Origin of the sequence: Agrobacterium sp. MCAB5, assembly GCF_052114365.1 — a bacterium.
Classification (GTDB): Bacteria; Pseudomonadota; Alphaproteobacteria; order Rhizobiales; family Rhizobiaceae; genus Agrobacterium; species Agrobacterium tumefaciens.
In genome coordinates this window covers 115,344-161,212 of sequence record NZ_JBFREP010000015.1, presented here as the reverse complement: position 1 = coordinate 161,212, position 45,869 = coordinate 115,344, and the positions used below count along the sequence as shown (strand labels likewise).

The following is a 45,869-nucleotide window of genomic DNA, read 5'->3' as shown; positions in this document are numbered from 1 at the left end:
CCTTCCTCCACCTCGACGTCCCCGGCATCGGCCCCATCACCGCCAGAACCGACGGTGAATTCGAATGCAAACACGGCGATACCGTCTTCATCACACCAGATGATGCCAAAATCCACAGGTTCGATGACAAGGGCATCGCGATATGACGCGAAGACCGGAAGGCAAATCCGCGCTGCGTGCCGGGTAYCTGTCATCCGGTCCTGGCACAAACAACGTTTCCCCTTCGAGGATCGTGACATGACATGCAAACTCTCCCTCGCCACGCTTGATGAAGCCAAAAAAACCGCGGCGATTCCGTCCTATTCCCGGGCCGATCTTTCCGCCGGAATCGTGCATTTCGGCGTCGGCAATTTCCACCGCGCCCATCAGGCGGTCTATCTGGACGACCTGTTCAACACCGGCGCGGACCACGACTTCGCCATCATTGGTGCGGGTGTACTGCCATCGGACGCGGTAATGCGCGAAAAACTTGCCGCACAGGATTTCCTGACCACGGTGGTAGAGCAGGACAATAATCGCACCGGTGCGCGCGTCACCGGGCCAATGATCGACATTCTGAAGGTTGGCGATACCCAAGGCATTATCGACACGCTCGCAGATCCGAAAATCCGAATTGTTTCGATGACGATTACCGAAGGCGGTTATTTCATCGATGCTTCCGGCTCCTTCAATCCGCAGCATCCCGCGATTGCCGAGGATGGCAGGAACCCGTCTTCCCCGAAAACCGTGTTCGGCCTTATCGTTGCCGGGCTGAAGGCGCGGCGCGACAAGGGGCTTTCACCCTTCACCGTCATGTCCTGCGACAACATTCCCCATAATGGCAAGGTCACCAAAAACGCGGTGGTCGGTCTCGCCGCCTTGTTCGATCCGGCCTTCGCCAACTGGATCGGCGACAACGTCGCTTTCCCCAATTCGATGGTCGACCGCATCACCCCCGCCACGGGAGAGCGCGAACGCAATATCGCCCGTGACGATTTCGGCATCGAGGACAATTGGCCGGTCTTCTGCGAAGAGTTCAAGCAATGGGTGATGGAGGATAATTTCCCGGCGGGCCGCCCGGCGCTCGAAACGGCGGGCGTTCAGTTCGTCAAGGATGTTGCGCCTTACGAGCACATGAAGATCCGCATCCTCAATGGCGGCCATGCGGCGATCGCCTATCCGGCAGCGCTGCTCGACATCCATTTCGTGCATGAGGCGATGGAGCATCCGCTGATCCGGGCGTTTCTGGCAAAGCTCGAAAAGGAAGAGATCATCCCGGTCATTCCGCCCGTACCCGATACCGATCTTGGCGAATATTTCGGCCTGATCGAACGGCGTTTCCTCAACCCGAAAATCGGCGATACCATTCCGCGCCTCGCGCAGGATGGCTCCAACCGCCAGCCGAAATTCATCCTGCCCTCCACCGCCGACCGTCTGGCGCGCGGTGAAGATATTGTCGGTCTGTCGCTGGTTTCAGCACTGTGGTGCCGTTATTTCTACGGCACCTCCGACAGCGGCAGGCAAATCACCTTCAACGACGCCAGCGCCGAGAGGCTACAGGCGGCAGCCACAAAGGCCAAGGACGACCCGATGGCCTTCCTTTCACTTGACGATATCTTCGGGGAGGTTGCCGAATCGGAGCTTTTCCGTAAACGCTTCTCTCATGCATTGACGACACTGTGGCACGAAGGCACGGCGAAGACCTTGCAGCTTTATCTGGATGACAAGCTGGCTGAAAAGTGACGTGAGATGCGAGACGGAACCGGACCTCTTCTGATTTTCGACTGCGACGGCGTTCTGGTCGACAGCGAGCCGGTCTCCATCTCGGTTCTTCTCGACATGCTCTCCCATCTTGGCGTGGAGATGGGGGAGGAAGAGGCCTACAACCGCTTTCTCGGTCGCAGCGTTGCCAGCATGACGACGACTTTGTTTGAGGAATACGGTATCGAGACCGACATCGATTTTCTCGAGCATATGCGCGCGACGCTGTTTGAGCGTTTCCGCACCGAGTTGCGTCCCATCGMCGGCATTGCCGAAACGCTGGACAGGCTGGTGGCCTTCAAACGCTGCGTTGCCTCCTCAAGTCAACCGGAACGCATCCGTTACTCGCTGGGGCTGACCGGTCTCATCGATAAATTTGAGCCGCATGTTTTCAGCGCCACCATGGTGAAGAACGGCAAGCCGGCACCCGACCTTTTCCTGCATGCGGCGAGGCTGATGGGCACTGATGCGCGTCAGTGCATCGTGATCGAGGACAGCCCGGCGGGCATTGCGGCGGCGAAGGCAGCCGGCATGGCGGTTTTTGCCTTCACCGGCGGCTCGCATGCGCGGTTTCCGGCATTTCGCGAAAAGATCGCGGAGCTCGGGGCCAATGCCACGTTTGACGCCATGGAAGATTTGGTTCAACTTGTCGGCGATTATATGGGGAAGGGCGGTTTTGACAGCCAGGTGGAACGTGACGCAGGCTGAAGGAAACCATGCCTGCCACCGCCCGGAGGTCGTTACGCGAGGGATGGAACTGAAGTCTTGATGCGTCAAAATCTCGTCGCTGTCGATGTCGGAACGGCGAGCGCCCGCGCCGGGATTTTCGACCCGACCGGCAGGCTTCTCGCCCGCTCAACCCATCCCATCCTGATGCAAAGGCCGCAGGAAAACCATGCCGAACACGATTCCACCGATATATGGAACGCCGTCTGCCTTGCGGTGAGAGCAGCGCTTGCCGACGCGGGTGTGTCACCCGACAGCATAGCCGCCATTGGTTTTGATGCTACCTGCTCGCTCGTTATCCGTGATGAGCGTGGGGAACCGGTTTCTGTCTCCGTCACGGGCAAAGACCGGTTCGACACCATAGTCTGGCTGGACCATCGGGCAATCGGCGAGGCCGACCGGCTGACGGCATCCGGCCACCGCGTGCTGGATTTCGCCGGTAAAAGCGTGTCACCGGAAATGCAGATGCCGAAGCTGATGTGGCTGAAGGCGAATTTGCCGGCAAGCTGGGCGCGCATGTCTTTCGCCTTCGATCTGGCGGATTTTCTGACATGGAAGGCAACCGGTTCCACCAAGCGTTCAAATTGCACGCAGACGGCGAAGTGGAATTTTCTGGCGCAGGAAAATCCCGGCTGGCAGGCGGATTATCTCAATCTTGCCGGGCTTGGCGATCTGAAACAGCGGGCAGGCCTGCCTGAAACGACCGTGATGCCGGGCACAGCCATCGGCCCGCTTTCGCCCGAGGCTGCCGCCGAACTCGGCCTYGACACCGGCTGTCAGGTGGCGGCGGGCATGATCGATGCTTACGCCGGCACGCTGGGTGCGCTTGGCGGATGCCTTTCTGATGATGTGGGTAAACATGTGGCGCTGATCGCCGGCACCTCCAGCTGCCTTGTCGCCATGTCCGAGCGGCAGATGCCAGGCCACAGCCTGTGGGGTCCCTATTGGCAGGCGGTGCTGCCCGGCCACTGGCTGGTGGAGGGCGGGCAATCTGCCACCGGCGCGCTGCTTGATCATATCGTGCGCATGCACGCGGCGGGCGGAGAGCCGGATACGGCGCTGCACGCCCGCATCGTTGCGCGGGTTACCGAATTGCGCGCGCTCGAGGGCGCGGCCTTTGCCGAACGGCTGCATGTACTGCCGGATTTCCACGGCAACCGCTCACCGCTCGCCGATCCGCATGCGGTGGGCGTCATCAGCGGGCTGACGCTCGATACATCCTTCGACAGTCTCTGCCGGCTCTACTGGCGCACTGCCGTGGCGATTGCGCTTGGCGCGCGCCATGTGCTCGATGCGATGGAGCGTTTCGGTTATGCCGTCGAAAGCCTGCACGTTACCGGCGGCCATGTGAAGAACCCGCTGTTGATGGAGCTTTACGCTGATGTGACCGGCAAGCGCATCGTCGTGCCTGCCACAGCCGACGCCGTTCTTCTCGGCACGGCAATGACGGCGGCAGCCGCCGGCGGTGTGCATGCGGGCCTTGCAGCGGCGGGTGCCGCCATGTATCCGGGCAATACGGAAATCCCAGGCAATCCGGCGCTCACACCGCTTTACGAGCGGGATTATCGCCGTTTTCTCGCCATGCACCGCCATCGCCAGGAGCTGGAAAGCCTCTGATCTTTGCCTACAACGGCAGGTAAGGTCGTGGCGGACGGGCGCGATCCGTTTCCTCCCGCCGAGGGTCAGATGCCAAGCGAGCGTTTCAGGCCGGTYAGGTTTTTCATGCGTGCCGTGCGCTGCTCGTCGGCTCCGGCAATCAGGCTGCAGAGGGTGAATTCCATCAGCGCAACGAGCTGCAGCAGGCCTTGTCCGCCGGTCTGGGTGTGCGGCATGGCAAGACAGATATCGGCGCTTTCCGGTCCCCATTCATAGAACCGGGTGGTGATCAACAGGGTTCTGTAGCCGCTCTTTCGCGCCGTCGCAGAAAGGCTCTGCAAGGGCGTGATGCTGCCGCCGCAATCCATGAGGATGAGAAGCGCTTCTGCGGGATCGAAGTCCCAAAGGGCGATATAGGCGGCGCTGTCGCTGCCGAGGAAGTGCACGCGTCTGCGATACTCCAGCAACCGCCCGTGAAAGTGCCTTCCGGTGCCAAGGCCCTCCGGTGACGTTGCCAGAAACACATCTGCCGCCGAAGCGATCTCGCTCATGGCGACGCGCCATATCGGCTGGTCCGTCATTTCGAAAGCAGCCTGAATGGCCTGGATCTGTTGGGAAAGGAGTTGCGAAAACGGATTGGACTTCTGATCGCCGCTTTCAACAATAGCGGGCTGGTCCACGCCCGCGGTCTCTTCGGCGTGGCGCAGATCGATGCGAATATCGCTGAATTGCCTGTATCCGAGCGAGCGCAGAAAACGGCCAACCGTCATCGGACTGAGACTGAGCTTGGCAGCCAGTGTCTGCGCCGTCTCAAACGGCAATTCGTCCAGATGCTCGATCAGATATTTGGCGATCTTGCGCTCTGAAGGCGTACCGGCCTTCATGGCACGGGTCAGATTCAACAGTAGCTGTTCCACCAACGCCTCATTCTTTTATATTTATGAACGATGATGCATCCGCGCGCCCGGGCGAGCGTGCGAACCGCGACTTGTCGGTGGGGGCGAGCTTTTCCGGCCTTGTCCTCCACCGGACCGGAATGCGAATTCTAATAGATAGATTATTATATTTTAGAGACGTCTTTTATTCAAGGGAAATTCCATCAGCGGTTTAATTCCYAACAGCGACGTCTTCATTCCTGTCTTGCGGAGCGGATGGGCGGCGCCTATCTCTCCTGAACGCCRGTTTAAAACGCGAGAGGCGTCACAGGAGTTCCGAATGATTTTTAATGCGGCGAGGCTTGCCTTCAGCAATCTTTTTGCCACCGAGACCCGGTCGGTGTTCTGGAAGGTTTTGGGGCTGACGCTTCTGGTGCTGGCAGCGCTGTGGTTCGCCATCCGCTCTGTCTTCATCTATTTCGCCTTGCCGTGGGTGGATACGCTGATCCCCAGCGTGCCTGACTGGGCGGGATGGCTGACTTTCGTTTTCGCCATYTTCGCCGGRATCGGGCTGGCYTTGGCGTTGGCCTTGCTGATCTCGCCGGTCACTGCCGTTATTGCCGGATTGTTTCTCGACGATGTCGCCGAAGTCGTGGAGAAAAAGACCTATCCCGATGATCCGCCGGGCAAGGCGATGCCCATCGGTGAGGCCGTGGTGTCATCGATCAAGTTCTTTGGCGTCGTCATTGCCGGCAACCTGATTGCGCTTTTGTTGCTGCTGGTGCCGGGCGTCAACCTCATCGCCTTTTTTCTGGTGAACGGTTATCTGCTGGGCCGGGAGTTCTTCGAATTTGCGGCCATGCGTTTCCGCTCGCCCGCTGACGCGCGGCTGTTCCGGCTGAAACACCGCACAACCGTGTTCATGGCCGGGCTGGTGATTGCAGCGTTCCTTGCAATCCCCTTCCTCAACCTTCTGACGCCGCTTTTTGCGGCTTCGATGATGGTGCATCTGCACAAGGCCGTCAGCCGGCGCGATCCGTCATTCGCCGCTGGCCGCACCGAACAATTGCGCGGGTAGTTCCACCAGCGGAGCTGGAATATCGAAGGTCTTTTCCGGTGACTTGCAAATATCGGCAATCACGCAGCGCTCGCATTCCGGTTTGCGCGCCTTGCAGCAATAACGCCCGTGCAGGATCAGCCAGTGATGGGCATGGAACAGATATTCTTCGGGAATGATGCGGACGAGCCGGTCTTCCACTTCATCCGGGGTTTTCCCCGGCGCAAGACAGAGCCGGTTGGCAATACGAAAAACATGGGTGTCCACGGCGAGTGTGGGCACACCGAAGGCCATCGACATCACCACATTGGCCGTCTTGCGGCCSACGCCGGGCAGGGTCACCAGCTCCTCGCGCGTCCTCGGCACCTCRCCGCCGAAATTGTCGATCAGCATCTGTGACAAAGCGATAACGTTCTTGGCCTTGTTGCGGTAAAGCCCGATGGTCTTGATATGGCCGATCAGCTCCTCCTCGCCAAGTGCCAGCATTTTTTCCGGCGTATCGGCCACCTTGAACAGCGCCCGCGTCGCCCGGTTTACGCCCACATCGGTCGCCTGCGCCGAAAGCGCCACGGCCACCAGCAGGGTAAAGGGGTTGGTATGTTCCAGCTCGCCATTCGGCTCCGGCCGCTGAATGGAGAAACGGCGGAAGATCTCGTTCAACTCGTTCTTCGAATAGATCGTCTTCACACGCGCCGGTCTGCGGGCGGATGTCGCATTTGACTTTTTCAATGTTTGGGTGCTGGATCGTTTTTTGGCGACTGTCATGACCTATCTATAGCCAGCCCGCCCTGAGGAAATCAACGTGGATACGCTCAACGATCAGCCGATTTTTGCGGCGGAACTCGTTCCGCACCGTTCGCTCGGAAGAAGGGGTTTCCGGCTGCTTCTCGCCTTGTCCGGGCTTGCCTGCTTCCTCCATGGCGGCTTTTTCCTCACCACTGGCGCATGGCCCGTCGGCCTGTTCCTCGGGCTGGATTTTCTGCTGCTTTATGTCGCCTTTCGCGCCAATTACCGGGCAGCGAAGGCGCGGGAAGAGGTGAGCGTCTCGCGCACCAGCCTGTCTATCCGCAAATTCTCCCCGACTGGCCGCGTCGTCGAGCATCGTTTCAACCCCTTCTGGGCCCGCTTCAGGGTTCAGCGGCACGAGGAAATCGGCATCGTCTCCATGCATGTAACGGGTGAAGGCAAGGCAACGGATATCGGCTCGTTTCTCAATCCGGATGACCGGGAAAGCTTCGCCAAGGCTTTCGGCGGTGCGTTGGCGACGGTGCGGCGGATGTGAGCGGATAATTCCGCTTAAAACCCGTCAATCGGCTCGAGGCCGGTATCTCGGCAGAAACTGAGTACGGCGCAAGAAACGGGTGGAGACCGACGCGCTTTGATGGTTTTCTGTGAGGCGTTAGGAGACATGCGATGAACGCCAATATCATGCTGAATGAAGACATCACCCCCATCGGTTCGGATTACGATACTGTGCGCGGGGTTATCGAGCTTTTGACGCTGGATTATCGCGACCAGCCCTCCCTTGAAGCCATCGCCGCAAGGCTCGGCCAGTCGCCGACGCAATTGCAGAAGACCTTCACCCGCTGGGCCGGTCTTTCCCCCAAGGCGTTTTTGCAGGCCGTAACGCTCGATCATGCCAAAAGGCTGTTGCGCGAAGAGGATCTGCCGCTGCTGGAAACCTCGATCGAGGTCGGCATGTCTGGGCCCGGCCGCCTGCACGATCTGTTCGTCACCCACGAGGCCATGTCTCCAGGCGAATGGAAGGCCAAGGGCGGTGGGTTGACGATCCGGTACGGTTTCCATGTTTCACCCTTCGGTCTTGCATTGGTCATGGTGACCGATCGCGGTCTTGCCGGCTGCGCTTTCGCCGATCCCGGCGAGGAAAGAGCCTGTTTCGAGGACATGGCAGGTCGCTGGCCGAATGCGGATTATGTCGAGGATCGTGAAGCCACCGCGCCCTATGCCGCACGTATTTTCGAACCGACGCTGTGGTCGGCGGACCGGCCATTGCGGGTCGTGCTGCTCGGCACGGATTTTCAGGTGCGGGTATGGGAAAGCCTTCTGAAAATTCCCATGGGCCGCGCCGTTACCTATTCGCACATCGCCTGCGATATCGGCCAGCCAACTGCCTCYCGTGCGGTCGGTGCAGCCGTTGGCGCGAACCCGGTCTCCTTCGTCGTTCCTTGCCATCGCGCTGTGGGAAAAAGCGGGGCGCTCACGGGTTATCACTGGGGCCTTACCCGCAAACGGGCGATGTTAGGATGGGAAACGGGGAAGGTGTGAGGCAGCTCTCCCTCATCCCTGTGACAAGCGCATGAATGAGGAACTGCCTGGGTCGCCTGTCGAGGCCTAAACCAGTTCCATCAACGCTCTGGCCGCCGCCTCGTCTGTAATCAGCGTATTGCACCCGATGCGCTTGATGGTGGCGCGGATGGCGATGGCGCGGTGGGCCCCGCCGGAGGCGAGCACGATGTGTTTGGCCTTGCGCAGCGTGTCTAGATCGATCGCCATGGCGCGCTCGTTGATCGGGTGATCGACGGAGCGGCCTTCCGCGTCGATGAAGTTGAACATGGTGTCGCAGACGCAGCCGGCATCGATGAGTTCCTGAAGCGTTTCCTTCGAAATGAAACCTTCCGAAAGCGAAGTGGAATGCGGGCCGATATCGCCGCAGGATACGATGGCGAGGTCGAGCGTTTCGGCCAGATCATAAAGCGTGGCAAGTCCGCATTTCTCAATCAGCGCCCGTTTGGTCTCGACGGAGTCCACCAGCAGCGGTGCAAGGAACATGTAACATTCCGCCCCAAGCGCGCTTGCCAGCCGCCAGGTGTAATCAAGCGGGTTTGTCTGGTGCACGGCGACGATACCGCCGAGCAGCGAGACGACCTTGCAGTTTTCCCGGCGCGGCGGGCGAAAGCTGGATAGCGAGGCGGTCATGGTGCGGCCCCAGCCGACGCCGATGGTGGCGTCGTTCGGCACCGCTTCGGAAAGGAATTGCCCGAGCGCCAGGCCAACGGCCTTGGCTGTGCCTTCGGCATTCGCCTTGCCGGGAGATGGGCCGGGGGAGGGAATGATCACCGCCTCATCCAGCCCATAAGCTGCCTCCAGCCTGCCGGCCAGTTCGACGAAATCCTCGATGCCCTCGTTGATCCAGATCTGTACTTCGGAGCGTTTCATCGCCTCGTCCAGAAGGCGTATGACGGTGGAGCGGCTGATGCCGAGCTTCTCGGCGACATCTTTCTGCGTCAAACCCTGATTATAGTAGAGCCATGCGGCACGCAGCCTCAGCGAAGCCGCTTCCGAATAGGCCGTATGGGTTTCTCTTCTCAGTTTCGCCACGGTTTTTGTCACTCTCTTTATGGGGCGGAGTATCGCAGGCATGAAACTTATGTCAATTGCGATGCGCAAATGTCTTGACTTTCGACCTTGCCGCTTGCGATAGTCGGAGCCGGACAAAACCGTGATTTCGGCCTTGGGCGCACCATGGTGCGGGAACGAAAAGACGGCTGTGCAAGTTTACAAGAGATCATGAAGGATCATTCGCCATGACGTCCAAACTCGAACAACTTCGCGCTATTACCACGGTCGTTGCCGATACCGGCGACATCGAGGCGGTTGCGCGCCTGAAGCCGGTGGATTGCACCACCAACCCCACCATCGTTCTGAAGGCGCTCGGCACCCCCGCTTTCGCGGATGCGGTGAAGGAAGCCGTTGCCTGGGGCAAGAAACAGGGCGGCCAGTCTGACGCTGTCGTTGCSGCCGTTGCCGACCGTCTTGCCATTTCCGTCGGTGCGGCCCTTGCAGGTCTGGTTCCCGGCCGCGTATCGACGGAAGTCGATGCCGACCTGTCCTTCGACACACAGGCCTCCATTACCAAGGCACGCCACATCATCGCCTCCTACAAGGAGCGCGGTATCGAGCGTGAACGCATCCTCATCAAGCTGGCTTCCACATGGGAAGGCATCAAGGCTGCGGAAGTCCTGCAGTCCGAGGGCATCGACTGCAACCTGACTCTGCTGTTCTCGCAGGCACAGGCCATCGCCTGCGCGGAAGCSAAAGCTTTCCTCATCTCGCCCTTCGTCGGCCGCATCCTCGACTGGTACAAGAAGTCGACCGGCGAGACCTACACTGCCGASACCGATCCGGGCGTCGTTTCGGTGCGCAGCATCTACAATTATTACAAGGCCAATGGCATCGGCACCGTCGTCATGGGCGCATCGTTCCGTAATGTCGGCGAGATCGAAGCGCTTGCCGGTTGCGACCGCCTGACGATCAGCCCGGCGCTGCTGGAAGAGCTGGACAAGGACACCGGCACGCTTGAGCGCAAGCTTTCGCCCGACAATGTGAAGGCCGAGCCGCTGCAGTCGCTTGATGAAAAGGCGTTCCGCTGGGCAATGAACGAAGACGCGATGGCAACCGAGAAGCTCTCGGAAGGCATCCGCCTGTTCGCCAAGGATCTGGTAACGCTGCGCGAAATGGTCCGCAAGGAACTGACGCTGGCTGCCGCCTGATAACAAAAAGGGGAACCATCCCGGTCCCCTTTGCGTTTAAGATACAGAAATCTCCAGTCACTTTAAACGCGATCGGTCCCTGCCGGTCGCGTTTTTTTGTGCGTCTCAGATGGTTCCCTGACCCGTCGCCACTTCGGAAATGCGCCTTGCCGCATCGCGGATCAGTACCTCGCAGGCCTCGCGCGTCGGGGCCTTGCCGCCAAGCGGGGTGATATAGGGGCAGGTGATGACGGCAAGTGCGGTACCATCAAGTGTCAGCACGGGGGCGGAGATATTGCGCACGCCTGCGGTCTGCATGCTGTCCATAGATTCGAAACCATTCCTGCGAACTTCCGCCAGCCGCTCCTCAAGGTCTGAAGGCTCGGTTTCCCCGCCACCGCGCACCTGCTCGGTGATCATGATCTTGCGCTGTACCTCGTTCTGGAAGGCCAGCAGCACATGACCGGAGCCGGTCTGGAAGAGGCTCATCTGCGCGCCCACCCGCATGGACATCGCCCAATAGGTGGAGGACTCCTGTTGGGCGATGACGACAACACTGCCGCGGTCGTAAACGGCCAGATGACAGGCCTGCTCGGCGCTTGCGGAAAAATCGCGCATCACCGGGGCTGCRAAAGAGACCAGCCGGCGCACCGGCGCGTGRAAATGTGCGAGCCCGAACATTTTCAGCGTCAGCGAAAACCGGTCACCCTCCAGCCGCTGTACGTAACCACGGCGCACCAGGCGGTCCAGCATGCGGTAAAGCTCGTTCGGGGTTTTGCCTATGGCCTTGGCAATCTCGATCTGCGTCAGCCCGCCATCCGTGCGGGCGAGAAGCTCCAGAATGTCCAGACCCTTGTCGAGGGCGGGGGCACGATATCTTTCGCTGTCGTCTTCGGTCATCTTGCCTCGGTGGCGTTTTGCAGGATTGCCTGGCGGGAAATGCACTTTTTAAATACCGTTGCCGCACGCTGCCCTTTTGCGCAAGCCTGCTTGACGTTACATGAATACCGCGTTTACATATGAATTGTCGATCCATATTTGAGATCAATGAAATTCACTGGCGAAATTCAGCGGCTCGGCCCCAGCGGGCGGGTGCGCCGTAGCGGGAGGCTATTCATGGTGCAGGATTTTAACGGGCGGACAGTGGTGATCACCGCAGCCGGCCAGGGTATCGGCCGTGCGACGGCGGAGCGATTCATATCGCTCGGTGCGCGCGTCATCGCCACTGATATCAACGAGCAGGCGCTCTCGACCCTGAAAGGTGCGGAAACGCGGGTTCTGAACGTGCTGGATGGCGACGGTGTGAAGGCTTTTGCTGCCGATATCGGCCATGCGGATGTTCTGTTCAACTGTGCCGGTTTCGTTCATTCCGGCACCATTCTCGATTGCGAGGAAAAGGACTGGGATTTCTCCTTCGACCTCAATGCCAAGGCCATGTACCGCACCTGCCGCGCCTTTCTGCCAGGCATGCTGGAAAAGGGTAAGGGCGCAATCGTCAACATGTCCTCCGTCGCATCCAGCGTGAAGGGCGTGCCGAACCGTTTCGCCTACACCGCCTCCAAGGCGGCGGTTGTCGGTCTGACCAAGGCAATTGCTGCTGATTTCGTCACCAAGGGTATTCGCTGCAACGCCATTTGCCCAGGCACAGTGGATAGCCCGTCCTTGCACGACCGCCTGCGCGCCACTGGCAATTACGAACAGGCCCTGGCCGACTTCATTGCCCGCCAGCCTATGGGCCGCATTGCCACGCCGGAAGAAATCGCCGCACTCGTCACCTATCTCGCTTCTGATGAGGCAGGTTTCACCACTGGCCAGATCCATGTGATCGACGGTGGCTGGACAGGCTGATAATTCTATACGGGAGAGAGGAGAAGGCGACCGGCCCAAAAGCCGGTCGCCTTTTTTATTACGCCACCACGCTTCCAGCGATCAGTGCAAGCACGAGGAAGACCAGGAAGATCACGACGGCGATAAAGAACAGGATACGGGCAATGCCCGACGCCGCTGCCGAAATGCCGGTAAAGCCGAATACGCCCGCGATCAACGAAATAACAAAGAAAATAAGAGCCCATTTCAGCATGGAGCTTCCCCTTTCGCTTAATTTTCATGAGTTTGCCGCTTGAGGGCAAGCTCATGAAAATGACGCGCAAAAGGGGAAAATGTTCCACGCGCCCGCAAAAATCGTTCTTTTACACCACCGTTTCATTGGCGGCGTCGATCCGGCGGGCCTTGAGGCTGGTGCGAATGAATGTCGCGACGAATGCCAGGCTCATGAACAGTACAATGGTCGGGGCTGGCGCGCTGTCGATCAGAAAGCTTAGCCATATTCCTGCAAGCGAAGAGAGAACCGCAACCGAGATGGCGACCAGGAGCATGGCGGAAAAGCGCCGCGCCAGCAGGAAGGCGATGGCGCCGGGGGTGACCAGCATTGCGACGGAGAGGATGATACCCACAGCCTTCAGCGCGCCGACCACGGCAAGCGACAAAACCATCAGCAAACCGTAATGCAGGATGCGAACGGGCAGGCCAATTGCCTTGGCATGCTGCGGATCGAAGGCATTGACCAGCAGGTCTTTGCGCAGCACCCCGAGAAACAGGGTGGCAAAAAGCGCGATCAGCCCGGTCTCCAGCATGTCTGAAGGCGCAATGCCCAGCATGTCGCCGAAGAGGATGTGATCCAGATGCATGTCGCTCTGCACCTTCACGTAAAGCACCAGCCCCAGCCCGAACATGCCGGAAAAGACGATGCCAAGCACCGTGTCTTCCTTGATGCGGCTGTTTTCCTTGATGAACCCGGTTCCGAGAGCGCAGATCATACCGGCGGTGAAGGCGCCGATGGAAAGGGGAATTCCGACAATGTAGGCAATCACCACGCCGGGCAGCACGGCGTGCGAAACCGCGTCCCCCATCAGCGACCAGCCCTTCAGCACCAGAAAACACGAGAGCATGGCCATCGGCACGGCAATCATCAGGGTGATGATGAAGGCATATTGCATGAAGGGCAGCTGAAACGGCAGGATGGCGAGTTCGAGATATTCGCTCATTGCGCTTCTCCCAGTGCCTTGCGGGCTTTGGCGCGCGAAGCGAGCAGCCCGTGTTTGGGTGCAAACACGAAAGCGGAAAGGAAGATCGCTGTTTGCAGCACGACGATAACGCCGCCGGTGGCGCCGTCGAGGAAGTAGCTGAGATAAGCGCCGACGAAGCTGGTGGTCGCGCCGATCACGAGGCTCATCAGGATCAGCCGCTCGAAACGGTCGGTCAGAAGATAGGCGGTCGCGCCTGGTGTCACCACCATGGCAACGACAAGGAAGGCGCCGACGGTTTGAAGGGCTGCAACCGTGGAGGCGGCAAGCAGGGTGAAGAAGATCACTTTCAGCACTTCCGGTTTCAGCCCCACTGTGCGCGCATGGTTCTCATCGAAGAACACCACCATGAAGTCGCGCCATTTCAACGCCAGTACTATGAGGCTGATGCCGCCGATCAGGGCAAGCTGGATCGTGTCTTCGGTGGTAATTGCCAGAATATTGCCAAGCACGATGGTCTGGATATTGATCGAGGTGGGCGACAGCGACACCATGAACAGCCCCAGCCCGAAGAACGAGGTGAAGATCAGGCCGATGATTGCGTCTTCCTTGAGCCGGGTTTTCTGATTGAGGAACAGCATCGAGCCAGCCGCAAGCCCGCCGGAAAGAAAGGCGCCGAGCGAAAAGGGCAGCCCCAGCATATAAGCGCCCGCAACGCCGGGAACGATGGCGTGCGAGAGCGCGTCGCCGATCAGCGACCAGCCCTTTAGCATAAGATAAGCGGACAGAAAGCCGCAGACGCCGCCCACAAGTGCGCTGACCCAGATGGCGTTCAGCATGTAGCCATAGGTGAAAGGCTCAAGAAGGCTGTTTATCATCGGCTTTTTCCTTCGGAGCCTGCGGATTTTGTCCGTTCTGGCCGTTCTTTCCGTAGATCACGAAAGGCCGCTCATCGTCGGTAATCACCTTCACCCGGCGAGGATCGGCATCATCATGCAGTTCGGCCCCGCCGAGAACGAAGTGGCGCAAGCTGCCGCCAAAGGCTTTTTGCAGGTTCTCTTCGTTAAAGGTGTCCGCTGTTTTGCCCGACGCCAGAACGGTACCCTTGACGAAGACGGCGCGATCGCAGAATTCCGGTACGCTACCGAGATTATGGGTGGAAACCAGCATGACGCGGCCCTCCTCACGCAGTGCCTTCAACAGCGCGACGATCTGTTCTTCCGTCGTCACGTCGACGCCGGTGAAGGGTTCATCCAGCAGGATAACCTGACCTTCCTGCGCCAGCGCGCGGGCCAGAAACACCCGCTTCTTCTGTCCGCCGGAAAGCTCGCCGATCTGCCGCTTGCGATAATCAAGCATATTGACGCGCGTCAGCGCTCTCTCGACCATCTCGTGATCGTGTTTCGACGGAATACGGAAGAAGTTCATGTGGCCGTAACGGCCCATCATCACCACATCCTCAACCAGTACGGGAAAACTCCAGTCCACCTCTTCAGCTTGCGGCACATAGGCGACGAGGTTTTTTCTGAGTGCATCCTTCACGGGTAGGTCGAAAATAGAGACAGAACCGGTGGCCAACGGCACAAAACCCATGATTGCCTTGAAAATCGTGGACTTGCCGGCGCCGTTGACGCCGACAAGTGCAGTGATCGTACCGCGTGGAATGGAAAAGCTGGCATTTCTTAATGCGGTGTGGCCGTTGCGATAAGTCACTGTCGCATTTTGAACCGCCAGGCCGCCGCCGCTTTTTTTGCTGCCCATTCTCATGAAGACAGTCCTTTGGCGATGGTGCTGCTCGTCACGCGCAGCAGGTCGAGATAGGTCGGAACAGGGCCGTCGGCCTCGCTCAGCGAATCCACGTAGAGTATGCCGCCATAGGCCGCTCCGGTTTCCTTGGCCACCTGCCGGGCGGGATCGGCGGAAACCGTGCTTTCGCTGAAGATTACCTGAATATTATGTTCGCGCATGGCGTCGATCACGCCGCGCACCTGTTGCGGCGTACCCTGGCTGTCGGCATTGACCGGCCACAGGAACAGTTCCTTCAGCCCGAAATCCCGGGCGAGATAGGAGAACGCCCCTTCGCTCGTTACCAACCAGCGCTTGTTCTCAGGAAGCGCGGAAAGCTCATCGCGGATGGGCTGCACGGTGGCACGGATCTTGTCGGAATAGGCCTTGGCATTGGCGGCGTAAATCTCGGCGTGGGCGGGATCTATTCCAGCGAGTCCCTTGCGGATATTTTCCACATAGATCAAGGCGTTATCGGGTGACATCCAGGCGTGCGGGTTGGGTTTCCCCTGATACGCCCCGCCATTGATCGCCATCGGTTCGATGCCGTCGCTTACAGTCACATCAGGCACGCCTGAAAGATTGGCCAGAAACTTCTCGAACCACAATTCCAGATTGAGGCCGTTGCGCAGCACCAGATCAGCCTTGCGGGCCTTGAGAATGTCGCGAGGCGTCGGCTGGTAGTTGTGAATTTCAGCGCCTGGCTTGGTGATGCTCTCCACCTCTGCCGCATCGCCCGCCACATTGCGCGCCATATCGGCAATGATCGTGAAGGTGGTCACCACCTTCGGTTTTTCCTGCGCGACAGCCGCAGCAGGCAGGAAAAGCGAAAAAGCAAAAAGGGCATGGCGGATTTTATGGAGATTCACGTCTGTCACCGATTTTTGTTGCGATCAACTCGCAACACCATCCGTCATGGAAACACACTTGTCAACGCTATTGCAAATCATTCGCAATTTAGCGGATTTCAAAAATGTCTGAAAATGGTGCGCTTTTGCCCGCTCGGCGCCGGGGGGATTAAACTTTTTTCAATGAGAAAGCGGCACTATCGCAAGGCTCGGACAACGAGGTCCCGAGCTTATCCCGCGTGTGTTCCTCATCCTTCGAGCCACGTTCCGGGGTGAGGGCGATAGGCGGGGTACTGAATGTCAGGATTTTGCGCGTGAAGGCTGTATTCGGACGAATGCGGTTTTCGCGCAAACTCGTTATGATCGGAGGCGGGATCCTGCTTTTGGCGGGTGCGACCGGTTCTGCTGCCGTGTTTATCGGCAGCGAGCGGCTGCTCGGGTCCACCTATGCCTCCGCGAACGGGCTTTCCTGTGACGCAGTCCAGACAGTCAACATCCGCAAGAACGGTTCCCTGTGGGTCCGCAAATTCATTCGTACTGACGGCGGCAACGGCACGGACCGGTTGAAAACGGCGCTGCGTGTCGCCAGGGCAGTTTACGACAAACAGAAGCCCGATCTGGTCCAGGTTTCCGTGCTGGATAAAAACGGCCCGCAATTGCGCTCGGAAATGCGCGGCCGCGCCATCGCGGCCCAGGTGGTCTTCATTGCCGACCCGGCGAAAATTCCCGAAGGCGCCGATGCCCAGCGTTATTCCGCCTTTTATTACGATGGTGCATCAAACGGCAGCGGCCAGTTTTACGGGCTGCGCATCGATCTGCCGCTGGAAGATGCCGAAGCAATGGCCGCAAGCCTGAACGATGCCGCCGACTGCGCAACCCCCGCTTCGGACGCCGCACCCGAAGGGCATGGCGGAAAAGCCGCAAAAGGCGCGGGCGGACACGGCGAAACCAAGGGCGAAGGCGGCGGCGGCCACGACGCTGCGCCGGCGCAAACGCATGAGGGCGGACCCGGTGCGGAAGCCCACGGCGAACCCGTAGCCGACGAAGAACTTCTGACCTCGACCCCGGAAGCCGATGGCGGCAGTATCTTCAGCATCAGCTATCTGAAATCACTGATCTTCGGAAAAGGCACTACGACCGCGCAGGCCGCAGAGGAAAAGCTTGCTGAAGGCGAGGTTGCGCCTGCGGAAGAGCCGGGCGTGGCAAAGGCGAAGGCGGGGCATTAGGAGCGTTTGAGCTCTTGCTGACACCTCGGAATTAAAACCATCTGAAAAATTGATACGGCTGTGCCGACGTTTTTAAAATATCGTCGCAGCGCCTTCTTTCGTGATGCCGGACCTGATCCGGCATCCAGCCTTTGCGCGTCTGCGCCATGAGACGATCTAGCAGGAAATTTTGCCACAGGGACCACAATGGTCGGTAAAGGTCGAGCGCATGGGGGCAAGGGCGGCCATGCGGCCGCCTTCGCTTGATTGTCCTTAGTCCGCCTTGTTGCGGCGKGCCGGGAAGAGGATGACGTCGCGGATCGAGGGGGCGTTGGTCAGGAGCATGATCAGGCGATCAACACCGATGCCGAGGCCGCCGGCGGGTGGCATGCCCTGATCGATGGCGTCGAGGAATTCGTCGTCCAGCTGCTTGTCCTTTTCACCGCGGGCATGGGCCTGCTCAAGCTGCTCCACCATGCGGCGGCGCTGCTCTTCGGGATCGTTGAGTTCGGAGAAGGCATTGCCCACTTCCCAGGCGTTGCAATAGCTCTCAAAACGCTCAACGAGGCGCGGTTCGCCCGGCACTTCCTTGGCGAAGGGCGAGATATCCTTCGGGAAATGCGTGACGTGGCTCGGCTGGATAAGCGTACCTTCGACCTTCTCTTCGAAGATGAAGGCAAGGCATTCGCCCCAGGTCCAGTCCTTCTCGACGGCGAAACCGGCAGCCTTGGCGGCGGCGCGGGCTTCCTCGTCAGTCTTGATCGCAAGGAAGTCAATGCCGGTCGCTTCCTTCACCGCATCAGGCATGGGCACGCGCTTGAACGGACCCTTGAAGGAAATTGTCTGGCCCTGGAATTCCACCTCGGTTGTGCCGTGCAGGGCAATCGCCAGCGTCTCGAACAGCCGTTCCACCAGACCCATGATGTCTTCGTAGTCGGCATAGGCCCAATAGCACTCCATCATGGTGAATTCAGGATTGTGCCTTGTGGAGACGCCTTCGTTGCGGAAGTTGCGGTTGATTTCGAACACCTTGTCGGAAAGGCCTGATACCAGCGTGCGCTTCAGGAACAGTTCCGGCGCGATGCGCAGATACATGTCCATCTTCAGCGTGTTGTGGAAGGTCTTGAACGGATCGGCCGTCGCACCGCCATAAACTGTCTGCAGCATCGGCGTTTCCACTTCGAGGAAGCCTTCGGCCTCCATGAAACGGCGAATGCCGGACAGAATCTTCGAGCGCTGCAAAAAGCGCAGCTTGGAGTCCTCGTTGGCGAGAATATCGAGATGGCGCTTGCGGTAACGCAGCTCAATATCGGAGACACCGTGCCATTTTTCCGGCATCGGCAGCAGCGACTTGGTGAGCATGGTGATTTCTTCGGCGTTGATCGTCAGCTCGCCGCGCTTGGTGCGGCGCACCTTGCCGGTTACGCCGATGATGTCGCCAATGTCGATCATCGGCAGAAGATTGCGCGCTGTTTCCGGCGTCGTATCTTTGTGAGAGAAGATCTGCACCTTGCCCGAGGCGTCATGGATATCCATGAACATGCCGGAATTGCGCGACGAATAAACGCGGCCCGCCACCGTTACCGTGTCGCCGGTTTCCGTGTCCGGTTCGATATCGGCATATTTTTCCGCCAGCTCCGCATTGGTCAGCGTGCGATGGAAATGCGCCGGATAGACATCGCCGATCTGCTCGCGCAGCAGCGCAAGTTTCTGGCGGCGCACTTCGGTGGCGTCGGAGGAGAGGGCGGTGGTTTCGGTTGTCTTGTCGTTCATTGTTCAATCCTGTTGCGGCGTTGCCGCGGCGACAATTGCCTCCCGTATCCCTCATTCCTGTGCTTGTCACAGGAATCCAGTGCGCCCAAGTCCTTGGCGCGGGAGACCTCAATTCATTCTTTCACGGCGCCGACGCGCCGTGGCTGGATTCCTGTGACAAGCGCAGGAATGAGGGGTGGATTTAAAACCCGCCCCGGCAGGCATCAAGCACCGCTGCCAACCATCGTGGCCACAACGGCAATAGCGACCTTCAGGCGCTGGCGCACCACGGAGCGGCCGAGCAGCGCCATCGAGTCAAACAGCGGCAGCGAGCGCGAGGAGCCGGAGACGGCGACGAAGAGCGGCGGCGTGACGACGCGCAGTTTCTTGCCCGTGCGTTCGGCAATGTCGCGCAGCTCGGCCTCGATGGCTTCAACGTTCCAATCAGGCATTTTTTCCAGATCGGTGGCAACCGTGGTGAGGATTTCGTGGATTTCCTCGGGCTTGCTTTTGAGACCGGCAAAGGAGGCGGGCGTCAGGCCAACGTCGCTCGAAAGCAGGAAGCCGGCAAGGTTTGGCAATTCGCCGAGCTTGGAAATGCGGCTCTGGGCAAGCTTCAGGCCTTCGGTCAGGCGGGAATTTTCCATCGCCCATTCCAGCGTGCGGGCAATGAAGTCCTCAGGCGTGAGCTTTTCGCGCAGCCAGCGGCCGTTCAGCCAGTCCAGCTTCTGGATATCGAATATGGCGCCGGCCTTGGAAAGTGCTTCCGGATCGAACTTCGCGGCCAGCTCTTCCATGGTCAGCAGCTCTTCGCCTTCGGCGATTTGGATGAAGAACAGGCCGAGGAAGTTCATCAGCGCTTCCGGCAGGTAGCCGAGCGCGGAATAATAGGAGATCGACGTCGGGTTCTTGCGCTTGGAAAGCTTCGACTTGTCGGCGTTGCGCATCAGCGAAAGATGCATGAACGTCGGCTGGTCCCAGCCGAAATAACGGTAAAGCAGGATGTGCTTGGGCACTGAAGCCAGCCACTCTTCGCCGCGCGCCACATGGGTGATCTTCATCAGATGGTCGTCGATGACGTTTGCCATGTGATAGGTCGGCATGCCGTCGGCCTTGATCAGCACCTGCATGTCAACCGAATCCCAGGGGATCGAGACATCGCCGTAAACGCCGTCATGGAAATCGCACGAACCTTCGGTCGGGATTTTCATGCGCACGACGTTGGCTTCGCCGGCGGCGACGCGGGTGGTCACTTCTTCAGCCTTCAGGTGGAGGCAGAGACCGTCATATTTTGGCGGCTTGCCAGCGGCGCGCTGCGCTTCGCGCATCTGCTCAAGCCGCTCGGGCGTGCAGAAACAACGGAAGGCATGGCCTTTTTCCAGCAATTCTTCGGCATAGGGCCAGTACATCGGCTTGCGCTCGGACTGGCGGTAGGGACCGTAGGGGCCACCGACGTCAGGGCCTTCCGACCAGGTGAGGCCGGTCCAGCGCAGCGCCTCCAGAACCTTCTGCTCATATTCCAGCGTCGAGCGGGTGGCGTCGGTATCCTCGATGCGCAGGATGAACTCACCGCCGTGTTTCTTGGCGAAGAGATAGTTGAACAGCGCGATGTAAGCGGTGCCGACATGCGGCTCGCCGGTGGGGGAAGGTGCGATGCGGACGCGAACGCCGGAAGTGGTCATGAAATTCACTCGTCGTGACGGGGTGGTGACATCGGGGCGGCTTCACCCTTCTATCACGAAGTTTTCGTTTGAATGCGGCGGGAAAGGGTGCGGAAAGGCGTGTTGAACGCACTTTTGCATATTTCCGTTCGGCATCGGCTTAGGCCATATTATGCCGCAGGCGTCAAGGAAATATGGCGCTTGCGCTGTCTTCGCCCGGACGTAAACCGCCCCTAATTCACCGGCCAGACATAAAGCAGCATCGGAATGCTGGCAATGACGATCATGATCGACAGCGGCAGTCCAAGGCGCGGATAATCGCTGAAACGATAACCGCCCGGACCCATGACCAGCGTGTTGCACTGGTGGCCGATGGGCGTGAGGAAATCGCAGCCGGCGCCAATCGCCACCGCCATCAGAAAGGCCTCCGGCCGAAAGCCGAGCGTGGTGGCGAAACCGGCGGCGATGGGTGCCATGACCAGCACGGTTGCAGCATTGTTGAGGAAGGGCGTTACCGCCATGGCAGTCAACAGGATCATGCCGAGTGCTGCGAAGGGCGGCAGTCCTTGTGCGGCATGGCCGAGCCAGGCGGCGATCAGCTCGCTGGCGCCGCTGGTGCGCAGACTGTCGCTGACGGGAATGAGGGCGGCGAGCATGACGAGGATCGGCCCGTCGATCGATTTATAGACTTCGGTCAGCGGTATCGCGCCGACGACGATCATCAGGAAGGCGGCGGCGAAAAAGGCGACGGATACCGGCACCAGCCCGCTGCCGGCGGCAATCATGGCCGCGGCAAGCACGATGACGGGCAAAAGCGCGCGGCGCTGCACCCCAAGCAGGATCTCCCGCTGCGCCAGGGGCAGCAGCGAAAATTCCTGCAATACCTGTGGCAGGTTCTTGCGGCTGCCCTGCAAGAGAATGACGTCGCCCGCCTGCAAGGTCAGGTCGGAGAGCCGCTGGTTGACGCGCTGGCCGCGACGGCTCACTGCAATCAGATTGACGCCGCGGGTGTAGGATAGCGCCAGTTCGCGCGCGGAAATCCCGTTGAGAACGGATTCGTTGCTGATAACCGCTTCCATGGAAATAAGGTCAGCGGTCTTCTGGCCGTTCTCGGTGAGCGGCTTGCCTGACAGCAGCAGCTTGGCCTGCGAGACGATGCGGTCGAGGCCCTCCGGGTTGCCTTCGAGAAGAATGGTGTCGCCCGGCTTCAGATTGACATCGGGGAAGGGGGAGATACGCCGGGGTCCGCGCAGGATCGTGCTGGCGATTACGTCGCCATCCGCCTGTTTCAACAGCTCCCGCAGCGGCTTGTCGGCGTAGGTGCTGTCGGCGGGAAGCGTCGCCTCGGCGGTATAGGCCGACTGGTCCAGAATATCCTCCATCGATGCCTGCTGGCGGTTGCGCACCGGCAGCAGGCGGTAACCGAAGGTCAGGAAGATGATGCCGATCACGGTCAGCCCGGCACCGACCGGGGTGAAATCGAACATCGAGAAGCTCTGCCCGGTCATTTCCTCACGCAGCCTGGAAACGACGATGTTGGGCGAGGTGCCGATCTGCGTCATGAGCCCGCCCAGAAGGGCAGCGAAGGCCATGGGCATCAGATAATAGGAAACAGGGCTGCCGGATTTGCGGGCGAACTGGAAAGCAACCGGCATCATGATGGCAAGCGCACCGATGTTCTTGATGAAGGCCGACATGATGGCGACGACGATCATCAGAAAGGCCAGTTGCAGGGTTTTGGAGTGCATCTCCGGGAAATATTTCTTGATCGTCATATCGACGACCCCTGAACGCGCCACGGCCGAACTGACGATCAGCGCGCTGCCGACGATGATGACGATATCGTCCGAGAAACCGGAGAACGCCTTGTCGAAAGGCACGACCCCAACCGCCACCGCCACCAGCAACGCGCTGCACGCGACCACATCATAGCGGAACCTGTCCCATATGAACGCGACCATCATGCCGGCGATCACGGTAAAGGCGAGGATCTGGTCGGTCGTCATGCTTGCTTATGCTTTCGAAGGAGAGACGGCGGGACGGACTCTTCCGGTAGGGATGTCGAAGAACGCGAGGCGGGGCATGCGGTTCCGACTGGCCGGCGCGTTCCACACGTTCGCGTCATACCGGCCTTGAGCCGGTATCAGCCGCCGCGCGTCGGCGCGGCGGAAAGTGTCCCTTCAGCCCAAGGGCTTGGGCTGAAGGGATGCCGGATCAAGTCCGGCATGACGGTCAGGGTAATCAGTGCGGTTTGGCCGCCTGTGCTTTCTTGCGCTGTCTGGCGTTACGCGCCAGCATGTTGAGCAGTTCCACCAGCGCCGAAAACGCCATGGCGGCATAGACGTAGCCCTTGGGAACATGGAAGCCCATGCCTTCGGCGATCAGGGTCGTGCCGATCATCATCAGGAAGGCGAGTGCCAGCATGACGATGGTGGGGTTGCGCTCGATGAAGTTGGCGAGCGGCGTTGCGGCGAGCAGCATCACGGCAACGGCAAAGATCACGGCCACGATCATGATCGGCAGATGCGGTGTCATGCCAACGGCGGTGATGATGCTGTCCACAGAGAACACGAGGTCGAGCAGCAGGATCTGGCCGATGGCGGCGCCGAAATTCATCGCAACCGGGCCGCCCACCATGTCTTCCTTGTGATCTTCAGGATCGACATTGTGGTGGATTTCCTTGGTGGCCTTCCACATCAGGAAGAGACCGCCGGCGATGAGGATCATGTCCTTCCACGAGAAGGCGTGGCCGAAGATTTCGAAGACCGGCGTGGTGAGCTGCACGATCCAGGCCACAGTGCCGAGAAGGCCGAGACGCATGATCAAGGCAAGCCCGATGCCGATCTTGCGGGCTTTTTCGCGCTGTTCAGGCGGAAGCTTGTTGGTGAGGATCGAGATGAAGATCAGGTTGTCGATGCCAAGCACGACCTCCATGACGATCAGGGTGACCAGCGCCACCCAGGCAGCGGGGTCGGACAGAAGAGGGAGAACGGACTCCATCAGGGAATTTTTCCTTTCAGCAACAAGGCCACCCGAAACATTCGGTTCGTGGAATTTATAGCGCAATACGCGAGAAACAAGGAGACCGCGCCTGTGATAGGCAAGATTTCATCGAAATTTCGCGCAAACCGCGTATCAGGCCCCGTGCCGTTGCCGGTCCGGTCGCCCGTTGCTGAATGTTTTCAGGCCTTGTCAGTTCCGTATGCCGCCATGAACACCATGATGGCGCTGTCGATCACTCGGTCCAGCTCCTCTTCGGGAACCGGGCCTTCGAGTTCTCCGAACAGGCGCAGCTTGAAGAAAGTGCCCGTGGAAAGCTCGATATATTGCCGGGCGGCAAGTTCGACGTCATCGACCTTGAGATGGCCGAGCGAGACCTGATGCTCGATGAAATCCTGAAGAACGGTGCGCACGTTGTTGGGTGCTGCGATGAAGAAACGCTGCGCCAGCTTCGGCATGCGGTCGATGACGCCGATCACCGAGCGCATGGCCGGTATCATTTCGGAGCAGATCATCTTGTTGGCGAAGGCCTTGCCGAACTGTTTCAGGCCGTCGCGCACCTCTTCGGTGCCGGCCAGAATGTTGCGCATGGAGGTCGCGAATTCCTGGCGGTGATGATCGACAAGGGCGGCGAACAGGTCTTCCTTGTTGGAGAAATAGACATAGATCGTTCCCTTGGAAACGCCGGCTTCCCGCGTGATGTCGTTCATGCTGGCGGCATCGAAGCCCTTGCGCTTGAACACGCGCCAGGCGCCGGCAACAATCTGCTCACGCTTGGCCGGGTCTTCGCCCGCAGCAAAACGCCCGGCGGGGTTTCCCGGACAGCCCGTTTCGGTTTCCGTCTCCATATCCATGTCTTCACCTGCCATCGTTACCGGTTCCTAGCACTGCAATGGCGTAAAAAAATTAACCGAACGTCGAACCAATCAGTTCGATTACACTTGATATGTGTCAGGAAAGGGATTATGTCAATCGAACCGAACGGTTCAGTTCGAAAAACTTTCTTCAATTTATCACGGTACAATCTCATGTCGGCCCAGAAGAATAGCGCGGTTCGCGCCGTCAACGATGCGGAAGAGGCGGACGTTTCCGCCAAGGCTGAGACCTCTCCGGCAAAGCCGGTGGAGGCCCCGCCGCAACAGCCGCCACAGACAATTGCCGCACCGAAGAAGAAGAAGCGTTCGCCGCTTCTGCCGATCTTTGCGATCGCCCTTCTCGCCGGCGCCGGCTGGTACGGTTATAACTGGTGGATCGACGGTCGCTTCATGGTTTCGACGGATGACGCCTACATTCAGGGTGATATCGCGGTCATCGCGCCCAAGGTTTCGGGTTACATCGCCAAGGTGAACGTTGTCGAAAACCAGGAAGTCAAGGCGGGTGATCCGCTGGTTACTCTGGATGACGGCGACTATCGCATCGCGCTTGAACAGGCCGACGCGCAGATCCGCACCGAGGAACTGTCGCTGAAGCGCATCGATGCGCAGATCATCGGCGGCGAGGCAGCGCAGGAACAGGCCGTTGCCCAGAAGGGCGCTCTGGATGCGGCCCTTCGCGGTGCGGAAATCACCCAGAAGCGCGCCACCGAATTGCAGGCGAAGGATGTCGGCACCGTTGCCGCTTCCGACAGCGCGCAGGTCGCGCTCGATCAGGCCAGGGCGAATGTCGTGGCCGGCGAGGCGGCGATCTCGTCCGCGAAAGCCAATGTCGAGCTTCTTCGCGCCCAGCGCGAGGAAGCCGAAAGCACCATCCGTTCGCTGCAACTTTCCAAGGACAAGGCGGCCCGCGATCTGGCCTTCACCGTGTTGAAAGCGCCTTATGACGGCGTTATCGGCAATCTGGCGGTGCAGACGGGCGATCTCGTTTCGGTCGGCAAGCGCCTTGCTTCGCTGGTGCCGTTGAACGAGCTTTATATCGACGCCAATTTCAAGGAAACGCAGCTGGCCCGCGTGGTGCCCGGTTCGAAGGTCCGCGTCCATGTGGATGCTTTCGACGACGAGACCATTGAGGGCACGGTCCAGTCGATATCGCCCGGTTCCGGTTCGGTCTTCTCGATGCTGCCGCCGGAAAACGCCACGGGTAACTTCACCAAGGTCATCCAGCGCGTACCGGTGCGTATCGTCTTCTCCAAGGAAGATCTCGCCAAGCACAATCTGCGTGCGGGCCTGAGCGTCGTCGTCGATGTGGATACCCGCACGGCGCCGGAAAACACGAAAACGGCGCACGTTAACCCATAGGCCAACCAGGGCGTCGTTGAGGGCAAGATCATGGCGGCTACGGTTGTCGGCACAGGCGGGGTATCTGTTCCCGTCGATCCACCCATGGACAAGCGCAGGCTCATCGCGTTCTTCGCGATGGTCTTCGGCATGTTCATGTCCATTCTCGATATTCAGATCGTCTCCGCCTCGCTTGCGGAAATCCAGGCAGGTCTCGGGGCGGGCTCCGACGAGATCGCCTGGGTGCAGACATCCTATCTGATCGCAGAAGTCATCATGATCCCTCTGTCGGGCACGCTGGCGCGCATCCTGTCCACGCGCGTACTGTTTGCCACCTGCGCCGCCGGCTTCACCCTGTCGAGCGCGCTCTGCGCCACCGCGACCAATATCGACCAGATGATCGTCTACCGGGCGATCCAGGGCTTTATCGGCGGCGGCATGATCCCGTCGGTCTTTGCGGCCGCCTTCACCATTTTCCCGCCCTCCAAGCGTTCGGTCGTCTCGCCGATCATCGGTCTCGTCGCCACGCTTGCGCCCACCATCGGTCCCACGGTCGGCGGTTATCTTTCCAATGCCTTCTCCTGGCACTGGCTGTTCCTAGTCAACATCATTCCCGGCATCATCGTCACCATCCTGACATGGAGCCTGATCGATTTCGACAAGCCTGAAACCTCGCTCTGGAAGAAGTTCGACTGGTGGGGGCTGATCTCCATGGCCGTCTTCCTCGGCTCTCTGGAATACGTGCTGGAAGAGGGCAACAACAAGGACTGGTTCAACGACGAGCATATCGTCATCGGTTCGGTGGCCATGGTCATCGGTGCGGTGGTGTTCTTCTGGCGTGCCTTCAAGGTGGACTTCCCCGTTGTKGACATCCGCGCCTTTGCGGACCGAAATTTCTCCATCGGCTCGCTGTTTTCCTTCGTGATGGGCATAGGGCTTTACGGGCTGACCTATCTCTACCCGCTCTATCTCGGTCGCGTGCGCGGTTACGATGCGCTGATGATCGGCGAGACCATGTTCGTTTCCGGTCTTGCCATGTTCTTCACCGCGCCGATTGCCGGCAAGGTGTCCACCAAGCTCGATCCGCGCATCATGATGGCCATCGGCTTCATCAGCTTCGGTTGCGGCACGTGGATCATGACGCATGTGACCACCGACTGGGATTTCTACGAGCTGCTGATTCCGCAGGTCCTGCGCGGTTTCGGACTGATGATGTGCATGGTGCCGATCAACAACATCGCGCTCGGCACGCTTCCGCCCGCGCGCATCCGCAATGCCTCGGGCCTGTTCAACCTCACCCGCAACCTCGGCGGCGCGGTTGGCCTTGCCGTCATCAACACCCTGCTGTCGCAACGCACCGACGATCATTATGTGCGGCTGGCGGAACATGTCAGCTATTCCAATCCACAGGCGCTGGAGTGGCTGAACAATGTCGGCGCGAACTATGATTCCTACGGGCTGGACGGTGCTTCCGTCGCGATCAAGAAGCTGGTCGGCATGGTCTCGCAGCAGGCGTGGATACTCGCCTTTGCGGATGTGTTCTTCGCGCTGACGCTGCTGTTCGGCAGCCTGATCTTCATGACCGTGCTGATCCAGAAACCCAAGGCAGCGCCGCCACCAGACGCGGCGCACTGAACAAAATCCCCTCCCATCCACCGCAGAGCTGGGGCCGTCGGAAATGACGGCCCCTTTTTTGTGTGCTTCGCGATACTTTTCCGTCATGCCGGTCTTGAGCCGGTATCCAGTAAGCCCAAGTCCTTGATCCAAGGCTAAAATGACGAAAGTTGTTGGTCAGCCCTGATAATCTGCAGCCTGTTGATTTTATTGACGTGTCTAAATCCTTGGGAAAAGCCCAGGGATGACGCCGGGCAAAGGCGCGCACCCGTAGTTCAAAGGTAGAAATAAAGTGAAATCATCGTCTTGCTGAAAATGTGAGGTACGTACATCATTTTTCGGTTTACGACGGCGGCAAAGCTGGATATTCAAATGGCACGGGAGGAAACATGAAGCCGACAGTTCACGATATCGCCGAGCGGGCGGGTGTCAGCCTTGCCACCATCGACCGGGTGCTGAACATGCGCCCCGGCGTTCACGCCGCTACTCGAGCGCGGGTAGAGGCGGCGATTGCCGAGCTTGGTTATGTGCGCGATATCGCTGCCGCCAATTTGGCCAAGGGTCGCAATTATTCGCTGGTCTTCATCCTTCCCGGCAACGACAATTCCTTCATGGCGACGCTGCGAGCCGAAGTTCGTGCCGCAGCCGCCCGCGCCCATCTGGAGCGCACGGCGATCCGCGTTATCGAGGTGCCGCCTTTCAATGCCGCGGCGCTGACGGAGGCGCTGGAAGTCGCGCGGCGGGAAAAGCCGTCGGGCGTCGCCTTCGTCGCCACCGATTCTGAGGATGTTGCCGAAGCCGCGGACCGGCTGGCTGAAGATGGTATCGCCACCGTCACGCTGGTTTCCGATCTCTCCGGTTCGCGCCGCGACCATTATGCCGGCGTCGACAACGTTGCGGCCGGGCGCACGGCGGCTAGCCTCATGGGGCGCTTCCTGTCCGGGCGCGGCGGCGATATTGCGGTCGTTGCCGGCTCCATGCTGGTGCGCGACCATCGCGAACGCCTAGACGGCTTCCGCTCCGTCATCGAAAGCGAATTTCCGGACTTGCGACTATTGCCGGTCCTCGAAGGTCGGGACGATCCCGTCACCGTCGAGGCGCTGGTCGCCAAGGCGCTTGCGAGCGACGCGCTGTCCGGCATCTACAGTCTCGGCGCCGGTAATCGCGGCCTCATCCGGGCGCTCAGGGCGTCATCGGGCGAAAGGTCGCCATCCGTCATCGCCCATGAGCTCACCGAAAACACGGCCAATGCGCTGCGGGAAGGCGTGCTCGATGCCGTGCTCAATCAGGATGCAGGTCATGAGGTGCGCAGCGCCATTCGCGTGTTGAAAGCGCGCGCGGATGGTCTCGCTGTCATCGCCGCGCAGGAGCGTATCCGTATCGACATATTCCTCAGGGACAATCTGCCCTGAGGAGAGCATTTCCAGGAAAAGTGGCCGCCGGTTTTCCGTCCGGAAATGCGGTGACCCTTAAAACCGCTGAAGTGGCGCAAGGAGCGCCGGAATGGAGAATTACATGTATCTCGGTCTCGATCTTGGAACATCCGGTGTCAAAGCCCTGCTGATGGACGGCGATCAGAAGATCGTCGGCTCGGCCAACGGCTCGCTGGAGGTCTCGCGTCCGCATCACGGCTGGTCGGAACAGGACCCGGCGGACTGGATTGCCGCCACGAAAACCGCAGTCGAAGGTCTGAAGCAGAAGTTTGCGAAGGAACTCGCTGCCGTGAAAGGTATTGGCCTTTCCGGCCAGATGCATGGCGCGACGCTGATAGACGCGAGCGGCAATGTGCTGCGGCCGTGCATTCTGTGGAACGACACGCGCTCCTATGCCGAGGCTGCCGAACTCGATGCCGATCCGCGCTTCCGCAAGATCACCGGCAACATCGTATTCCCAGGCTTTACCGCACCGAAACTGGCTTGGGTGGCGAAGAACGAACCTGAAATCTTCGCGAAGGTGGCCAAGGTACTGCTGCCGAAGGATTACCTGCGACTGTGGCTGACCGGTGAATATATCTCGGAAATGTCGGATTCCGCCGGCACATCGTGGCTGGATACCGGTGCGCGCAAATGGTCTGCCGATCTTCTGGCGGCGACCGGCCTTGAAGAAAAACACATGCCGTCGCTGGTTGAAGGCACCGAGGAGGCAGGTGTGCTGCGTGCCGAGCTCGCCTCGCAATGGGGCATTGCGGGCAAGGCCGTTGTGGCCGGCGGTGCGGGTGACAATGCCGCTTCCGCCTGCGGCATGGGCACGGTGAAAGAGGGCCACGCGTTCGTTTCGCTCGGCACTTCTGGCGTGTTGTTTGCCGCCAACGCCTCCTATCTGCCGAAGCCGGAAAGCGCCGTACACGCGTTCTGCCACGCGCTTCCCAACACATGGCACCAGATGGGCGTCATCCTGTCCGCTACCGATGCACTCAACTGGTATTCGCRCCTCACCGGCAAGTCCGCAGCCGAACTGACGGGTGAACTGGGCGACGAGCTTCTGGCGCCGAGCGGCGTCACTTTCGCACCCTATCTTTCCGGCGAGCGCACGCCGCATAACGATGCCGCCATTCGCGGCTCTTTCATTGGCCTTTCGCATGAAAGTGACCGCAGGGCGCTGACGCAGGCCGTGCTGGAAGGCGTGACTTTCGCCATCCGTGACAATCTCGAAGCGCTGAAGTCGGCCGGCACCTCCATTTCCCGCGTCACCGCCATCGGCGGCGGTTCGCGCTCGGCCTATTGGCTGGCCTCGATCGCGACTTCGCTCGGTGTGCCCGTGGATATTCCGGCCGAGGGCGATTTCGGCGCCGCTTTCGGCGCCGCCCGACTCGGTCTCATCGCTGCAACAGGTGCAGATCCGGTTGCAGTCTGCACGCAGCCGGAAACGGCGCGGACGATCGAGCCGGTGGTGGCGCTTGGCGATGCTTATGAGGAGGCTTACCAGCGGTATCACGCGCTTTATCCCGCCATTCGGTCGCTTTCGCATTGAGGTTTTGCGTGCGCCGTTCACCCCTCTCTGCCCTGCCGTGCATCTCCCCCACAATGGGGGAGATCGACAAGCGGCTAGGTCACGTCCTCCTGTGAGGTCGCGATCGAAGCGGTTGAGCGCAACTTGCTGATCTCCCTCCTGTGGGGGAGATGTCCGGCAGGACAGAGGGGGGTAAGCGGCCCGCGCAGACCTCGAATTTTTGAACACTACCTAAACCCACCCCAGAGGAGGAACCATCCAATGAGCACAGGCTTCTTCGGCGATATCGCCAAGATCAAATATGAAGGCCCCGACAGCACCAACCCGCTCGCCTTCCGCCACTACAACCCCGACGAGATCGTTGCCGGAAAGCGTATGGAAGATCACCTGCGCTTTGCCGTGGCTTACTGGCACACCTTCACCTGGCCGGGCGGCGACCCATTCGGTGGGCAGACGTTCCAGCGTCCGTGGTTTGAAGACACCATGCAGGCCGCCAAGCTGAAGGCCGATGTCGCCTTTGAATTCTTCTCGCTGCTCGGTTCGCCGTTCTATTGCTTCCACGACGCCGATGTGCGCCCGGAAGGGAGGAACTTTGCCGAAAACACCAGGAACCTCAACGAGATCGTCGACTACTTCGCGCAGAAGCAGGCTGATACCGGCGTAAAGCTTCTGTGGGGCACGGCGAACCTGTTCTCCAACCGCCGCTTCATGTCGGGTGCCGCGACCAATCCGGACCCGGATGTCTTCGCATTCTCGGCTGCGACGGTGAAGACCTGCATGGATGCCACCAAGAAGCTCGGCGGCGCCAATTACGTGCTATGGGGCGGTCGTGAAGGTTACGAAACGCTGCTCAACACCGATCTTTCGCGCGAGCTGGACCAGCTCGGCCGCTTCCTCAATCTGGTTGTGGAATACAAATACAAGATCGGTTTCGAAGGCACGATCCTGATCGAGCCAAAGCCGCAGGAGCCGACCAAGCACCAGTACGACTACGACGTCGCAACCGTTTATGCGTTCCTGCAGAAGAACGGTCTCGAAAAGGAAGTGAAGGTCAATATCGAGCAGGGTCACGCCATCCTCGCCGGCCATTCCTTCGAACACGAACTGGCCATGGCCAATGCCTTCGGCATTTTCGGCTCGATCGACATGAACCGCAACGATTACCAGTCTGGCTGGGATACCGACCAGTTCCCCAACAACGTACCTGAAATGGCGCTAGCCTATTACCACGTGCTGGCCGGCGGCGGCTTCACCAATGGCGGCACCAACTTCGATTCCAAGCTGCGTCGCCAGTCGCTTGATCCGCAGGACCTGCTGATCGGCCATATCGGTGGCATGGATTGCTGCGCCCGCGGTCTGAAGGCGGCGGCGAAGATGATCGAGGACGGCGCGCTGTCGAAGCCGCTTTCGGAGCGTTACGCGAAGTGGGACGCACCTGAAGCCCAGAAGATGTTGCGCGGCGAGCTGAAGCTCGAAGAAATCGCAGCGCTGGTCGAGCGCCAGGATATCAACCCCGAGCCGAAGTCCGGTCGTCAGGAATATCTGGAGAACGTCGTCAATCGTTACGTTTGACGGGCTGGTACGTTCACAAACAAAGGACGGGGGAGCATCCCCCGTCTAGAGGCTGGTTAAAGCCGCAAAACCTCTCCTCCGTCATCCTCGCGACATTCCCGAGGATGACGTCGTATCTGTGGTGTACGGCCCCCGTGCGGTCTCCGGGCCTGATGCTGCAGATAACATTCCATAAAGTGAGACTAAGAAGGTTGCGATAGCCGAATTAGGGGGCATGCTCGCCGTCTGCTGCCAAAGGCGAGAACAWTTCCGCGCCACCCCTCCTTTCTTTCCAGTCACTTACCGCAAAACCTTTCCCCGCATGTCCCCACCCGTCCGTTTTGCAGCATCATTCCCCTGCAACCGGAACGGAAGGGCGATACGCGCGGCGCCTTTCGCGGACCGGCTGCCGGCATCGACAAGCGTGGTTCTGGCAAACCGCGTTCCGGAAAGGCGTCCCGCAATTGCCAGCAGCGGGAAGGGCCGATCCGGTAGGTGTCGTGAAAAGTCTGTCACCGATSGACCGGCATTCCGGTCAAACAAGGCGCGGCCCGGCAGATGCAAGACTTTCCACCACACTCAACTCCCATCCGCATTTGCCGGGCTGYCGTTTCTCCCGCCGCCGGGMAACCGTTGCGGCGACTTTCGTGTACCTAAAGCGCTTTGGATATCTTAACCGCGCTGCTGAAACGTTGCAGATTTTGCGTGCCTGCGGCTGTACCTCATTGCTGACTTGGTCTAAACCGCTCTCCATCTTTTGACGCTCGATGGATGACGAAAGGGCCTATCCGATGACCGATCACAAAGCGCTTGCAGCCCGTTTCCCCGGCGATTTCCTGTTCGGCGTKGCGACCGCCTCCTTCCAGATCGAGGGTGCCACCAAGGTTGACGGCCGCAAGCCATCCATCTGGGATGCCTTCTGCAACATGCCGGGACATGTCTTCGGGCGCCACAATGGCGACGTTGCCTGCGATCACTATAATCGCTGGGAGGATGATCTCGATCTCATMAAGGAAATGGGTGTCGAGGCCTATCGTTTCTCCATTGCCTGGCCGCGCATCATTCCCGATGGATTCGGCCCGATCAACGAGAAGGGGCTGGATTTCTACGACCGCCTCGTCGATGGCTGCAAGGCGCGCGGCATCAAGACCTATGCGACGCTTTACCATTGGGACCTGCCGCTGACACTGATGGGCGACGGCGGCTGGGCCTCGCGTTCCACCGCCCATGCCTTCCAGCGTTACGCCAAGACCGTCATGGCACGGCTGGGCGACCGGCTGGATGCGGTGGCGACCTTCAATGAGCCCTGGTGTGCGGTCTGGCTCAGCCATCTCTATGGCATTCATGCGCCGGGCGAGCGCAACATGGAAGCAGCCCTTGCGGCCATGCACCACATCAACCTTGCCCATGGTTTCGGCGTCGAGGCGTCCCGCCATGTTGCGCCCAAGGTGCCGGTCGGACTGGTGCTGAACGCCCATTCCGTCATCCCGGCCTCCAATAGCGACGCCGACCTGAAGGCAGCTGAACGGGCATTCCAGTTCCACAACGGCGCGTTTTTCGATCCGGTCTTCAAGGGCGAATATCCGGCCGAAATGATGGAGGCCCTGGGCAGCCGCATGCCGGTGGTGGAGGCGGAAGACCTGTCCATCATCAGCCAGAAGCTCGACTGGTGGGGCCTGAATTATTATACACCGATGCGCGTTGCCGACGACGCCACCGAAGGTGCGGAATTCCCTGCCACCAAACCAGCCCCGGCCGTCAGCGATGTCAAAACCGATATCGGCTGGGAAGTCTATGCGCCGGCGCTGCATTCCCTGGTGGAGACGCTCTACGAGCGCTACGAGCTGCCCGATTGCTACATCACCGAAAATGGCGCCTGCTACAATATGGGCGTCGAAAACGGCGAGGTGGATGATCAACCCCGTCTTGACTATTACGCCGAACATCTTGGTATCGTTGCTGATCTGGTGAAGGACGGTTACCCCATGCGGGGTTACTTCGCCTGGAGCCTGATGGACAATTTCGAATGGGCGGAAGGGTACCGCATGCGCTTTGGCCTTGTGCACGTGGATTACGAAACGCAGGTTCGTACGTTGAAGAACAGCGGCAAATGGTACAGCGCGCTGGCATCGGGTTTTCCGAAGGGGAACCACGGTGTGATGAAGGGGTGAGGCTTTCTCCCTCATTCCTGTGACAAGCACAGGGATGAGGGTGGAAAGGCTGGCTCGTGTGTGAACTTTACCTGCCGTATTCCTCACCAGGAAAGCACACGATCGCTCTCCCCAATAAAGTTCTTCCACCTTACTATCAGTTTTCCAAACTTTTTTGCCAGTTACCCGGCGGTGCCTGCTTGCGCCTGCCATCCTGTCTCCTATGTCAGGCAGGCTACGCAGACGTAGCGCCTGCTGCTGCCTCATCCGGAGCGGTGCGGGCTGGTCCTCCCAGGGAAAACGAACATGCTTATCGAAAAACTCAACTGGCGTTATGCCACCAAGAAAATGGATCCTTCCAAGACTGTTGCGGAAGACAAGGTCGAGCGCATCGTCGAAGCCGCCCGGCTGGCGCCGACTTCCAGCGGGTTGCAGCCGTTCGAAGTCATCGTCGTTTCCGATCCGGAAGTTCGCGCAAAGATCCGCGAGATCGCCTGGAACCAGGCGCAGGTGACTGAAGGCTCGCATCTTCTGGTGTTTGCGGCGTGGGATAACTACACGCAAGAGCGGATCAACCATATGTTCGATCTGGTCAACGAAGAGCGTGGCGTCAAGAACGAGGGCTGGGAAGCGTATCGTCAGAAGCTTCTCTCCTCCTATCCGCAGCGTGATGAGCAGGTGAATTTCGAACACGCAGCCCGTCAGGCCTATATTGGTTTCGGCATGGCGGTGGCGCAGGCTGCTTTCGAGGGTGTGGATTCCACACCGATGGAAGGTTTCGATCCGGCCAAGCTGGATGAAATCCTCGGCCTGCGTGAAAAGGGCCTGCGCTCCGTCACCATCCTGCCGCTCGGATACCGCGAGCCGGAAGGCGACTGGCTGGTGAACCTGAAGAAGGTCCGCCGCCCGCTTGAGGAATTCGTCAGCCGCGTCTGATTTCCACGCACTCGCGAAGTCTTGACTGCCGCAGGGCCGCACAGACGGCTTTGCGGTAGATTTTTTCTCTGATTTCAGATAATTGAAAAATCATCCCTGTTAAAAGATGGCGCCTGCGGGCAAGTATGCGCCATCGAATTGCCGATCCCCGGCATTTCTGAGTGAAAGCCTGACGAAATGACCCGGAAAATCAGCTGTCATCGAATGTGCCGGAAGGCTGCATGAAGAGAGCGGTTCAGCACCGCAACAGGATTTTTTGAGACCCGATCCGTCAAGAGTTTTCGCAGAGTTCCCAATGAGTTTTTCATCCAACGCGACATCGCTCGCGCGCGCACCGCAGACTGCCAAGGACGCGATGGTAACGTTTGAAGGCGTGACCAAGACCTTTGGCGGCAGCGATGGCAAGCCGGGCTTCGCAGCCCTCGCCGGCATTGACTATGTCGTGCCGAAGGGTTCCATCACCGGCATAATCGGCCGCTCTGGTGCCGGCAAATCCACCCTCATCCGCCTCGCCAACGGCCTTGAAAAACCGTCGTCCGGCCGGGTGGTCGTCGACAGCGTCGATGTTGCCGCCCTTGATGAGAAGAGTCTGAGGACCCTTCGCCGTTCCGTCGGCATGATCTTCCAGCACTTCAAYCTTCTGTCGTCGCGCACCGCTTTCGACAATGTGGCGCTGCCGCTAGAAATTGCCGGTCTCGGTAAAAAAGAGATCGAAACGCGGGTAACGCCGCTGCTCGAACTCGTCGGCCTTTCCGACAAGGCGAAGCGTTATCCGGCGGAACTGTCGGGTGGGCAGAAGCAGCGTGTCGGCATCGCCCGAGCGCTTGCGACGCAACCCAAGCTGCTGTTGTCGGACGAGGCGACGTCCGCGCTCGATCCGGAGACGACCCAGTCCATCCTTGAACTCCTGAAGCGCATCAATGCCGAACTTGGGCTGACAGTGCTGCTCATCACCCACGAGATGGAGGTGGTGAAGACCATCGCCTCGCAGGTCGCCGTCATCGACAGGGGCCTGATCGTGGAGGAGGGGCGCACCTTCGATATTTTCACCGCGCCGAAACACGAGACGACCCGCAGCCTGCTGTCGTCCTCGGTCGGGGTTAAGCTGCCGCACTGGGTTACATCAGGGTTGAAGCCGGAAGCCGAGGAGGGTGACCGCGTTCTCGTGCGGCTGGTGTTCTTCGGCGAAACGGCATTCCAGCCGCTGACCGCGCGTCTTGTTGCGGAAATCGGTCCTGACGTGAACATCCTTGCCGGCACCATCGAGGAAATTTCCGGCGAACCATTCGGCTCGCTGGTTGTGTCCTATCCGGCCACGGCGGAAACCACCGCCCGCGCCGGCCGCTTTTATACTGAGACCGGTCTTCACACGGAGGTGCTCGGTTATGTCGCCTGATATGCTTTTCAACCTTCTGTCGAAGGGTCTTCTGCAGACGCTGCACATGGTCGCGGTCGCCGGCATCGTCGGCTCCATCATCGGCGTGCCGATGGGCGTTTTCCTTGCCACCAGCGGCAAAGGCGAACTCTTCCCCGCGCCGATGACGAACCGCATCCTCGGCCTTGTCGTCAATGCGGCGCGCTCCACGCCCTTCATCATTCTGGTGGTGGCGATCATTCCCTTCACGCGGCTGGTCGCTGGCACTTCCATCGGCACCAGTGCGGCCATCGTGCCGCTGACGGTTGCCACCGTGCCTTTCATCGCGCGGCTGGTGGAAGCGGCGATCCGCGAAGTCGACAAGGGCCTGATCGAAGCGGCCCGCGCCATGGGCGCAACACCGTTGCAGATCGTCACCAAGGTCCTGCTTGCGGAAGCAAAGCCGGGCATCACGCTGGCGCTTACCCTCACGCTCGTCAGCCTCATCGGTTATTCGGCCATGGTCGGTGCTGTCGGCGGCGGCGGGCTGGGTGATCTCGGCATTCGCTACGGCTACCAGCGCTTCATGCCTGACGTGATGCTGGTCGTGGTGCTGGTGCTGATCGTGCTCGTGCAACTCGTGCAGAGCGCCGGCGACCGGCTTGCCCGCAGCTTCGACAAGCGCACCCGCAAGAACTGATAAAACCGTTCAAGAACAACAAACCCAAGAACAACAAACCCAAGGAGACATCCATGAAGAAAATCATCCTCGCGGCTTCGCTCGCCGCTCTCTTTACCGCCGGTCAGGCGCTGGCCGAAACCATCAAGATTGGTGTTACACCTGCCGAGCACGCGCAGATCATGGAACAGGTCAAGAAGATCGCCGCCGCCAAGGGACTGGACATCGATATCGTCGAGTTCTCCGACTACGTCGTGCCGAACCAGGCACTGGCAGACGGTGAGCTTCAGGCCAACTCCTTCCAGCACCAGCCTTACCTCGACAACCAGATCGCTGACCGCAAGTTCGATCTCGTCAGCGTCGGCACCACCATCACCACCCCGATGGGCGTTTATWCGAAGAAGGTGAAGAGCCTTGACGAGCTGAAGGACGGCGCGACGGTCGGTATTCCGAACGACCCGACCAATGGCGGCCGTGCGCTTCTCGTTCTCGCTTCCAAGGGTGTGCTCAAGGTCAAGGAAGAAGCCGGTCTGAAGGTAACGCCTGCCGACATCACCGAAAACCCGAAGAACATCCAGATCGTCGAACTTGACGCTGCGCAGTTGCCGCGCTCGCTGGATGACACCGACGCGTCGGTCATCAACACCAATTATGCCACGGCAGCAGGCCTGAACCCCAAGAAGGACGCCATCGCCATCGAAAGCGAAAAGTCCCCTTACGCAAACGTCATCGCCGTTCGTGCGCAGGACAAGGACAAGCCGTGGGTGAAGACGCTGGTGGAATCCTACCACAGCCCGGAAGTGAAGGCCTTCATTCTGGAGAAGTTCAACGGCACGGTCATTCCATCCTGGTAATCAGGCCTGACACGATTGAAGTTGCAGCCTCTCCCGTTCGCGGGGGAGGTTTTTTGTTTGCGGGGCGAACGCATCCGCGGTTTTTATGAAAATCCCCCACCATTGTGGGGAGAATTTTTCTCTTTTTCACCCCTACTGTCGTTTTATACCCGTTGTTTTTTGTGGCGTCGCCACAATCCAACTTAACGGCTTTTGAATGTTTCCTTCGCAAGATGATGCTTTCGAAGGGGATTTTATGCGGATTGCGCCGCGAAACATTGGGGAATATTTGCCGGTCGGGCGTAGAACCGCCGTCGGCGTCGTATTGTCCACATTTGCGCTGGTGCTTCTCATTGTCACCGCGCTGGTCTTGTCTGCTCTGAGCCAGGTCAGGGAAAGGGCGAACTCGCTCGACAATGCCCGCTCGCGCGAGACAACGGCGGGCGCCCTTGTCACCTTCCGCGACCAGCTTGGCGCGACGCTGAACGACTACGCCGCCTGGGACGATGCYGCCGACTATGTCTACGCCCCCGACAGGTTCGACTGGGTGGCGAGCAATTATGGCGAGATGACGGTCAACAGCGATCTTTTCGATACCGCCGTCGTCCTCGACGAAGACGGCAAGGTCCGCATGGCCTACCAGAACGGCAAGCCGGTTGCCTGGAAGCCCCATGACTATTTCGCAGAAGGCCTCAAGGAGATGATCGAACGGGTGCGCTCCATGCGTCCCGGCATCGCGTCGCAGGTCACCGGTTTCGTGAAAACCCGCGACGGCGTCGCGGCTACGGGGGTCGCGCTGGTGCGGCTCAAATCCGGGGTCTTGCCTCCGGTTGGATCCGAGCGGCGATATCTGATTTTCGCCCGTCATCTCAAACAGGCGACGGTAGACAAGCTGGCCCGCAATTACGTCATCGATGGTCTGCAACTGCAATATGGCGACGGACCGGCGACCAACCATGTGGATGTCGTCAATCCGCTTGGTGATGTGCTGGCGCGGCTCGTCTGGCGCTCCCAGCTGCCGGGGGACGTGAGCTTCCATGAGGCCCGGCCGGTCGTCTTCACGGCACTCGGCATTGCCGGAACGTTCTTTCTCGTACTTCTCATCATCGGTTCGGCGACGCTCGACCGGCTGAAGGCCGACGAGGCGGCGGCGAGGGAAGAGGCGCTGCGCGATCGTCTGAGCGGGCTCAGCAACCGCGCCGGGCTGTTTTCCAAGCTGAACCGCATGGTGGGCAAGGCCCGCCACGACAAGACCGATATCAAGCTGCTTTACCTCGATCTTGATGGTTTCAAGGAGATCAACGATTCCTACGGTCACGCTGCCGGCGATCGGCTGATCAAGGGCGTTGCGGCGGCGCTCAGGGTGCTTGTGCCGGAAGATGCCGTGCTCGCSCGGCTCGGCGGCGACGAATTCGCCATCGCCATTCAGGGCAACGACGTGTGGTCGGAAGGCCGCAAGCTCTGCCAGGCGCTGCTCGAACTGTTCACCGAGCCGTTCAGCATCGGCGAGCGGGTGGCGAGCATCGGTTGCAGCATCGGCACTTCCGTCTCCAGAGCCGGTGATATCAACGGTGAGGAACTGCTGCGCCGCGCCGACATGGCCATGTATCAGGCCAAGGAAAACGGGCGTGGGCGTTATGTCGCCTACGAGCTGAAAATGGATGCGCTGCGCGAGGAAAAGCTGCAGCTTGAGGCCGATCTGCGTTATGCCATCCTGAATGACGAGATATCGGTGGTCTACCAGCCGGTCGTCAATGCCGCCACGCGCAGTATCACCGGGGTGGAGGCGCTTGCCCGCTGGCAAAGGCCGGGATACGGCTTCGTGCCCCCGGATATCTTCATCGCCGCTGCCGAAACCAGTGGCCTTATCGAGCGGCTCGGCCTGCTGGTGCTGCGCAAGGCCTGCGAGACGGCAGGTCAATGGCCCTCCATCAAGCTCTCGGTGAATATTTCACCCGTTCAGTTCCGCAATCCGGCCTTTTCCGGCAACGTGGCGGATATTCTCGCTGCCACGCAGACGCCAACCGCAAGGCTGCGGCTGGAAATGACCGAGGGCTATTTCATCCAGAATCCGGAGCGGGCAAGTGCGGCAATCGACAAGCTGAAACAGCTTGGCCTGCATATAGCGCTCGACGATTTCGGAGCCGGTTTCGCCAGCGTCGGATATCTGCGCCGCTTCGGTTTCGACCGCATGAAGATCGACCGGTCGCTGGTCATGGCCCTGGAACAGGGCGGGCGGTCGCTGGAAATGTTGCAGGCAACCGTGGCGCTTGCGAAATCTCTCGATATTCCGGTCACGGCGGAGGGCGTCGAGACAGAAGAACAGGCGGCTATCCTGCATCTGTGTGGCTGTGACGAATTGCAGGGCTACCTGTTCTCAAAACCCGTCGCCGCTGAAGAGATTACCGCCATGCTGGAGGAGCAGACGGCGCCGCTGTTTGCGCTTCGGGCAGGGGCAAAAGGGTGATCCACACTCCGTCACTCCGGACCTCATCCGGGGCCCAGAGCGATCAAGTCGTTAATCGCGTAAGAGCCTTTTCACCGTGAAGACGTGCCGTGGCTGGCCGCCGATCCGCTTTAGCGCCCCAGATGGCGCTCGCCGCGCTTCTTTGCCAGTTCGATCTGCAGCTGCCGGTCGCGGAACCGCTGGCGGTCCTCTTCTGTCCGGTCGTCGTAACAGCTAGGGCAGGACACACCTTCCTCGAACAACGGGGATTGGCGCACCTGCGATGTGATCGGGTTGCGGCAGGCGTGGCAAAGCTTGTGATCGCCTTCGGCAAGACCGTGGACGACGGAGACGCGCTCGTCAAACACGAAGCAGGCGCCTTCCCACAGGCTCTCTTCTTCCGGCACCTCTTCCAGATATTTCAGGATGCCGCCCTTGAGGTGATAGACCTCATCGAACCCCTGTTCCTTCATGAAGGCGGTCGCCTTTTCGCAGCGGATGCCGCCGGTACAATACATGGCGATCTTCGGCTTGTTGTGCAGGCCGGGATTGTTCTTTACCCAGTCGGGAAACTCGCGGAAGGTCTTGGTCTTCGGGTCCACCGCGCCCTTGAAGAGACCGATCGCGGTCTCGTAGTCGTTGCGGGTGTCGATGACGATGGTGTCCGGGTCGGAGATCAGCGAGTTCCAGTCGCGCGGATCGACATAGGTGCCGACAATGCGGTTGGGATCGATATCCGGCACGCCCATGGTGACGATCTCTTTCTTGAGCTTCACCTTCATGCGCACGAAGGGCATGTTCGATGCCCGGCTTTCCTTATGTTCCAGCGCCGTAAATTCCGGCTGCGCACGCAGGAAGGCAAGTATGGCGCGCACACCCGCATCGGGCCCGGCAATGGTGCCATTGATGCCTTCCGCCGCCAGAAGCAGCGTGCCCTTGACGCCGTTTTCCCGGCAAAGCTGAAACAGCTCGTCGCGCAGGCTTTCAAACCGCGGCAGGCGGGCGAAATGATAAAGCGCAGCCACAAGAAAATCGCCAGTGGGGTGAGGGGCGGCTTCCGGGCGGGGGAGAATGGTGGTGTCGGTCATGGGCGCTGAAATACAGCGGCGGCGGCCGCAAATCAATATTTATCCGCCGCTGCCGGTATTTTGAAAATCGTCAAATTCTCAGTCTCTTCGGGCTTTCCGGTCTACTTCGCCGCCCGCCGCCATAAAAGGCCGACGATGCGGCTCTCGGTTCTGGCGGATTCGGAGAAGACTTCGTTTGCCAGCTCAAGACCATCTCCGCGCAGCGCCTGCTGCCTCTGAATGATTGCATCGAGAAGCAGAGCCAGTCGCTCGCCATTGCCGAAACGCTCCGGTTCCTGGTCCGCAAAGGCTGCAAGGACCGAAAGATCGTGCTCGTGGCCAAGGATGTCGACCAGCCGCTTGGTGTCGGCCCGCTTGGCGCGCATGGCCGATGGCCAGAGGCGGCGCAGGAGGCCGAGATGCATCCAGTAGGCCTGGCCCGCCTTACGTAATTCGTGGAAATGTTCGACGTCGGCCTGCTCATGGCAGTCGGCAAGTGCTTTACGCGCCCTCTTCCTCTGCTTCGCCCACCCGGTCTTCACCAGCCTTGTCACATCCTTAAGCTCGTCCGGCAGCGACACTGCCTTCAGCTTCTTGCGTGCTTCCTCGCAGCCGGCGATGGCGGCCGCAATGGCCTCGTCGAGACCTGCCTCATGTTCGATGGCGTGGTCACGGCGCTTGCGCAGGACTGTCGCGATCGATCGCAGCGCCTTTCCTTGCGTCGTGGAGGCCGCGAAGGTCTCGAGATACTCCACCGTCTCCACGAGCGCCGTCGCTTCCCGCGCAAAAGCGAGCGAGCGGGCGATGTCGCGAAAGCGGGCGTTTTCCTCTTTGCTGAAATCGGGTGCTGCCCTGGCGACGAGGCGGTAGAGGGCGCGCAGCCGCTTGAACCGCTTGCGGGCATCGTGCACCGCCTCATGGCGCCCGGAAGGCTGGTCGCGAAGGCTGATTATCGCCTCTTCGATGAGTTCCAGTCCCGCGCGGCGGATTTCATCGTCGAACGGTTTGTTCGGGTCAATCCTGAAGGGCATCCGCCAAGTCTCCGTGGGGACAGTCCATGGCGAGCGACTGGTTGGAGAAGTGACGGTCGCCCGTTACCTCCTTGCCAAGCCAGGAGGGCAGATCGGGGTTGGCGTTCTCGTCGTCCATCTCTACCTCCGCCACGATCAGCCCCTTGTATTTACCCTCGAAAACATCGACTTCCCAAGTGAATCCACCGTGATCAACCGTGTGGCGCATCTTCTCGATCACCACGCCGGGGGCGCTGGCCATCAATTCTTCCGCGTCATTCAGTGGAATGGAATATTCATATTCATCACGGACGAGCGAACTCGCGCCGATCTTGATGGTCAGTGTCGCGTCAAGCCCGTTGACGATCCTGACCCGGACCGAACGATTTTCCAGCGAGGCGACATATGCCTGCCGGAAAGCCATGCTACGCGTCACTTCATTACGCCATTCATCGCCTGCAACCAGAAACTTCCGCTCGATTTCCTTGGCCATGCTGTCTCCGTAAACCGGTGCGCCAGATTATCGCATGAAGACGTCATAAAGAAGCGAATAGATTGAAGTATCTGGATAAAAATGGTCTTGCCATGCCTCGACATCAAGGCCGGGGCAGGCTAATCGATAAACCGGATTTCAATCGTTTCAATCGCGCAAGGGAGGCTTATCTTGGCCCAGGACTCCGAAAAACTGCTCTCCATCCTCAAGCTGCAGCCGGTCGTGCCGGTGCTGATCGTGGATGATGCTGCCTCCGCCGTGCCGCTCGCGCGCGCTCTGGTCGCAGGTGGCCTGAAGGCAATCGAGATCACCATGCGCACGCCGGCGGCACTCGATGCCATCCGTGCGGTTGCGGCGGAAGTGGAGGGCGCCCATGTCGGCGCCGGCACCATCCTCAACGCCAAAGATTTCGAGGCGGCCGCCGAAGCCGGTTCCACCTTCATCGTCAGCCCAGGCATCAACAAAAGCGTGCTGGAAGCTGCGCGCGCCTCCAACGTGCCGCTTCTTCCTGGGGCCGCCACGGCAAGCGAAGTCATGGCGCTGCGCGACGAAGGCTACAAGGTGCTGAAGTTCTTCCCGGCGGAACAGGCCGGTGGCGCGCCATACCTCAAGGCACTGTCCTCGCCGCTCGCCGGCACGGTGTTCTGCCCGACCGGCAGCGTCTCGCTGAAGAATGCCAATGACTATCTTTCCCTGCCGAACGTCGTCTGTGTCGGCGGTTCCTGGGTTGCTCCGCGCGAACTGGTGGCAACGGCTGACTGGGCCGGCATCACCAGGCTCGCCGCCGAAGCCGCAGCACTGCGCGGCTGATCTACTACTTCTTCAAGCCCGTTCACGAAGGCGTGAGCGGGTTTGTCATTTGTATTCGTGCCATGGCTCCCTATCTTCCCGTGTAGACTTTACCCTCACAGGAGATTTTGATGTTCGACGCCAAGAAGCTTCTTGAACAATTCCTCGGCTCACAGGTGCCGGGCCTTTCGGGAAGCGTCCGTGACAGAGCCGGGCAGGCCGCCGATATCGCCAAGAACAATCCGATGAAGGCCGGTGCGCTTGCCGCCGCCATTCTAGGCACCAAGACCGGCCGCAAGCTCGCCGGCAATGTCGCCACCATCGGCGGCGTAGCGGCCATCGCCGGTCTCGGTTATCTCGCCTACAAGAATTACAAATCCGGGCAGGCGCCTGAAGTAGCTCCAAAACCCGAGCCGGAGCTTCTCGCCCCGCCCGCCGATTCCGCCTTCCATCCGCAGTCCCCCGCCCTTTCCAACGATTTTGCGCTGAAACTCATCCAGGCGATGATTGCCGCTGCCAAGGCAGACGGCCATATCGACGAAAAAGAGCGCGCCAACATCATGGATAAGGTGCAGGTGTCCGGCCTCGACACTGAAGCCGAGCGGTTCCTCGAAAAGGAACTGGCCGATCCGCTGGATATCGACGCACTGGTGGCTGCTGCCCGCACAGAGGAGCAGAAGGTGGAAATCTACACCGCCTCGCGTCTTGCCATAGAGGCCGATACGCGGGCTGAGCGCGGTTATCTCGATCTGCTTGCCGGGCGGTTGGGATTGCCCGATGCGCTGGTCGATCATATCGAGTCGACGGTGGTGGCGGCGAAGGTTTGAGGTTAGAACAGGGGGGTGAACCACGCCCCCCTGCCGTATATGCACTGTTGTCATCCAGCCCCGCTTGGCCTAATCCTTCTCCCAGACAACGGGGAAGAGAATGCGCGATCTGAGTGATTTTAAGGGATGTCCGGCGCCGCAGCCGGTGACGCTGAAGGGCCGTTATGTGACGGCGGAAACGTTTGATCGCGACAGGCATCTTGCAAGGCTCTGGACTGCGCTTGGTGGTGAGGGGGTCAATGCGCTTCTCAAATATTTCCCGCAAAGCGGCTTTGCCGATGCTGCAGCCTTTGGTGACTGGCTTGTCAACGCGGGTGATAAACTCAACTGGGTGACATTGGTTTTCGTTGAAAATGCCACCGGTGACGTCGTGGGAATGGCAAGCTACATGCGGCCCGATCCCGCCAATGGCGTGGTCGAGGTCGGTTCGGTTGCCCATGGCGCCAGGATGAAGCGCTCGCCGCTTTCGACCGAAGCGCATTATCTGATGGCGAAACACGTTTTCGAGGATCTGGGTTACCGCCGCTACGAGTGGAAATGCCACAATCAAAACGAACCCTCCAAGATCACGGCGAAGCGTTACGGCTTCACCTTCGAGGGTGTGTTCCGCCAGCACATGATCTCCAAGGGTGCCAACCGCGATACGGCGTGGTTTTCCATGATCGACGGCGAATGGCCGTTGATTGGCAAGGCGTTTGAAATCTGGCTTTCGCCGGAGAATTTCACGGCCGATGGCGCGCAGAAGCGCAAGCTTGAGGATATCCGCGCGGAGCTCGCCCATGACCACGCCTGAAAAGAAGGCTGGCTCTGGCCGTAAAGACTGGTCGCCGGGCCTTGCCGCCGCTGGCATCATCCTTGGTTTTGGGCTGGTGTTTTACGTGATGCCGAAAATCATGCTGTGGCTGGGGGATTATTCGCCCTTTCTTGCCGCGGCTTTTGGCTCGGTGGTGGTGCTGTGCTTTTTCCTGCTGTTCTGGCTGCGCGCCCGCTACCAGCGCCGCCGCGACAGTCAGAACTGAAGCGACGCACCAAGCAGCATAAGGCCCATCAAAAGCACGAACAGCGCACCGGCAATCTCGATCGCGTGGCTGATGCCCGCTGCCCTGCGGCTTCCGGGGCCGGCGAAGCGCACGGCAAGCCCCTTGGCCGAGACGGCCATGATGGCAAGCAGCGATACGGTGATGGCGGTACCCAGCGACA

The 45,869-nt window shown here is 59.8% G+C and carries 42 protein-coding genes and 1 pseudogene (1 of these 43 only partly in view); 25 read left to right on the top strand and 18 right to left on the bottom strand.

The features are described from left to right. The 4 genes and pseudogenes from AB4Z23_RS25055 to AB4Z23_RS25040 form a co-directional block, all read left to right on the top strand. Positions 1-146 (top strand): annotated as a pseudogene (locus AB4Z23_RS25055) (sugar ABC transporter ATP-binding protein); the annotation flags it as partial. 91 nt (positions 147-237) lie between these two features. Then, positions 238-1,722 (top strand): mannitol dehydrogenase family protein, encoded by a 1,485-nt coding sequence (locus AB4Z23_RS25050; protein WP_065688477.1) that lies wholly within the window; start codon positions 238-240, stop codon positions 1,720-1,722. Between the two features lie 6 nt (positions 1,723-1,728). Further along, a complete protein-coding gene (locus tag AB4Z23_RS25045) occupies positions 1,729-2,448 on the top strand; it encodes an HAD family hydrolase (protein ID WP_441360928.1) in 720 nt (239 codons plus the stop codon). 60 nt (positions 2,449-2,508) lie between these two features. Next, a complete protein-coding gene (locus AB4Z23_RS25040; RefSeq protein ID WP_013762308.1) occupies positions 2,509-4,083 on the top strand; it encodes an FGGY-family carbohydrate kinase in 1,575 nt (524 codons plus the stop codon). 65 nt (positions 4,084-4,148) lie between these two features. Here the strand turns inward: AB4Z23_RS25040 and AB4Z23_RS25035 are convergent, their stop codons facing one another. Continuing rightward, positions 4,149-4,982: a MurR/RpiR family transcriptional regulator gene (locus tag AB4Z23_RS25035; RefSeq protein WP_025595058.1), complete on the bottom strand. Its 834-nt coding sequence runs from the start codon at positions 4,980-4,982 to the stop codon at positions 4,149-4,151. Positions 4,983-5,277: 295 nt separating this feature from the next. Here AB4Z23_RS25035 and AB4Z23_RS25030 point away from each other — a divergent pair, with 295 nt between their 5' ends. Beyond that, the gene (locus tag AB4Z23_RS25030; protein WP_003516176.1) at positions 5,278-6,015 is read left to right on the top strand and encodes a sulfate transporter family protein; all 738 of its coding nucleotides are present in this window, start codon (positions 5,278-5,280) and stop codon (positions 6,013-6,015) included. On the opposite strand, the gene nth is transcribed toward AB4Z23_RS25030, so the two are convergent. Then, the gene (gene nth, locus AB4Z23_RS25025; RefSeq protein ID WP_441360927.1) at positions 5,977-6,759 is read right to left on the bottom strand and encodes an endonuclease III; all 783 of its coding nucleotides are present in this window, start codon (positions 6,757-6,759) and stop codon (positions 5,977-5,979) included. The two genes, AB4Z23_RS25030 and nth, sit on opposite strands and share 39 nt — an antisense overlap. 37 nt (positions 6,760-6,796) lie before the next feature. Between nth and AB4Z23_RS25020 the strand changes: the two genes are divergently transcribed. Together AB4Z23_RS25020 and AB4Z23_RS25015 are read left to right on the top strand one after the other, a co-directional pair. After that, positions 6,797-7,276, top strand: a complete 480-nt coding sequence (locus AB4Z23_RS25020; protein WP_013762311.1) for a DUF2244 domain-containing protein — start codon at positions 6,797-6,799, stop codon at positions 7,274-7,276. Between the two features lie 131 nt (positions 7,277-7,407). Next, positions 7,408-8,280: a methylated-DNA--[protein]-cysteine S-methyltransferase gene (locus tag AB4Z23_RS25015; protein ID WP_003516183.1), complete on the top strand. Its 873-nt coding sequence runs from the start codon at positions 7,408-7,410 to the stop codon at positions 8,278-8,280. Positions 8,281-8,346: 66 nt separating this feature from the next. On the opposite strand, the gene AB4Z23_RS25010 is transcribed toward AB4Z23_RS25015, so the two are convergent. Further along, positions 8,347-9,333, bottom strand: a complete 987-nt coding sequence (locus AB4Z23_RS25010) for a sugar-binding transcriptional regulator (protein ID WP_003516185.1) — start codon at positions 9,331-9,333, stop codon at positions 8,347-8,349. A gap of 206 nt (positions 9,334-9,539) precedes the next feature. Between AB4Z23_RS25010 and tal the strand changes: the two genes are divergently transcribed. Then, the gene (tal, locus tag AB4Z23_RS25005; protein WP_441360926.1) at positions 9,540-10,505 is read left to right on the top strand and encodes a transaldolase; all 966 of its coding nucleotides are present in this window, start codon (positions 9,540-9,542) and stop codon (positions 10,503-10,505) included. A 105-nt stretch (positions 10,506-10,610) separates the two neighbouring features. Here the strand turns inward: tal and AB4Z23_RS25000 are convergent, their stop codons facing one another. Next, positions 10,611-11,384 carry an IclR family transcriptional regulator gene (locus AB4Z23_RS25000; RefSeq protein ID WP_003516189.1) on the bottom strand — a complete coding sequence of 258 codons (774 nt, stop codon included), beginning with the start codon at positions 11,382-11,384 and terminating at the stop codon, positions 10,611-10,613. 216 nt (positions 11,385-11,600) lie between these two features. Between AB4Z23_RS25000 and AB4Z23_RS24995 the strand changes: the two genes are divergently transcribed. Next, entirely contained in the window at positions 11,601-12,332 is a 732-nt protein-coding gene (locus AB4Z23_RS24995) for an SDR family oxidoreductase (RefSeq protein WP_013762314.1), read from the top strand. Positions 12,333-12,390: 58 nt separating this feature from the next. On the opposite strand, the gene AB4Z23_RS24990 is transcribed toward AB4Z23_RS24995, so the two are convergent. From AB4Z23_RS24990 to AB4Z23_RS24970, 5 genes are all read right to left on the bottom strand, one after another. Continuing rightward, positions 12,391-12,564, bottom strand: coding sequence for a DUF1328 domain-containing protein (locus AB4Z23_RS24990; protein WP_003516193.1), 174 nt, complete (start codon positions 12,562-12,564; stop codon positions 12,391-12,393). A gap of 109 nt (positions 12,565-12,673) precedes the next feature. Next, on the bottom strand, positions 12,674-13,528 hold the full coding sequence (locus AB4Z23_RS24985) for a metal ABC transporter permease (protein WP_065688481.1): 855 nt from the start codon (positions 13,526-13,528) through the stop codon (positions 12,674-12,676). Further along, the gene (locus AB4Z23_RS24980) at positions 13,525-14,385 is read right to left on the bottom strand and encodes a metal ABC transporter permease (protein WP_003516197.1); all 861 of its coding nucleotides are present in this window, start codon (positions 14,383-14,385) and stop codon (positions 13,525-13,527) included. The genes AB4Z23_RS24985 and AB4Z23_RS24980 overlap by 4 nt, the downstream gene beginning before the upstream one ends. Beyond that, complete coding sequence (locus tag AB4Z23_RS24975) at positions 14,366-15,274, bottom strand: manganese/iron ABC transporter ATP-binding protein (protein WP_065688482.1); 909 nt, start codon at positions 15,272-15,274, stop codon at positions 14,366-14,368. Before AB4Z23_RS24975 ends, AB4Z23_RS24980 begins: the two co-directional genes overlap by 20 nt. Further along, entirely contained in the window at positions 15,271-16,161 is an 891-nt protein-coding gene (locus AB4Z23_RS24970) for a metal ABC transporter substrate-binding protein (protein WP_013762318.1), read from the bottom strand. The genes AB4Z23_RS24975 and AB4Z23_RS24970 overlap by 4 nt, the downstream gene beginning before the upstream one ends. A gap of 314 nt (positions 16,162-16,475) precedes the next feature. Between AB4Z23_RS24970 and AB4Z23_RS24965 the strand changes: the two genes are divergently transcribed. Then, a complete protein-coding gene (locus AB4Z23_RS24965; RefSeq protein WP_162632993.1) occupies positions 16,476-17,366 on the top strand; it encodes a hypothetical protein in 891 nt (296 codons plus the stop codon). Positions 17,367-17,618: 252 nt separating this feature from the next. Here the strand turns inward: AB4Z23_RS24965 and lysS are convergent, their stop codons facing one another. From lysS to AB4Z23_RS24940, 5 genes are all read right to left on the bottom strand, one after another. Next, positions 17,619-19,118 (bottom strand): lysine--tRNA ligase, encoded by a 1,500-nt coding sequence (lysS, locus tag AB4Z23_RS24960; protein ID WP_013762320.1) that lies wholly within the window; start codon positions 19,116-19,118, stop codon positions 17,619-17,621. Positions 19,119-19,321: 203 nt separating this feature from the next. Beyond that, a complete protein-coding gene (gene gltX, locus AB4Z23_RS24955; protein ID WP_013762321.1) occupies positions 19,322-20,779 on the bottom strand; it encodes a glutamate--tRNA ligase in 1,458 nt (485 codons plus the stop codon). A gap of 212 nt (positions 20,780-20,991) precedes the next feature. Next, entirely contained in the window at positions 20,992-22,764 is a 1,773-nt protein-coding gene (locus AB4Z23_RS24950; protein WP_025595053.1) for an SLC13 family permease, read from the bottom strand. 235 nt (positions 22,765-22,999) lie between these two features. Continuing rightward, the gene (locus AB4Z23_RS24945) at positions 23,000-23,758 is read right to left on the bottom strand and encodes a TerC family protein (RefSeq protein WP_003516210.1); all 759 of its coding nucleotides are present in this window, start codon (positions 23,756-23,758) and stop codon (positions 23,000-23,002) included. Between the two features lie 182 nt (positions 23,759-23,940). Next, positions 23,941-24,627: a TetR/AcrR family transcriptional regulator gene (locus AB4Z23_RS24940; protein WP_003516212.1), complete on the bottom strand. Its 687-nt coding sequence runs from the start codon at positions 24,625-24,627 to the stop codon at positions 23,941-23,943. A 159-nt stretch (positions 24,628-24,786) separates the two neighbouring features. On the opposite strand from AB4Z23_RS24940, the gene AB4Z23_RS24935 reads away from it, so the two are divergent. From AB4Z23_RS24935 to AB4Z23_RS24885, 11 genes are all read left to right on the top strand, one after another. Next, positions 24,787-25,992, top strand: a complete 1,206-nt coding sequence (locus AB4Z23_RS24935) for an HlyD family secretion protein (RefSeq protein ID WP_019566960.1) — start codon at positions 24,787-24,789, stop codon at positions 25,990-25,992. A gap of 30 nt (positions 25,993-26,022) precedes the next feature. Then, positions 26,023-27,606, top strand: a complete 1,584-nt coding sequence (locus AB4Z23_RS24930) for a DHA2 family efflux MFS transporter permease subunit (RefSeq protein ID WP_013762324.1) — start codon at positions 26,023-26,025, stop codon at positions 27,604-27,606. A 368-nt stretch (positions 27,607-27,974) separates the two neighbouring features. After that, positions 27,975-28,997 (top strand): LacI family DNA-binding transcriptional regulator, encoded by a 1,023-nt coding sequence (locus tag AB4Z23_RS24925; protein ID WP_025595052.1) that lies wholly within the window; start codon positions 27,975-27,977, stop codon positions 28,995-28,997. Positions 28,998-29,100: 103 nt separating this feature from the next. Continuing rightward, on the top strand, positions 29,101-30,555 hold the full coding sequence (xylB, locus tag AB4Z23_RS24920; protein ID WP_441360932.1) for a xylulokinase: 1,455 nt from the start codon (positions 29,101-29,103) through the stop codon (positions 30,553-30,555). Between the two features lie 240 nt (positions 30,556-30,795). After that, positions 30,796-32,106 (top strand): xylose isomerase, encoded by a 1,311-nt coding sequence (gene xylA / locus AB4Z23_RS24915; protein WP_003516221.1) that lies wholly within the window; start codon positions 30,796-30,798, stop codon positions 32,104-32,106. Between the two features lie 770 nt (positions 32,107-32,876). Beyond that, a complete protein-coding gene (locus AB4Z23_RS24910) occupies positions 32,877-34,256 on the top strand; it encodes a GH1 family beta-glucosidase (protein WP_025595048.1) in 1,380 nt (459 codons plus the stop codon). 285 nt (positions 34,257-34,541) lie between these two features. Continuing rightward, positions 34,542-35,171: an NAD(P)H-dependent oxidoreductase gene (locus tag AB4Z23_RS24905; RefSeq protein WP_025595047.1), complete on the top strand. Its 630-nt coding sequence runs from the start codon at positions 34,542-34,544 to the stop codon at positions 35,169-35,171. A 295-nt stretch (positions 35,172-35,466) separates the two neighbouring features. Beyond that, positions 35,467-36,567, top strand: coding sequence for a methionine ABC transporter ATP-binding protein (locus AB4Z23_RS24900; protein WP_025595046.1), 1,101 nt, complete (start codon positions 35,467-35,469; stop codon positions 36,565-36,567). After that, positions 36,557-37,225, top strand: coding sequence for a methionine ABC transporter permease (locus tag AB4Z23_RS24895; RefSeq protein ID WP_003516230.1), 669 nt, complete (start codon positions 36,557-36,559; stop codon positions 37,223-37,225). Before AB4Z23_RS24900 ends, AB4Z23_RS24895 begins: the two co-directional genes overlap by 11 nt. A 53-nt stretch (positions 37,226-37,278) precedes the next feature. Continuing rightward, complete coding sequence (locus AB4Z23_RS24890) at positions 37,279-38,058, top strand: MetQ/NlpA family ABC transporter substrate-binding protein (protein ID WP_441360925.1); 780 nt, start codon at positions 37,279-37,281, stop codon at positions 38,056-38,058. Between the two features lie 196 nt (positions 38,059-38,254). Then, a complete protein-coding gene (locus AB4Z23_RS24885; protein WP_003516234.1) occupies positions 38,255-40,504 on the top strand; it encodes a bifunctional diguanylate cyclase/phosphodiesterase in 2,250 nt (749 codons plus the stop codon). A 110-nt stretch (positions 40,505-40,614) separates the two neighbouring features. On the opposite strand, the gene trhO is transcribed toward AB4Z23_RS24885, so the two are convergent. From trhO to AB4Z23_RS24870, 3 genes are all read right to left on the bottom strand, one after another. Continuing rightward, positions 40,615-41,571, bottom strand: a complete 957-nt coding sequence (gene trhO / locus AB4Z23_RS24880) for an oxygen-dependent tRNA uridine(34) hydroxylase TrhO (RefSeq protein ID WP_060642667.1) — start codon at positions 41,569-41,571, stop codon at positions 40,615-40,617. 101 nt (positions 41,572-41,672) lie between these two features. Then, positions 41,673-42,581, bottom strand: coding sequence for a CHAD domain-containing protein (locus tag AB4Z23_RS24875; RefSeq protein WP_060642666.1), 909 nt, complete (start codon positions 42,579-42,581; stop codon positions 41,673-41,675). Then, positions 42,565-43,053, bottom strand: a complete 489-nt coding sequence (locus AB4Z23_RS24870; RefSeq protein ID WP_441360924.1) for a CYTH domain-containing protein — start codon at positions 43,051-43,053, stop codon at positions 42,565-42,567. The genes AB4Z23_RS24875 and AB4Z23_RS24870 overlap by 17 nt, the downstream gene beginning before the upstream one ends. A gap of 171 nt (positions 43,054-43,224) precedes the next feature. Between AB4Z23_RS24870 and AB4Z23_RS24865 the strand changes: the two genes are divergently transcribed. The 4 genes from AB4Z23_RS24865 (at position 43,225) to AB4Z23_RS24850 (ending at position 45,688) form a co-directional block, all read left to right on the top strand. Further along, a complete protein-coding gene (locus tag AB4Z23_RS24865) occupies positions 43,225-43,863 on the top strand; it encodes a 2-dehydro-3-deoxy-phosphogluconate aldolase (protein ID WP_003516242.1) in 639 nt (212 codons plus the stop codon). A 110-nt stretch (positions 43,864-43,973) separates the two neighbouring features. After that, entirely contained in the window at positions 43,974-44,669 is a 696-nt protein-coding gene (locus AB4Z23_RS24860) for a tellurite resistance TerB family protein (RefSeq protein ID WP_003516244.1), read from the top strand. Positions 44,670-44,769: 100 nt separating this feature from the next. Beyond that, entirely contained in the window at positions 44,770-45,462 is a 693-nt protein-coding gene (locus tag AB4Z23_RS24855) for a GNAT family N-acetyltransferase (RefSeq protein ID WP_019566970.1), read from the top strand. Then, positions 45,449-45,688 (top strand): hypothetical protein, encoded by a 240-nt coding sequence (locus AB4Z23_RS24850; RefSeq protein ID WP_003516247.1) that lies wholly within the window; start codon positions 45,449-45,451, stop codon positions 45,686-45,688. The genes AB4Z23_RS24855 and AB4Z23_RS24850 overlap by 14 nt, the downstream gene beginning before the upstream one ends. Here AB4Z23_RS24850 and AB4Z23_RS24845 read toward each other — a convergent pair. Continuing rightward, a protein-coding gene (locus AB4Z23_RS24845) for a nickel/cobalt transporter (RefSeq protein WP_060642665.1) crosses the window boundary here: on the bottom strand, positions 45,679-45,869 show its 3' portion. Its footprint extends 871 nt past the window's final position; only the last 191 of its 1,062 coding nucleotides appear in the window; its start codon lies beyond the right edge, outside the window — the gene reads right to left on this strand; it ends in the stop codon at positions 45,679-45,681. The two genes, AB4Z23_RS24850 and AB4Z23_RS24845, sit on opposite strands and share 10 nt — an antisense overlap.

Bases quoted from the DNA above. Each gene is read 5' to 3' on its own strand.
- AB4Z23_RS25050 (WP_065688477.1), top strand. From the start codon at position 238: ATGACATGCAAACTCTCCCTCGCCACGCTTGATGAAGCCAAAAAAACC.
- AB4Z23_RS24995 (WP_013762314.1), top strand. From the start codon at position 11,601: ATGGTGCAGGATTTTAACGGGCGGACAGTGGTGATCACCGCAGCCGGC.
- AB4Z23_RS24990 (WP_003516193.1), bottom strand. From the start codon at position 12,564: ATGCTGAAATGGGCTCTTATTTTCTTTGTTATTTCGTTGATCGCGGGC.
- AB4Z23_RS24985 (WP_065688481.1), bottom strand. From the start codon at position 13,528: ATGAGCGAATATCTCGAACTCGCCATCCTGCCGTTTCAGCTGCCCTTC.
- AB4Z23_RS24980 (WP_003516197.1), bottom strand. From the start codon at position 14,385: ATGATAAACAGCCTTCTTGAGCCTTTCACCTATGGCTACATGCTGAAC.
- AB4Z23_RS24975 (WP_065688482.1), bottom strand. From the start codon at position 15,274: ATGAGAATGGGCAGCAAAAAAAGCGGCGGCGGCCTGGCGGTTCAAAAT.
- AB4Z23_RS24965 (WP_162632993.1), top strand. From the start codon at position 16,476: ATGCGGTTTTCGCGCAAACTCGTTATGATCGGAGGCGGGATCCTGCTT.
- gltX (WP_013762321.1), bottom strand. From the start codon at position 20,779: ATGACCACTTCCGGCGTTCGCGTCCGCATCGCACCTTCCCCCACCGGC.
- AB4Z23_RS24950 (WP_025595053.1), bottom strand. From the start codon at position 22,764: ATGACGACCGACCAGATCCTCGCCTTTACCGTGATCGCCGGCATGATG.
- AB4Z23_RS24945 (WP_003516210.1), bottom strand. From the start codon at position 23,758: ATGGAGTCCGTTCTCCCTCTTCTGTCCGACCCCGCTGCCTGGGTGGCG.
- AB4Z23_RS24940 (WP_003516212.1), bottom strand. From the start codon at position 24,627: ATGGCAGGTGAAGACATGGATATGGAGACGGAAACCGAAACGGGCTGT.
- AB4Z23_RS24935 (WP_019566960.1), top strand. From the start codon at position 24,787: ATGTCGGCCCAGAAGAATAGCGCGGTTCGCGCCGTCAACGATGCGGAA.
- AB4Z23_RS24925 (WP_025595052.1), top strand. From the start codon at position 27,975: ATGAAGCCGACAGTTCACGATATCGCCGAGCGGGCGGGTGTCAGCCTT.
- xylA (WP_003516221.1), top strand. From the start codon at position 30,796: ATGAGCACAGGCTTCTTCGGCGATATCGCCAAGATCAAATATGAAGGC.
- AB4Z23_RS24905 (WP_025595047.1), top strand. From the start codon at position 34,542: ATGCTTATCGAAAAACTCAACTGGCGTTATGCCACCAAGAAAATGGAT.
- AB4Z23_RS24895 (WP_003516230.1), top strand. From the start codon at position 36,557: ATGTCGCCTGATATGCTTTTCAACCTTCTGTCGAAGGGTCTTCTGCAG.
- trhO (WP_060642667.1), bottom strand. From the start codon at position 41,571: ATGACCGACACCACCATTCTCCCCCGCCCGGAAGCCGCCCCTCACCCC.
- AB4Z23_RS24875 (WP_060642666.1), bottom strand. From the start codon at position 42,581: ATGCCCTTCAGGATTGACCCGAACAAACCGTTCGACGATGAAATCCGC.
- AB4Z23_RS24870 (WP_441360924.1), bottom strand. From the start codon at position 43,053: ATGGCCAAGGAAATCGAGCGGAAGTTTCTGGTTGCAGGCGATGAATGG.
- AB4Z23_RS24860 (WP_003516244.1), top strand. From the start codon at position 43,974: ATGTTCGACGCCAAGAAGCTTCTTGAACAATTCCTCGGCTCACAGGTG.
- AB4Z23_RS24855 (WP_019566970.1), top strand. From the start codon at position 44,770: ATGCGCGATCTGAGTGATTTTAAGGGATGTCCGGCGCCGCAGCCGGTG.
- AB4Z23_RS24850 (WP_003516247.1), top strand. From the start codon at position 45,449: ATGACCACGCCTGAAAAGAAGGCTGGCTCTGGCCGTAAAGACTGGTCG.